The following is a 57,671-nucleotide window of genomic DNA, read 5'->3' as shown; positions in this document are numbered from 1 at the left end:
AATAGGAAAAGTCATAAAGCTTTAGAATTTATATTTAATCATTATTGAAGAATCTATTAAGGAAATTTAGTTTATTTTCCATTATAGAACTAAAATTATATTAATATAATTTTAGCTATAGGCTCTATGGTGCTGTAACAACACTTGCACTGTGGAGTCTATTATTTTTACAAATTTATATATTAATTTCCAGAATAATAATTTCTAACTGTTGACAAAATATAAAATGTGTACTATCATATATTTAAACAGACAATAATAATTATTATTTAGTATAAATTATTAGTAAAGTGGTGTTGAGAATGAATAAAGAAGAAAAAAATATTGATTTGGTTATAATAGGTTCAGGTCCTGCAGGACTCACTGCAGCAATATATGCAGCTAGGATGAAGCTTGACTTTATAGTATTAGAGGATGAACTTATAGGAGGACAGATAAGAAGTACTTATTCTGTAGAGAATTATCCTGGCTTTAAGACTATAGGAGGTCAAGAACTTGCAGATAGGTTTTACGATCAGGCAGTTAATGCAGGAGCTAATATAGACGAATTTGATAATATATTAAAGGTTAGTCTTAAGGATGATGAAAAGATTATAGAAACGGATAATTTCATCTACAAACCCAAAACAGTAATAATAGCAACAGGATCCAAGTACAGACCGTTACCTATACCTGAAGAAGAAAAATATCATGGAAATGGAATTCATCACTGCGAATTGTGTGATGGTGAATTGTATGAAAACAAAGATATCATAGTTGTAGGAGGAGGAAACTCAGCTATTGAAGGAGCTATATTCTTGTCTAGATATGCTAAGAGTATCACCATAGTTCATCAATTTGATCATCTTCAAGCAGAGAAAAGCTTACAACAGGATGCTTTGAATAATCCTAAGATAAACATATTATGGGATACAGAAATAAGGCATGCTTATGGAGAAAATGAGTTAGAAGAAGTTTCAGTAGAAAACCTTAAGACTAAACAAATTGACAATATTAAAGTTGATGGCATATTTGTCTACATTGGAATGGTGCCGAAAACAGACTTATTCAAAGATTATATTGATATTAATCCTTTTGGATATATAAAAGCAGGTGAAAGCACAGAAACTAATGTAGAGGGTGTCTTTGTTGCAGGTGACGTAAGAGAAAAAGTCTTTAGACAGCTTACTACTGCTACAGCAGATGGAACTGTAGCTGCACTTATGGCTGAAAAATATATAGTAGAGAAAAGGAGAAGAAACAATGGTTAAGATTTACACAACCCCTAATTGCCCTTATTGCAAAAAGGCAAGGGCTTATTTTGACACGAAGAATATTGAATATAAAGATATTAATGTATTAGAAGATAAAGAAAGTAGAAAAGTAATGATAGAAACATCAGGTCAGCAATCTGTACCCGTAATTGACATTGATGGAGAGATAATACTAGGATTCAATAAATATGCTGTAGATGCTGCATTAAATAAGGAATCAAATCAGTAATTATAGTAACGTAAATAAAAAATTAACATATATTAAAGGAGGATTTTATAATGGAAAGATTAGTAGGAAAAGAAGCACCTTGCTTCAAGATGAATGGTGCAAAAGGTGATGGAAGTGACTTTGTAGAAATTAAATTAGAGGATTACAAAGGAAAATGGTTAGTGATGTTCTTCTACCCACTAGATTTTACTTTTGTATGCCCAACAGAAATCACAGCTTTTAGTGATAGATATGAAGATTTCAAGAAACTTGGAGCAGATGTATTAGCAGTAAGTTGTGATAGTGAGTTCTCTCACCAAGCTTGGATAAAACAAGATAAAAATGCTGGTGGACTTGGACAAATCAACTTCCCAATAGCGGCAGATAAGAAATATGAAGTAGCTAAATCCTTTGGAGTATTTATGGAAGATGAAGCTATATCCCTAAGAGGACTGTTCATAATAGATCCAGAAGGACAAGTGAAATATCAAGTTGTTCATGATCTAAATGTAGGTAGAAATGTAGATGAAACACTTAGAGTTTTAAAAGCACTTCAAACAGGTGGAATGTGCCCAGCAAACTGGGAAGAGGGAGAAGACCTACTATAAAAAGATCAATAAGCTTATAGTATATACTAGGAGTATTATAATTAAAACATATAGAGTAAACTAGATTTTGTACAAAATCTATACTTTAAATACTATAAATTATACTAAAGTTAAGGGGATATAAAAACTGACAGCATAGTCATTTTTGTATCCCCTTTTTTATATATAGCCCTTATGATATAATATTGTAAAGGTTTAGGTATAGTAAGATAGGAGGGTAAGGTATGAAGAACTTAATGAGTTTAGATGATTTTTTAAAGATAAAAGATAATGATGACTTTATTCTTTTAGATTGTAGATTTGATTTAAGTGATAAAGATTATGGTAAGAATGCCTTTAAGGAAGGACATATAAGGGGAGCTATTTATGTAGATTTAGAAACTGAACTTACAGGTCAGGTTAAGGAGCATGGAGGAAGGCATCCTCTTCCAGATTTAAATGAATTTACAGTGAATATGAACAAAAAGTCTGTGGATGATAATATTCATGTTATAATATATGATGATGGTGACTTAGCTGCAGCTTCTAGATTGTGGTGGCTTTTTAGGTATATAGGAAAAAGTAATGTATACATATTAGAAGAGGGCATAAAGGCATGGAAAGATAGAAATCTACCATTAGAGCAAGGTGGGGATGTTATAATAAAAGAATCAAAGGGTACCTTGTCATTAAATATAAGAGATGATATATATTGCGATGTTCAGTATGTAAAAGATAATTTAGATAAAGCTTTTATAATTGATGCTAGAGAAAAGGATAGGTATTTAGGAAAAATTGAACCAGTAGATAAAAAGGCTGGACATATTCCAGGTGCTAAAAATTACTTTTGGAAAGACAATTTTAATGAGTTTAAAGTTAAACCTAAAGAAGAATTAAAAGAGATATTTAAAGGCTTAGAAGAGAAAGAAGATATTATAGTTCACTGTGGTTCTGGCATTACAGGAGCAGCTAATGTGATGATTTTAGATGAGATTGGTATTAAAGCTAAGCTCTATGGTGGAAGCTGGAGTGATTGGATAAGTTATGATGAAAATCCTATTGTAGTAGGAGAAGAAAGGTAATATAACAAAATTATTTATTAATACATAGGAGGGTTTTATTATGGATATTAAAGATCAAGTTTTAGAGGTATTAAAAAATTCTGGGGAGCCTTTAAAGGCTGGAGAAATAGCAGAAAAATCTGGATTAGATAAAAAGGATGTAGACAAAGCAATAAAAGATCTTAAGAAGGAAGAGAAGATAAATTCACCTAAAAGATGCTTTTATGCTGTGGCAGAGTAATTTCATTTAATATTGATACGGCGGTGGTAATCTATGAAAATAGGCATGAGAACCATAAAGACTGCTTTGGCAGTTTCAATATGCATTCTTCTTTCTAGAATATTCACAATAAACAATGCACTTTATGCTTGTATTGCTGCTATTATAACCATGGGTAACACCGTGACTAATTCATATAAATCAGGAATAAATAGAATAAAAGGAACTTTGGTTGGAGCTATTGTAGGACTTATAATGTCCCTTGTAGCTCCTGAAAATATTATTCTTGTTGGCATAGGCATAGTTATAATAATATCTATATGTAATTATTTCAGGTTGGATAAGTCCGTTGCTATATCTTGTACGGTATTTTGTGTTATTACCATAAGCTTAAATGGAAGAAGTCCCCTACAGTATAGTATATATAGAACGTTAGATACTATTTTAGGTATAGTGGTATCTCTTATTATAAACTACACTATTGCTCCGCCAAAGATACATGAAAATGTAGTGAAGGCTTATAAAGATCTTAAAAATGATTTATTTGATTTATGCAAAAAAGGAATATTAAACCCTAAGGATTTTAAATTAGATGAATTTAAGCATTACATTGATAATCTAGAGAGTTGTATTAAGTTGCATGATGAAGAGTTTTTAACAGTAAAAGATAGTTTAGAATTAATTGATGATTATAAAGAGTTTATGAAAGACGCAAAAAAGTTATATATTTATTTTGAGATGATGAACACAATGCAAGAGGAACTATTGATATTAAATGATGAAAATAGAGGATTTTATGAAGAGATATTTGAATCTATTTATGAAATAGAAGTAAAGGATATAAAATTTCCACAAACATCCTATGTAATAGAGGATGAAAATATTGTATATAACTATAATGTTAGTAAGATATGCGGTATATTAAAAAATATAAAGAATAATCCTATAATGGTATAATTAAAAATAAATTAAGCTAGTCTTATTTTTTTCTTAATTTACAGTAAACATACTACAAATATTAGTTAAATATGCTAAAATGATGATGGAAGTTAAAAATAATAGAGGGGTAGAGGGACAGCATGAGTAAAAGAGATAAAATTAGGCTAGTGCTTGGGTTATTCATAATAGTTTTTTTAGTTTTACTTTTCATAAATAGACACAAATTAAAGGAATTTACATCTTTAGATAGTTTTATTAATTTTGTTAAGGGTTATGGAAATTATGCATTATTATGTTTTATATTAATATTTTCTTTAAAGCCACTAATGGTAGTGGTACCTTCAGCTATGCTTTCTATAGCATCTGGAGTAGTCTTTGGACCTATAAAAGGATTTGTTATAAATATGGTAGGATTTTTCTTATCTGGAACCTTGGCTTTTATTATTTCACGTTTTTTAGGAAGGGATTTTGTAGATAAGATTTTAAAAGGGAAAACTTTAAAACTTAACAATAATATGGAGAAAAACGGTTTTAAAATTTTATTTCTTTTAAGACTTCCTCCGGTTTTACCTTATGATCCATTAAGTTATACTTGTGGCCTTACTAAAATACAATACAAGCCATTTATAATGGCCTCATTGTTAGGTGTAATACCAGAGACTCTATGCTATTCTTATATGGGAGAAAATATTTTTAATCCATTATCAGCTAAATTTATAATACCCCTTACCATAGTTATAATAGCTACGATTTTATCAACTGTGGCATTTAATAAGAGTAAAAAAATTAGTGCAGAAAAATAAATATAAAAAGACGAGAGGTTTTCTCTCGTCTTTTAATCTATATCTAGTTGGCTTCTATCATTGAAGAAAGATTTATAAGAAAGAAAACAGGCAATAAAAGCAGAAATAGATGTAGTAGATAAAAGCATAAAAGTTACCATTATCTGAAACTTTATAGCTTCAAGAGGAGAAGTTCCAGCTAATATAAGACCTGTCATCATTCCTGGCAAGGATACAATGCCTAAGGCTTTAGCAGAGTCTATAGTAGGTATCATACCTGTTTTTATAGCATCCCGTATTATATCCCTAGAAGAAGGAAGTATTTCAGCACCTAGGGACAACTTGGTTTCAATTTCATCTCTTCGATTTTTAAAGTTAAGATTTAACTGTTTATAACAAAGTCCTATGGCTACCATAGAGTTGCTTATAATCATACCTGATACAGGAATAACGGAATAAGGTTCATATTTTATTGATTTAGATATCAATAAAATTGTTATAGTTATAGCTGTACCTGAGGCTATGGCTATAAAAGAAATAACTAAAGAGTTTTTTATGTTTTTTCCTCTTTTTTTAGCATTAGTAGAGGCATTAAATATCATAAATATTAGAAGTAAAGTCGTAAAGGCGTAATTTTTAAGTCCAAATATATAATTTAATACATACCCCACTAGTGTTAATTGAACTACCGCTCTTATCATTCCTACTATTATTTCTTTTTCCAATTTAAGTTTTTGCCAATAAGAAATGAATAGAGATATTAATACCAAAGAAGAAGCTATTAAAAGGGAAGATATACTTAGAGTGTTTTGTGTATTCATTTTATCACCTCTAGGTCTTTCAAAGTTCCTTTTTCTACAGTAAGGAGTTTATTTGCATATTTTCTGCTTTGCTCTAAGTTATGAGTTACCCAAAGGATTGTCATACCTTCTAAATTTAATTTTTGAATTACAGACTCAACTATTTTAGTATTTTCTGCATCTAAAGCAGAAGTAACTTCATCTAGGAGAAGTACTTCTGGTTCAAAAATTATGCTCCTTATAAGAGCAATTCTTTGCTTTTCACCACCGGAAAGTTTATGTATAGACTTATGCAGCATTGATTCAGAAAAGCCAAATAAATTAAGAAGGTAGTTTATTCTATAAGTATCCATATCTTTTTTTCGAACATCGTAAGGAAATTTAAAATTATCTATGACAGTATTTCCAAAGAGTACTGGGGTTTGAAAGCAGTAAGTTATATTTTTTCTTAGATCATAAGGAGAAGAATTAATATAATCTTCTCCCTTAAAATAGATATCCCCTTTGCTGGGGGATATTAAGCTTGCAAATAGCTTTAAGATTGTACTCTTACCACTTCCAGAGGGGCCTACTATGGAAATATAATCTTCCTTTTCAACTTCAAGATTAAAGTTATTAATTATAGTATTGCCTTTGTCTTCATAAGTAACACCATTCATGGCTAATAAACTCATAAAAACTCCTCCTTTTAAATTTATTTATTTAAGAAGTTAAATAGAGTTCTAAAAGGTATACAACTTGCTCCTTTGTCATAAGCGCCTTTTGGTACAGCATTTAATATAAATCCAGCTATGTCTAGATGGGCAAAAGCTGTGTCCTCAGCAAAGGTTTCTAGGAATTTACTTGCTACAATAGCTCCGCAGCTTGAACCAGAGTTTTTAAGGTCTGCATTTGGTGTTTTTAATTGCTCTAAATACTCATCGTTGTTTGGAAATCTCCATAGATATTCCCCAACTTCTCTTCCAGATTTAGTTAGCATAAAGGCAAGTTCGTTGGAGTTAGTAAAAAGACCAACATTTATATCACCTAAAAAGTTTGCAGAAGAGCCTGTAAGTGTTGCAACGTCAATTATATAATTAGCACCTAATTCTCTTGCATAACTTATAGCATCAGAGAGTATAACTCTACCCTCTGCATCTGTAGATATTATTTCTACAGTTTTTCCACTGTAAGTGGTTATAACATCTCCAGGTTTATAGGATTTGCCAGATGGCATATTTTCAACTAAAGGAATTAAAATCATAATGTTCTTTTTAGGTTTAATTTTTCCTATGGCATCCATTAACCCAAGAACTATAGCAGCACCAGTCATATCTCCAGTCATTTTTTCCATTCCTTTACCTGGCTTTAGGGTAATTCCTCCAGAATCAAAGGTTACACCTTTACCAATTACTGCAAATATGTCCTTACTATCAGCATCACCTAAATATTGCATTATAATAAGATTAGGATCCTCAATACTCCCTTTAGCAACGGAGAGGATTCCACCCATTCCCATACCTTCTAATTTAAATTTATCTAGTATCTCTATATCTAAGTCTCTATTTTTTGCTATATCTTCAGCTTTATTCACAAAATATTTAGGGGTAACAACATTTGATGGCATGTTAACTAGTTCTCTTGAAAGATTAATAGAGCAACCTGTTTCGTATCCTTTGTTTATAGACTGATTAAAACTTGAAATGAAATTAATTTTAGAAAGTTTAACATCTTCTGTTTTCTGCTTTATACCTTTATATCGATATAAAGATAAAGCAACAGTTTCACCTAAGGTATATCCAACATCTTCATTAAAATTATCTAGAATATCTAACTCTTCAATTTTATCCTTTTCCTTTAATATAAAATCACCTAAGGAATTAAATAGTTTTGAATCATTATATTCCTCGGTGGAGCCTAGGCCTAGGATATAAATATATTCATAGGTACATTGACCTAAAGTGTTAATACATTCCATATCATTATAAGCGCCACTGTTTCTAGAAAATTTCAATACATCCTTTATATTTGTAGGATAATCTAATTCATAGTTTTCAAACTTAAATAATAATAGATTTGAGTATTTTTTACCTTTACTAATTTCAATCATAATCTCACACTCCCTAAATAGACTTTAATTATTATAATAACATATTTTAACATACAAATAAAATTTTTTATTTTAATTTATATCATAGCATTTTTAGATACATGAGATCAATAATAATTAAGTTGTAAAAAAAACTTATATAAATTTTAGATTTTAAAAATATACTAACTTTTTATTAAAAAACTTCTAATATATGCAAAGGAAATTTTGGATTTCTGTGGAATTATATACTATAAGAAGTGGAGGGAATTTAATGTTTAATTTAGAAATTTTTCTAGAGGATATTGTTGTAACAGATGTTAATAAGGAAGATTTAATCTATATACAAAAGTGGATAAACTCCCAAAAAGACATAGATGAGAGTTTTAACAGTAAACCCTTACAATTTAAAGAAATATTAGAGAGATTTCTAGAATACTATATAAGTGAAAATGAAATATTTTTAAAGATTACAAAAGATAATGAAATAATAGGTATATTTAAAGGAAGAGTTGAATTTAAAAAGACAAATGAACTTATAATCTGGTATTTTCTTATAGATAAAAAACATAGGGATAAGGGGTTAGGCTTCAAGATAATATCTAAATTAATGGAGTATGTCCAGAAGAATATGAATATAACGGAGTTTTCCTCTGTAGCTGCAGAAGGTAATTATCAGGGCATACGGTTTTGGAGAAAACTAGGCTTTGAACCAGTAAGAGTAGCTAAAAACTTTTTTAAGATTGAGGAAAAACAAAAGGATATGATAGTATTAAAACGGATTTAAATATAAATATTAAAACTTCGGCATTCTATGTCGGGTTTTTTTTATTCTAAAAAACCTTCTTAATAAATATGATTTAATATAGTATGTTTTATAAAGGAGGATAACATGAATTACACAAGATACAATTACAAAAAGAAAAAAGAAGGTAATCATATAATAGTAATTTTTTTGTTTGGAGTATGCATTATGTCTGTAATATTAGGTAGTGGTCTTTCTAAAATTCTTATTAAGAATAAGGATGATTCTAGTGAAAGTCCGCCGGATAAAAAAATAGTACTTAAAGAACAAGATAAAGCTAATTTAGAAGATGAGAAAATCAACTTTTATATGGTTCAAGGTGGAGTATTTAGTAAAATAGAAAATGCCGAAGAAAATAAAAAGAAGTTAAATGAATTAGGATATGATGCCTTTATTATAAAAGATGAAGAAAAACATAGGGTGATATTAGGAATATTTGATGAAGAACAATCCAATACCTTATTAAAAGAAATAAAAGAAAAAGGAACTGAGATAACTAGACTAGGATTTGAAATTAATAAAAGCAACTTAGAAGATTATGAAATAGGTGAGATAATAAGTGCAAACATTAAGGTTCTTTCAAAGCTAAGAGAAAAAGATGTGAAATCTATTCAAACAGAAGAAATAAAAAAATGGGTGTCCTCATTAAAACCAATAGAGAAAAAAGGCAAAAATAATGAACTATTAGAAGAGGTTAAAAACTTTACATTATCTCTTCCAGAGGAAATAAAAAAAGAAGAATTAAATAGTTATTATGAAAATAACTATAAATTTTTAAAATCTATGAGTAAAACAAAGTAACTATAGAATTTTTAAAATAATAGCTTGGTTTCTAAGCTATTATTTTCATGTGAAAGAAATTTTAGCTATTACATACAAAAGATTTCCAATTATATTGCGAAATCTTAAAATTTTTTTAAATAATGTAAACCTACTTGTTTAAGAATTTTATAAATGCTAAACTATATAGTATGTATAAGTGGGTGGTGAATACTATTGAAAAATATGGGGAAAAATAGGGGATTATTTATACTGGTAATATTTATTGGCGCAATTTTAGGAAACTTCATTGGGGATTTTATTGGAAATAAATTTCAGTCACTTGAAGTCTTAAAAAACGTATATAATATTGGACTAACTACGCCACTACATTTGAATTTGAAGGTTTTGGAAATTACTTTTGGTGTGAATTTTAATTTCAATATTATGTCTATATTTGGTGTAATATTGGCTATAATACTATATAGAAAGTACTAAAAACTGTTAGGAAGTGATGGACTTGAATATAATTTTAGCCTCAGCCTCAGAAAGAAGGCATGAACTTTTAAAGAGAATTACAGAGGATTTCAAAATTATAATAAGTGATTTTGATGAAGATAGCATAGCCTTTAGAGGCAACTTTGAAGAATATGTTAAGTCCTTATCGGAAGGTAAAGCAAGAGAAGTTTCTAATCTTTGTGATGAGGAATGTATAATAATTGGTTGCGATACCATTGTAGCTTTTAATGGTGAGGTTTTAGGAAAGCCAAAAGATAGACAAGAAGCTTTTGATATGCTAAAAAGTTTAAGTGGAAATATTCATGAGGTATATTCTGGTATAACCATTATAAGAAATAAGGATAAACATGTTTTATCTCAAAGTGTATGTACTAAAGTTAAATTCTCATACCTTACAGAGGAAGAAATAATAACATACATAGATACAGGTGAACCTTTCGATAAAGCAGGTGCTTATGGAATTCAAGGGTATGGAGGAGTGTTTGTAGAGAGTATAGAGGGCTGCTACTATAATGTGGTGGGACTTCCAATGAATAAACTGAAATCTCTACTTAAAGAAATTATTTAAATTTATATTTAAAACAATTCTTTAAACATATGAATTTTATCTATAGGGGATGGGTAAATCTATGCAAGGAGAGTATTAATGGAAGATAATTTAAAGATTATGGATTTACCTAAAAATGAAAGACCCCAGGAAAGACTTTTAAGATATGGGGCAGAGAGTCTTTCAAACTCAGAGCTTTTAGCTGTAGTTTTAAGAACTGGTACCTCAAAAGAAAACATACTACAATTATGCAATAGAATAATTAAGGAGTGTGGAGGATTAAGAGGTATTTTAAATAGTTCTGCTGAGGATTTGATGAATCTAAATGGAATAAAAGAGGCTAAGGCATCTCAAATTCTAGCTTTAGTTGAGTTATCCAAAAGATTTTACAGCTATGGTTCAGGAGAAGAATATAAAATAAGGACACCTAAAGATGCAGCAGATTTAGTTATAAGCCATATGAAAGATTTGAATCAAGAGATTTTAAAGGTTATATATCTAAATACAAAGAACATAGTTATAGGAGTAAATACGGTATCCATGGGGAGCTTGAACTCTTCTATAGTTCATCCAAGGGAAGTGTTTTCTCATGCAATAAAGAAGGGGAGCGCATCTATAATTGTATGTCATAATCATCCTTCAGGGGATGTTACTCCTAGTATAGAAGATATTAATATCACCAAAAGATTAAAAGAATGTGGAAAGATTCTCGGTATTGATTTGTTGGACCATATAATTGTTGGTAAAGGGAGTTATGTGAGTTTAAAAGAAAAAGGAATAGTATAGATTTGAAAGGAGAATAATCAATGGGATTATTTGGAATGACTAAGGACATGGGTATAGATTTAGGAACAGCTAATACGCTAGTATATGTAAAAGGAAAAGGTATAGTACTTAGAGAGCCTTCTGTAGTTGCTATAAATAATGTAACTAAAAGGCCTTTAGCTGTAGGAGCAGAAGCAAAGCAAATGATAGGTAGAACACCTGGAAATATAGTAGCTATAAGACCTATGAAAGATGGGGTTATAGCAGATTTTGATATAACTCAGACTATGCTAAAAAAGTTTATAGATAAAATAACAGCAAAATCAGCTTTTACAAGTCCAAGAATAATAGTTTGTTTTCCTTCAGGAGTTACAGAAGTTGAAAGAAGAGCTATTGAAGAGGCTACAAAACAAGCAGGAGCAAGGGATGTTGTACTTATGGAAGAGCCAATGGCAGCTGCTATTGGAGCAGGACTACCTGTAGATGAACCAACAGGTAGCATGATAGTAGATATTGGAGGAGGAACTACAGAAGTAGCTATTATATCTCTAGGTGGTATAGTAACAAGTAAATCTTTAAGAGTAGCTGGAGATGAATTAGATCATGCAATCATAAGCTACATAAAGAAGGAATATAACCTTATGATAGGGGAAAGAACCTCAGAGAATATTAAGATGGAATTAGGATCAGCATTTAAAATTGAAGAAGAAGAAAAAACTATGGAGATAAAAGGAAGAGACCTTATAACAGGACTTCCAAAGACTATAGAAGTATCAGAAGATCAAATAAGAGCAGCATTAAGTGAACCAATAGCTTTAATAATTGAATCTATAAAAACTACACTAGAAAAAACACCACCAGAACTTGCAGCAGATATAATGGATAAAGGTATAATGCTTACCGGTGGAGGGGCTTTATTAAAAGGATTGGATGCCTTAATAAATCATGAAACTCATATGCCAGTGCATATAGCAGAATCCCCACTTGACTGTGTAGCTTTAGGAGCAGGAAAAGCTCTAGATAATTTTGATAAGATAAGTAAACAAAGGTAATAATCCATGAGATTTTTCAAAAACAAACTGGCAGTAACTATAGTAGTACTGTCAGTTACATTTTTAGTATTGATAGGGTACAGTTTCAAGAGGGAAAGTAAAGGGGCTATTGAGAATGGTGTTGCTGTTGCATTGAATCCTGTTCAGAAGGTGTTTTATGGCATGAACGATAATGTTAAAGGGTTTTTAAACTTTGTTTTTAGTTTTTCAGATGTAAAAAAAGAGAATGAAGATTTAAAAAAGAAAAATAGTGAACTGGAATCTAAATCTATTGAATATGACTCTTTAAAAAATGAAAATGAAAGATTAAGAGCCATGCTGGACTTTAAAAGTCAAAGGGCGGATTATAATTATATTGGAGCTCACATAATAAACAAAACTGGTGGAAGCATATTAGAGAGTTTCACCATAGATAGAGGAGAAAAAGATGGTCTGCAAGTAGGTATGGTAGCTATTAGTCCTATAGGGCTAGTAGGACAAGTAACCTATGTAGCTAATAGTTGGGCATCGGTTCAACCTATTATAAATGAAAATATTGCGGTAGGCGCTTTGGTAGAAAGTACTAGGGAGACCACAGGTATTGTTAAAGGCTATAGAGATAGTAATAATAAGTTTTCAGCTAAGGTTTATTATATTGATATGAATTCTGATATTAAAGAAGGAGATATAATACTTACTGCAGGCCTAGGAGATTTTTATCCTAAGGAGATAAAAATAGGAGAGGTTATTTCTGTAGAAGAAGATAAGGGTAAGGTTTCAAAAACTGCAACCATTAGACCTTATGTAGACTTTAATAAACTTGAAGAATTATACTTGGTAGTACCAACAGATAAAAAGAATATAAAGTATTAAGTGGTGATTATATGAAAAGAGTAGTACTGATAATTATAAGTTTAGTTCTTCTTATTTTAGATAATACCCTAATGCCTTTTTTAGCCATTAGGGGCGTATATCCTAGCCTTCTTACTATATTTGCTTTAAGTTATTCCATTATAAATGGTTATTTGGAAGGTATCTTTATTGGAGTATTAAGCGGAATGCTCCAAGATATATACTTTTTTAATGGTTTTGGCTTAAATTCACTTTGTAACATGATAATCTGTTTAATAGGAGCAAAAATTGGAGAAAATATATTTAAAGAGAAGGCTTTAATTCCTTTTATATCAACTTTTGCCTTGTCTATTTTAAAGGATGTTATGATATTTGCAATTCTTTTTATTATGAAAAAGAAAATTAACTATTTTAACATACCTTTTGTTGCTATATATAATATGGTAATTAGTATTTTTATTTATAAAAGAGTATATAAGCTTAGTCAGAAATCTTATATGAAAAGTGATTGGAATTTTTAAAAATTAGGTGATTATATGAAAGATAGAAAGCAAACAAATAGATATACGGCTCTGGTTCTTGTAATGATGATTATATTTACAGCTATTTTATCAAGGCTAGCTTATTTGCAGATTATAAAATACGATGATAACAAGGAGCAAGCTAATAATAAATCAGTAAGGTACCTATCAGAGTCAGCTCCTAGAGGAAATATACTAGCTAAAGACGGAAGCTTATTAGCAACTAGTGTTCAAAGTTATGTTTTAACTTTTATGGAAACAGAAGAAAGCAAAAAGTACTTTTTTAAGACTATGGATATGGTTTTTAAAATGTTAGATGAACAGGATGAAGTGCTTCAAGATACCTTTCCTCTAAAAGTAGATCCTTTTAGATTTGAGTTTAATACTAGTGATGCAGATACATTAAGAGCATTGGAACTTAGATTTAAAAAGGATAGAGGTTTTGATTTTAAAGTGCAGCAAAAGTTGTACCCAAAGCAAAAGTCAGACCTTACTACTGAACAAAAAAGAGCTATAGATGAAGAACTTTTAAAGATTACTCCAGAGGAAACTTTTTATGGTTTAGTAAAAGACAAGACAGATTATCAAATATATAAACTTTTAGGTTATAGTAAAGAGGATGAGAAAACCTTATTAGAAGAAAAATCAGGAAAAGAAATAACTGAAATGCTTAAGGGGATATATTCCCTTGAAACTTTAAGAAAATATATTTTGGTAAAAGATGCTATTAATATGCAAAAGTTTTCAGGGTTCAAACCTATAACCCTATCCTCAAATATAAAAAGAGATTCTTCCTTTGTATTTTTACAAAAGTTAAATGATCTTCCTGGAGTAGATGTGGTTGTTCAGCCAATAAGGGAGTATCCTTATAAGAGTTTAGCCTCAGCTGTAATAGGCTATATTGGAACTATAGATGGAGGACAAAAGGATAAGTATGAAGAGAGAGGGTATGATGTATCCACGGATCTTATTGGTAAGTCAGGGATAGAATCTGCCTTTGAAGATAGACTTAAAGGATCTAAAGGTGGAAATACGGTTAAGGTAAATAAGTACGGTAGAAAAACAGAAGAATTATTTAGGTTAGATCCTTATCCAGGACAAAACATTCAATTGAGCATAGATAAAAAACTTCAATATGTTGCTGAAAGAGCTCTAGAGGATAAAATGAAATACTTGCAGTCTAATGGGCATAGAGAGAGCATAGATACACGTAATGCCAATAGAGGAGCGGTAATAGTGCAAGATGTGAATACTGGTAAAATCCTATCTATGGTAAGTGCACCAAGTTTCGATCCCAATTTAATGGCAGTACCAGGAAGGATGTCTAATGACTTAGTAAAGCAGTATTTTGCTCCTGACTTAAAAGAGTTTGGGGAAAACTATATTAAAAGCAGGGGATTAAAGGTATCAGTGGATGATATATTTCCTTTAGTGGATAAAAATAATCCTAAAAATACAGCTAGAGATGATAGATTTGATATATATCCTAAAGCTACTTATAACTATGCTACCATGGGGGCTGTGCCTCCGGGGTCAACCTACAAACCTATTACTGCAGCAGCAGGATTAGAGGCGGGAGTTATTGATCCTAGCACTAGGATATTAGATCAAGGTGTATTCAATAAACATGAAGAATTTAAAAATTATACTGGAGCCTGTGAAATATGGACTAAATCAGGAGGTTCTCACGGAAATATAGATGTTAAACAAGCGCTAGAGGTATCTTGTAACTATTATTTCTATGAAGTAGGCTATAGATTATATAAAGAATTTGGGCTAGATGGATTAGCACAGTACTCATGGAAATTTGGTCTTGGAAAAGATCCAAAGAGTAAAACAAAGTCTACTACAGGTATAGAGATTGCAGAAGACACTAGGGGGCAGGTTTATAATTATGAGTCCTTTAAAAATTTAGTGGCCTCCATGTCAGCCCATCCTTTGGTGGATATACTAGAGAGTGGACGTTCATCAAGAGGGCATGTGTTTAAACCTCTGCCTATAACTAAAAATGAAGAAGATACAAAGGATTTAGCAGAAGCTAAGGAAGTTGTAAAGGAGCTAGTTAAAGAAGAGATTCTTAAAGATTATACTAGTGCAGAAGTTTCTGGGCTTATAACTAATTTTAAGCCCAAAATTAAAGATGCTATAAAGAATTTCATAAGCAAACTTCCAGAAGATAAAAGAGATCAATATAAAGAATCAGACATAGATTCTATGATTGCAGCTATTACTGCATTTATCTACTATGATAAAAGAGGAGAAGTTACTACAGGAGCTGAAGTTTTTAATGCTTCTATAGGTCAAGGTATGAATTCTTTTACTCCACTTCAACTTAATAATGCTATTGCTACCTTAGTAAATGGTGGAACTAGATATAGAACTACTTTAATAGATAGGATAACAGATAGTAATGGAGAAGTGGTAGAAGAAACTAAACCAGAGGTTCTTGAAAATTTAAATTTAAAACAAACTACTGTAGATACTATAAAAGAAGGGATGAGAAAGGTTGATGAAACCGGTACTGCTAACTCAGTATTTCAAAACTTTCCTATATCTACAGGCGGTAAAACAGGAACAGCCACCTATAAAGAAAATGGAGAACAAGAAAAAGTAGGTCGTGCGGCTTACGGAGTTTATGTAGGTTTTGCACCTTTTGATAAACCTGAAATAGCAGTAACTATAATAATTTATGATGGTGGTCATGGATTCTTTGGAGCAGATGTAGTTAAGGCTGTATATGAAGAGTACTTTAGAGATGAAATATTAGAGAAGAATCCTAACTATAAATTTACTTACAATTATACACTAGAAGAACCAACATCTACACCAAAAGAAACTCCAGCAGAGTAAAAAAAGAACCAATAGAGAAGAACCACTAAAATTTATATATTAGATTTGGAGGTTCTTCTTTTTATATGATTTAATTTGATTTATAATATAAATATATGACTACATAAAAAGACTTTCTTTTTATGTAAATTAGGAGGATTTTAATAAGCCACTGTTGAAATAATATAAAGTACTTCACTAAACCTATTGGAGGGTTAATATGAATGCGGACAATATAGTAATAAAAGGAAATAAGGAAGGGCTAAATGCCATCATCAATATGGATAATTTCAAAGATTTTGATGATATGCTAGATTCTCTAATAGAGAAGTTATCGAAAGGAAAAAAGTTTTACAAGGGATGTACTCTTAAGATAACTACAGATATAAGATTTATAAATGAAAAGCAGGTAAAAAGGCTAAAAGATGTGCTTTTTGAAGAGGTTCTTATAAAAGATTGTATCTTAGAGGATAAAGAAGAAAAAGTAAATAAGACTTTTTCAGGTGTTTATGAAGGAAGAACAAAATTTATTAGGAAAACTATAAGAGGTGGACAAACTATTAAGTATCAAGGAAACATAGTTATAATAGGAGATGTTAACCATGGTGCTGAGGTTCATGCAGGAGGAAACGTAGTTGTTCTTGGGAGCTTAAAAGGACAAGTGAAGGCAGGAGTTTCTGGTAATGAAAGAGCTATAATAGCAGCTTTTAATCTTCAGCCAGAAATACTTCAAATAGCAAGTATACTAACAAGGGCGCCAGAAGACTCAGTTAAACCAGAGTATCCAGAGGTAGCAAGAATAAAAGACGGTTCAATAATAGTAGAGCCTTATTTGCCCAATAAATACATATAATCCTTAGACTATTAAAAAAGAAAATGATTTGTTAAAGGATTTATACATAATTTTAGAAGATATACATATAGAGTTGGAGGTTTTTGAATATGGGAGAAGCTGTCGTAATAACTTCAGGAAAAGGTGGAGTAGGTAAGACAACCACCACAGCAAATATAGGTACTGCATTAGCATCCATGGGTAAAAAAGTTGTAGTAGTTGATGGAGACACTGGACTTAGAAACTTAGATGTTTTAATGGGATTAGAAAATAGAATTGTTTTTACTATTCTAGATGTTTTAGAAGAGAGATGTAGGTTAAAACAGGCTCTTATAAAAGATAAGAGATTCCCTAATTTATGTTTGCTACCAACAGCTCAAACTAGAGATAAGGGAGATATTAGACCAGATCAAATGCTAAGAGTTGTTAATGATTTGAAGGAAGAATTTGATTACGTAATAATAGATAGCCCAGCAGGAATAGAGCAAGGGTTTGAGAATGCGGTAGTAGGAGCAGATAGAGCAATAGTAGTTGTAAATCCTGAAATAACCTCTGTAAGAGATGCAGATAGGGTTATTGGAAAGCTAGATGCTAAAGGACTTGAAAGACATGAAGTAATAGTAAATAGGTTAAATTATGAGATGACTAAAAATGGTGATATGCTTGATATAGATGATATAATAGAAACGCTATCTGTAAAGCTCATAGGAGTAGTTCCAGATGATAGAACCATAACCATTTCAACTAATAAAGGTGAACCTATAGTGCTTGATGAAAATGCAATGGCAGGTAAGGCTTTTAGAAATATAGCAAAAAGGATAACAGGAGAAGAAGTTCCACTATTGAATTTAGACGCTGAAGAGACAGGATTTTTTAACGCTTTAAAGAAGCTTTTTAAAAAGAAATAGGGGGAAAGGATTATGGAGTTTTTTTCAAAGTTATTTTCAAGCAAAACATCTTCAAAAGAAGTAGCAAAGGATAGGTTAAAACTTATATTGATCCATGATAGAGGAGACCTGTCACCACAATTATTAGAAATGATTAAAAGTGAAATATTAGAAGTTATAACAAGATACGTAGAAATAGATAGCTCTGATGTAGAAATAGCAATTACAAGAACAGAAGAAAATCAAGGAAATGCTCCAGCATTAGTGGCAAATATTCCAATAAAAAAGTTAAAAGAGAGATAAGACTTTAGGTACTTGCCCTCCGTATACATTTAGGTAAATATGCTGTGAATTTTTTAAAAGACCCTGCAATTATTTAAAGGGTTGTGTTATACTAAAACATGATTTTATCATTATGGAGGGGATTCCATGTTAAAAAAACTTAAATTAGATTCAAGGTATATAAAAGAAATAGACTTTGGAATCTTAATATGTTCAATATTGGTTTTATTATATGGTGCTTTAAATATATATACTGTTACAAGAAGTAAGGTAGGTATTTATTATGTAAAACTTCAACTCATTTGGTTAGTTTTAGGTCTTGTAACTACATATATAATATTATTAGTTGACTATACTTTAATACAGAATTTTACTTCATTGTTATATTGGGGCTCTGTTTTAATGCTACTTGCAACTAGAATAATAGGAAGTACTGTAAATGGTGCTCAAGGGTGGATTGCTTTGGGTAATAGGGCTATTCAACCTGCAGAATTTGCAAAGCTAGGTATGATAATGATGTTAGCTAAAAAACTAGATGAAATGGAAGGGGATATAAATAATCCCAAAAACTTTTTCACCTTATGCTTTTATGCGTTAATACCTATGTTATTAATAGTTGTACAACCGGATATGGGAATGACCATGGTATGCTTTTTTATAGTGCTTGGGATATTTTTCACTATGGGTCTAAATATTAAGGTTATATTAGGGGGGATTATGGGTCTTGCTACATCTATAGCATTACTTTGGAATTCTTCACTTATAAAGCCTTATTGGAAGAGAAGACTTACTTCCTTTTTAAACCCTGAAGCGGAGAGTTTAGGAATTGGACTTCAGGCAACCCAATCTAAAATAGGTATAGGTTCTGGAGGAATATTCGGAACAGGTGCAGGACTTGGAAGTTCTTCAACTAGCTATGTTTCTCAATTTGTTCCCGAATCTCATACAGATTTTATATTTGCTGCTTTAGGAGAACAATGGGGGTTTGTAGGAGCTATATTTTTACTGATTTTGTACGGAATAATTATATATAGGTCTATTAACATAGCGAGAACATCAAAGGATATATTTGGGTCTGTTATATGTATAGGTCTTGTATCAGTGTTTTTATTTTCAATACTTCAAAATATAGGAATGACTGTTGGGATAATGCCTATTACAGGGATTACACTTCCTCTTATGAGTTATGGTGGAAGTTCAGTTTTAACCAATTACATTGCTATAGCTTTAGTTCTAAACATTGGTATGAGAAGAAAGAGGATAAATTTTTAAATTTAAATATGAATAATAGTATAACATTCATAGGAGGCGGAAACTGTGAGGATAGCACTTATTGCTCATGACAAAATGAAAGATGACATTATAGACTTTGTAAGAAGGTACAAGGATGTGTTCAAAGAACAGGAACTTTATGCTACAGGAACCACAGGAAGACTCATAAATGAAATTGTAGACTTAAAAGTACATCGTTTCTTATCGGGGCCCTTAGGTGGAGATCAACAAATAGGGGCAAAAATCGCTGAAGGAAATATGGATTTGATAATTTTTCTTAGAGATCCATTAACAGCTCAACCCCACGAACCAGATGTAACTGCGCTTTTAAGACTATGTGATGTTCATTGTATACCTGTAGCTACAAACTTAGGCTCTGCAGAAGTGATGATAAAGGCGCTGAAATGTAGATCAAAGTAATATTAATAAAAAATGCTAATAAAAGAAAATCTTTTATTAGCATTTTTTATTTATTCTCTTTTAATTACTATCATTAAATTGCTCTTAGCTAAATATAATTATATAGGTGAAAAAAATCTTAGGAGGGTGTAGTGATGGGAAATTATAACTCTCAATATGAAAGTTATTATGAAAAGATACTAAGAAGGCAAAGAGAAGCTCCAAGTTATGGTGGCTATAGTAGTTATGGAGAAAGTAACGGTGGCTATTTTAAACAAAGCAATAAAGGAACTGATTTATTTAGTGCGGAATATTTTATAAAAAGAATAATAAGAGATCTTGTGGGTGTAGCATTATTATTTATATTTGTTTTTCTATGTAAGATTATAAATACACCAAATACTATGGCTGTATACGCTTATTCTAAAAACATTGTTTCAACAGATTTTGATTATAAGGCTACTTATGAGTCCATAAAAAGAATAAACATAACAGATATAAAAGAAAAAATAGAAGATAAAACTGAAAATATAATTTCAAAAATTTTCAATAGGGATAAGATACAGGATAAGACTAAACAAGAATTTACAATACCATTAAAAGGTGAAATCACATCTAATTTTGAGGAAAGAAAAGATCCTTTTACCGGTAATATAGCAAAGCATACAGGTATAGATATAGATGCTAAAGAGGGTACTGATGTTATGACTGTTTATAATGGAAAAGTGAAAGAAGTAGGTGAGGATACTATCTATGGAAAATATATAGTTATAGATCATGGAGAAGGAATTGAAAGTAAGTATGCTCACCTAGAGGATATTTCTGTAGAAAAGAATCAACTAGTAGATAAGGGTGGAGTTATAGGTAAAAGTGGAAATACCGGAAAGTCTACAGCACCTCATCTTCACTTTGAATTTTGGTATATGGGACAAAACAAAGATCCATTAAAATATCTGGATCAAGAGTTATTTAAAAATTGATGCAAGAGGTTTTTCATGATAAGAATCAGCAAGTATTTTATACCATACATATTGATTTTATTTATAGCAGGGCTTCATAGAGGATTTTTTATTTCCTTATTTTGGGTTTTTATACATGAGTTAAGTCATGCAATTACAGCGAAAATAATGGGGGTTAAGAAAGTTGAAATCAGAATTACCCCCTTAGGATTTTCTATGCATGGGGAGGAATTTGAAGAAATAGGATATATTAAAGAGATAGTTATAATATTAGTAGGACCTATTATGAACATTATTATTGCTTTAATATTTTATTTTCTTTATAAAAATCATTCTTTAGATATCTTTAAGATATCTATGAAAATTAATCTAGTTTTGGGGATATTTAATCTATTGCCAGCTATACCTTTAGATGGTTCCAGGATATTGCATATATATCTTCAAAATAAGTATATATGTAAAAAATCCCATAGAATAAAGGTAATTGTTAGTATGATCACAGGTTTTTTTGTTTTTGCATGCTTTATTTTTTTGCTTATTTATGGTCAGATAAATATAAGCTTAGGGCTATTATCTTTATTTATAATTTATATTTCCTATAAAGAAAAAAGGAGAATTGTTTATATTATAATTGGTGATATAATGAAGAAAAAAGTAAGATTTTTAAAAAATGGTTATATTGAAAATAAGTCATTATCTATAAGTAGTAAGTTAGACCTTTTAGAAACACTTAGCATAATTGATAAAAATAAGTACCATATATTCACAGTTTTAGATGAAGATATGAAGGTTATAGATACAATTTATGAACAGGAAATAATAGAGGCCTTAAAAAATTATGGGAATATAACATTGAAGCAGTATATAAGTGAAAGAGAAGGGAAGGAAATATAGTTTTTTTAAAGATGGACTGGAATGCATCTAGTACTGAAAACACTTGTATATTAAAGCTTTCATATGATAAAATAGTAAAATGCAATAAAAAGCTTTTAAAATATGTTAATAGATTATTATGTAATTTACAACAAGAGAAGAAGGAGTAGTAATTAAATGAATAGAATCACAGATGATATTTTATATAAAGTAGAAAAACCTGCTAGATATATCGGTGGAGAACTTAATTCGGTATATAAAGATAAAGAAAAGGTGGATATAAGATTTGCATTTTGTTTTCCTGATGTATATGAGGTAGGTATGTCTCATCTTGGAAGTAGAATACTCTATCATGTATTAAACTCAAGAGAGGATACCTATTGTGAAAGAGCTTATGCTCCATGGCCTGATATGGAAAATTTAATGAGAGAAAATGATATTTCTTTATATGCATTAGAAACAAAGGATTCTTTAAAGGAATTTGATATATTAGGATTTACCCTTCAATATGAAATGAGCTATACTAATATTTTAAATATGTTAGATATGGCGGGAATAACTGTAAGAGCCTCTGAAAGAGGAGAGGATGAGCCTATAGTTATGGCTGGGGGACCCTGTGCCTACAATCCAGAACCTCTTTATGATATAGTAGACTTCTTCGAAATTGGAGAAGGGGAAGAGATAATGAACGATGTTTTGGATGTTTATAAAAAGTATAAAGGTAAAGGGCAGAAAAAGGAGTTCTTAAGAGAAATATCAAAGATAAGAGGAGTATATGTGCCTTCATTATATGAAGTTACATACAATGAAGATAATACTATAAAAGAATTTAAACCTAAGTATGATGATGTTCCTTCTGTGGTAAAGAAGAGGTTTATAACAGATTACGATAAGGTTAGTTATCCAGAAAACCTTATAGTTCCTTACACAGAAATAGTTCATGATAGGGTTATACTTGAAACCTTTAGAGGTTGCACAAATGGTTGTAGGTTCTGTCAAGCTGGTATGATTTATAGACCAGTAAGAGAAAAATCCACAGAAACACTTATAGAACAGGCGGATAAGATATTAAAAGCTACAGGATATAATGAAATTTCCTTAAGCTCTTTAAGTATATGTGATTATTCAGATATAAAAAATCTTGTGTTTTCCCTTATTGAAAAATACAAAGAAGACAATGTTTCTGTATCACTACCATCTATAAGAATAGATGCTTTTTCTGTAGATCTAATTAAAGAAATACAAAAGGTAAGAAAAACTGGTCTTACTTTTGCGCCAGAAGCTGGTTCGCAAAGAATGAGAGACATAATAAACAAAGGGGTTACTGAGGAGAGAGTATTAGAAGCAGCAAAAAGTGCCTTTGAATCAGGCTGGTCTACTATTAAATTGTATTTTATGATTGGACTTCCTTATGAAACTTTAGAAGATGTAGAGGGTATTGCAAAGCTTTCTGATAAGGTTGTAGAGCAATATTTTACAGTACCTAAAAATGTGAGAAATAGAGGTCTTAGAGTTACAGCAAGTACATCAATATTCGTTCCAAAACCTTTTACACCATTCCAATGGGCGCCTCAAAGCAGAATGGAAGAGGTAGGAGAAAAGATTAAAGCAGTAAAATATGCTATAAAAAGTAAAGCTGTGGTTTATAACTATCATGAATCATTAGTATCTTACATGGAAGCAATATTTGCAAGAGGTGATAGAAGGATTTGTGATGTTTTAATTAAAGCTTTTGAAAAGGGAGCTAAATTTGATGGTTGGTCCGAATACTTCAGTTTTGAAAGATGGCAAGAGGCCATGAAGGAATGTGGAGTAGATGGTGAATTTTATGCTTATAGGGATAGAGATTATAAGGAAGTTCTTCCTTGGGACTTTATTGATATAGGAGTTAACAAAGCATATTTAATAAAAGAAAATGAAAAAGCTAAAAATGAAGAGCTTACTCAAAACTGTAGATTAGGATGTACTGGTTGTGGAGTAAATGTAAATTTCAAAGAAGGGAAGTGCTTTGAAGGTGCGTTATCTAATTAAGTTTACCAAGGAATCGGATATAAAATTTATCTCTCACCTAGATTTAATGAGAACAATTCAAAAGGTTATAAGAAGATCAAATCTTCCAATAGAATATTCTAAGGGATTTAATCCACATCAAGAGTTATCTATAGCTCAACCTTTATCAGTAGGAATTTATTCTTCTGGAGAGTATATGGATATAGTTCTTAGGGAAGAATTAAATGAGGAAGAAATAAAACATAGACTTAATGCTAATTGTCCAAGAGGTATAAGTATATTAGAAGTGGTTAAAGTACCTGAACCTAAAACTGAAAATACTAAAAAAATACCTCAAGGTATGGCTTTAATAGATTTAGCAGATTATACCATAAAAATAAAATTTAAAGAAATAAACAAAGTTGAAGAGCAGCTGCAATCCCTTTTATCATTGCCGGAATGGAATACCATGAAAAAAAGCAAAAGAGGAGAAAGGGAAGTAGATATAAAATCTATGATAAAAGAATTTAAGTTTTGGACTTTAGATAAGCAGCTTATAATTAAAACTAGAATAAGCTCTGGAAGTCGTGAACATTTATCTCCTGAACTTTTAGCAAATTATATAAAAGAAAACATAGCTAACGCTGATTTAGAAAGCTTTGTAGACATAAAGAGAGAAGAGATGTTAGCCTATAAAGGAAATAAAGTAACTCCTTTATACAAATATATGGACTAATAAAATTAGAGTGTAACTTTAAAGTTAAGAATGGTTCACGGATCATTTAAAAAGAAGGGGATAGTATGAGAGAAATATTCATTGAAAGAAGAGATAGGTTACTTAGAATAGCTATAAAAGAAAATAAAGTCCTTACGGAATGCTTTATTGAAGAGGAAAGTTTTGAACCTTTACCAGGGGAGATTTATAAAGGGGTTATAAAAAATATTGTACCTGCAATTAAGTGTGCCTTTATAGACATAGGACATGATAAAAATGCTTATATGTACATAAATCCTAAGGATAAAAGTAAAAGTTTAAAAAAAGGTCAGGATATATTAATAGAAGTGACCAAAGAAGAATTAGGAGATAAAGGTGCAAAGGTAAATGGATTTATATCCATACCAGGAAGATACACTGTTATAAATAATTTAAATACTGGCGTAAGCTTTTCTCAAAAGATTAAAGATGAAAATTTTAAGTCTTATATAAAGGATAATATAGTTTTCCCAAAGGATATAGCTGTAGTAATAAGGACTAATGCTCAGTTTGTGGATGTGGATATTATAAATGAAGAAATTAAAAAGCTTTATGCTACTTATGAGGATATATACACAAAATTTAATTATACTTTAAAGCCTAAAAAGTTATATGGTGAAGGCGGTATAATATATAAAATATTAAGAGATAGTATAAATGGGGACACTGCTTCTATAGTGGTAGATAATCCTTCTGATTATAATATAATAAAAGAATATATAGAAGGTAAACCAGATATAAATATAGACATTAATCACTATGAAGGACATAGGAATCTCTTTGATTATTATGAAATTGAAAAAGAAATATTGGCACTTAGAAATCATAGGGTGCCTTTAGGGTGCGGAGGACACATTGTTATAGATAAAACTGAAGCTATGTATGTGGTAGATGTAAACTCAGGAAAAAATGTAAGTCACAAAACTATGGATAAAACTGCATATATAACAAACCTTCAAGCAGCTAAGGAGATTGCAAGACAAATAAGGCTTAGAAATTTAAGTGGAATAATAGTAATTGACTTTATCGACATGAAGTATCCAAATCATAGAGCAAAGGTTATTGAAGCTCTTAATGAAGGCTTTTATGGAGATAAAAATAAAACTGTAATTTATCCATTTACAGATCTTAACTTAATTCAGATTGCAAGAATGAGAAGAGGAAAAAATATATATGATTACATAGAGGAGAACTGTACAGAGTGTAGCGGAAGAGGAACCTTGCTTAAGCTTTCCTACATAAGCCTTTTAATAAGAAATGAAATATTAAAGGTTGATGCAGAAAATAGAATAAATAACATATATATTGAAATAAATAATCGCTATGAAGAGGCCATAAAGGGAAATATCATAGGATTTATTACTGAAATTGAAGGATTAGATAAAAATATATATCTTAATTTTGTTGAGGGTACAGAATATTTCAAGGTAGAACCACTTATATTTATAAATCAAATTGAAAATGTAAAAAGGTATAAGGTAGAAATATAGGGAATTAAATAAAAAAATATTTACAAACAAATCTATATGTGTTAAAATAGCTTGGTAGACCGCTCACATAAGGTTTTTATGTAAACAAGGAAGTATCCTTGTACCTGAGATGGCGAGACTGGATAGAGGAGGTGTATTTAATGTACGCAGTTTTAAAGACAGGTGGAAAGCAATATAGAGTTCAAGAAGGAGATGTAATCTTCGTTGAAAAACTAAATGCTGAAGTAGATTCCACTATCGAATTAACAGAAGTTCTTGCAGTTTCAAAAGCTGATGGACAATTAGTTATTGGTAGTCCTGTAGTTGAAGGCGCTAAGGTTGTAGCTAAGGTTGCAAACCAAGGAAAAGCTAAAAAAGTTATAGTTTTCAAGTACAAACCAAAGAAAGACTACAGAAAGAAACAAGGACACAGACAACCATATACTAAATTAGTTATAGAAAAGATCGAAGCATAATATGACAAGTGTACTGTTTAAAAAAAAGGATGATAAAATTATCGCCTTTGATATTAACGGTCATGCCGGTTATGCCAGTGAAGGTGAAGATATAGTCTGTGCTGCCATTTCAGCGCTATCACAATCAGTGATAATAGGGCTAGAAGAGGTTTTATACATAAAGCCAGATTATAATATAAAAGATGGATTTTTGTGTATGTCTATAAGAGATAACTCTATAGAAGATATAGAAAAAAGTCAGGTTCTTTTAAAAACCTTTTTGAAGAGTTTGCAAAGTATAAGTGTAAGTTACGTAGGATATATAACCATACAAATAGAGGAGGTGTAATGTTATGCTAATTATGAACCTTCAATTGTTCGCTCACAAAAAAGGGGTTGGAAGCTCAAAGAACGGTAGAGATTCTGAATCCAAAAGACTTGGAGTAAAATGTTCTGATGGAGAATTTGTTCTTGCTGGAAATATATTAGTTAGACAAAGGGGAACTAAAATTCACCCAGGTGCTAATGTAGGACTAGGTAAGGATGATACTTTATTCGCTAAAGTAGATGGTGTTGTAAGATACGAAAGAATGGGAAGAGACAAGAAAAAAGCTAGTGTCTACCCAATGGACGTTCAAAACGCAATAGCTGAATAATCTTTAATGTTTATAAGCACCCTTAAGGGGTGCTTTTTTAAAATTCATTATTTTGTAACCTATTGGAGATAATATTTAGTAAAATAAAAGGAAGGTGATGAGAATTGTTTATTGATAGAGCGAAGATATTTATTAAGTCTGGAGACGGTGGTCATGGATGTGTATCTTTTAGAAGAGAAAAATATGTACCTCTTGGAGGACCAGATGGAGGAGACGGAGGAAGAGGCGGAGATGTCATACTTGTAGCTGATACAAATATGACTACGTTACTTGACTTTACCTATCAAAGAAAATATTCAGCAGAAAGAGGGCAAGATGGATCTGGGTCTAAGTGTTATGGTAAAGATGGAGATGATCTTTATATAAAAGTTCCTATGGGAACCATAATAAAAGATGTAGAAACTGATAAGATAATGGCAGATTTATCAAAACCCGGTGAAGAATATGTGGTAGCTAAAGGTGGTAAAGGTGGTAAAGGAAATGCAAAGTTTGCAACTCCTACAAGACAGACTCCTGGCTTTGCAGAGCCTGGTATGCCAGGTGAAGAAAGATTTATAGTGCTTGAGTTAAAACTTTTAGCAGATGTAGGTCTTATAGGATTCCCTAATGTAGGTAAATCTACTTTGTTATCCATGGTATCAAAAGCAAAACCAAAAATTGCAAACTATCATTTTACTACACTAAAGCCAAACCTTGGAGTTGTAAGCGTTAAAGGAATAGAGCCTTTTGTTATAGCTGATATACCTGGAATAATTGAAGGTGCTGCAGAGGGTGTTGGACTTGGATTAGATTTCTTAAGACATATTGAAAGAACAAGAATACTTATCCATGTAGTAGATATATCAGGGGTAGAAGGAAGAGACCCTATAGAGGATTTCTTGAAAATAAATGAGGAATTAAAAAAATATAGTGTAAAACTTTGGGATAGACCGCAGATTATAGCTGCAAACAAAAGTGATATGCTCTATGATGATGAGGTTTATGAAAACTTTGCATCTAAGCTAAAAGAAATGGGTTATGATAAAATATTTAAGATATCTGCTGCCACAAATGAGGGTGTAGAAGTAGTTATAAAGGAAGCTGCAAGAATGTTAACTACTATACCGGTTGTAGAACTTGAAATTTCAGAAGAAGATAAATTCATACCAGAAGATAAGAAGTTTTCTTATACTATACATGAAGAAGATGGTGTATTTGTTGTAGAAGGAAGTTTCGTAGATAGATTACTTTTAGCAGTAAACGTTAATGAACCTGACTCCCTAAGATATTTCCATAAAGTTTTGAAAAATAAAGGAATTTTAGAGGAACTTAGAGAAATGGGTATACAAGATGGAGATATGGTAAGACTTAATGACTTTGAATTTGAATACTTATTCTAATTAGGGAGTGATACATTTGATTAGCAGTAAACAAAGAGCTTATTTAAGATCTTTAGCAAATAACTTAGAGTCTATATTTCAATTAGGAAAGAATGGTATTGAAGATACTTTTTTAAAACAAGTTGATGATGCTTTAGAGGCTAGAGAGTTAATAAAGATTACGGTTTTAAATAATAGCGGATTTGAAAGCAGAGAGGCTTCAGATGCAATATGTGAAGAGTTAGGCTGCGAGGGAGTTCAGGCTATAGGAAATAAACTAGTGCTATATAGAAAATCCAGTAAAAAACCAAGGATAGAATTACCTTAAACTTTACTTTAACATCTAGAAAAGAGGTGTTACCATGAAGAAAAAGGGTATTTTTGGAGGGACTTTTGATCCAATACATATAGCACACATTTATATAGCTCAAGAAGCTGTTAAACAATTTTCTTTAGAGGAGTTAGTATTTGTACCTACTGGAAATCCTCCTCATAAAAATGGAAAGGTAATAACAGACGCTATACTAAGATATGAAATGGCCAAAATGTCCATAAGAAATTATAAAGAGTTTTCTATAAGTGACTATGAGATTTTAAAAAAAGGATATAGCTACACTTATGAAACTCTTCAATATTTTAATTCCATTGAGTCTTCTAAACTTTACTTTATTACAGGAGCAGATTGCTTAATGGATATATACCATTGGAAAAATATAAAAGAGATATTCAAAAATTGCACATTAGTAGTATTTAATAGACCTGGATATAATATTGAAGATATTCTAGTACAAAAAAGTAAAGTGGAAAAAGAATTCCAAACAGAGATACTGTGGCTTGACTTATTGAACTTAGACATATCTTCAACTTATATAAGGGAAAAAATTAAAGAAGGAATCAATATGGATTATTTTTTGCCTTCTGGAGTTTACAATACCATAAATACTTTAGGACTTTATCGTTAAGGGGATGAATTTATGTGGACAGAAGATCAGATAAGTGAGTATCTTAAAGATAATTTAAAAGAATCTAGATATAATCATGTTTTAAGAGTGGTAGATACGGCAGAAAAACTAGCAAGGATTTATGGAGAAGATATTAAAAAAGCTAGGTTAGCAGCATTAATTCACGATGCAGCTAAGAATAAAACAGTGGAAGAGATATTAGATATAATAGCATCAGAAGGTATAACTTTAGATGAAGAAATATCTAAAGTTCCACAGCTTACCCATGGTCTTGCTGGTGCTATAATAGGAAAAAACCTTATGGGAATAGAAGATGAGGACGTTTTAAATGCAGCTATTTACCATACCACAGGAAAAGAAAATATGACGAAGCTAGAAAAAATAATATATGTAGCAGACTATATAGAGCCAGGAAGAGAATTTAAAGGAGTAGAAGTTCTTAGAGAAGAAGCTTTTAAGGATTTAGATCAGGCACTTCTTAGAGCCTTTGATAATACTATAAAGTATATAGTTGAAAGTGGAAACATACTTTTAACTGGTACTATAAAGGCAAGAAATTACCTTATATTAAATAAAAGTAATAGGTGATGAATATGAGGGTTAATGGAGAAGAGAAGAAAGTAAAAAATAATAAATTTAGTAAGTTTAAAATTTTATATACTACTTTATTTATTTTATTATGCTTTATTTTTATGAGTGGGTTATATGTTTATAATGCTACAAACAAACTAAATGAAAGTATCAAGAAGCAGGCTAAAGATATAAAGCCTGTGGAAGCTTCAGGAGGAGATCCAATAAACATACTACTTTTAGGAGTGGATATTGGGGATCCAAATATGAAAGACAATGATACTATTAAAAGAACTGATACTATTATGCTACTTCATTATAATCCTAAGGGTAAGGATGTAAAATTAGTTTCCATTCCAAGAGATACGCTTATACAGATAAATGGCAAGGACTTAAAGATAAATTCAGCCTATGCTTTTGGTGGAGCTAAGAAAACTATTGCGGTAGTAGAAAAAATGCTAAATACAAATATAAACTACTATGCAAAAGTAGATTATAATGCATTTAGAAGCTTTATAGATGCCATAGGTGGCGTAGATATGGTCATAGAAAGAGATATGAAATACGATGATGAAGGTCAAGATCTTCATATTGATTTTAAAAAAGGTGAAACAGTACATTTGGATGGTAAGAAAGCTGAAGAATTCTTTAGATGGAGAAAAAACAATGATGGAACTGGCTTAGCAGAAGGAGATTTAGGAAGAATAAAAAATCAGCATATATTTATGGAAAAGGTACTAGAAAAGGTTAAAAGCCCAATGATAGTAACTAAGATAGGTAAGATATTATCTGCTATGGCAGAAAATGTTGAAACAAATATGCCTGTAGGATCTATGGTTAAGTATGGCTACAAAGCCATAGGATTATCTTCAGAAAATGTTAAGTTTTCTACATTAGAAGGAGATCCAGCCTATATAAAGGGTATTTCATATTTTGTATATAAAGAAAAAAGAAATGAGGATCTATTAACTTCTTTAAAAGGCGTAGCCAAAAGTTCATCAAATAATAAAGGGCCAAATAAAAGTGAATTAAAGGTAAAAATATTAAATGGAACTAATGTAAGTGGATTAGCGAAAAACTATTCTGATACTTTGAAAAATCTAGGATATGATAATGTAATAATTGGAAATGGCGAAAAAACTTCAGAGAGTAAAGTTTATATAAACAAAGATAAACCATCTTTGAAGTCTATAGTTAAAGAGGATTTTAATATTAAGAATATTGAATTTGTTTCGGAAAAACAAGGAGATTTTGATATTATAATACTTCTTGGAGAAGACAAAAAAACTCTTAAAGTTAATTGAGGTATTTTTATATGAAGGACTTAGAATTTACAGTAGAGACGGAAATGTCAGGACTTAAGATAAGAGATTATCTTAAACACCACAAAGGGCTATCCACAAGACTATTAAGGGGAGCAGCTCTAGATGGAAGAATTAAGGTAAACGGTACAAAAGTTAAGCTTAATCATGTTATAAAACAAGGGGAAATAATAAAAGTAGATGTTTTTAAAGAGGAAAGTCAAAATATTGAGGCGCAGGACATTCCACTTAGTATAGTTTATGAAGATGATGATATATTAGTAGTAAATAAACCACCATTTATGGTAGTTCACCCTACTAAAAGTCACAGAGAAAATACTCTATCTAATGGAATACTCTATCATTTTAAGGAAAATCAATCTGCTTCTGTGGTAAGACTTGTAAGTAGGTTAGATATGAATACCTCAGGTCTTATTATAGTAGCCAAAAATCAATATGCTCATTCTAAATTATCTCAAGATATGCAAAAACCTGAATTTAAAAAGTATTATAGGGCTTTGGTTCATGGTACTGTTAAAGAAGATAAGTGTACTATAGATCTTCCTATATATAGACAAGGGGAAGATACTATAAAAAGAATTATAGATGAAAGAGGTCAAAGAAGTATAACTCATTATAAAGTTATAGAAAGATATAATGAGGCTACTCTTTTAGAGCTACTACTTGAAACAGGCAGAACACACCAAATAAGAGTGCATTTAGAGTATATAGGTCATCCTATATATGGAGATGAACTTTATAGTAAACATGATGATAGCCATATTATAAAAAGACAGGCTCTTCATGCCTATGGGTTGGAGTTTCCACATCCTAGAACAGGAGACATAATAAAATTAACATCAGAGATGCCAAAAGATATGATAAACTTAATAGATAACATAAGGTAAATTTAGATTAAATACAGTTTTAATTTAATAAATAAAAAATAGACATTCTATTATTTTCTTTAATATAGAATGTCTATTTTTTATAACAAAATTAAATCTAATGTTAATTTTAAAGACCTAGTTCTTTAAGCTTATTACGTCGTTTTATCTTTTTCATTTTCCTTTTAATAAAGGTTGTACCAAATATAACCAAAGTAGTTCCACCTATAACGTAAGAAGTTTTTATCTTATCTATAGCTATATCTACAGAGTTTTTTGCAAATTTTAATGCAGATACTTCTCTTGTAATTCCACTAGTTAAAGCAAGACTTCCAAGGTTTTTACCAGTAAGTTTTATAGAAGAATTTAAAATTATATCTCCTTTTTTAAAGCTTACATTAGATAAATCCTTATCCTCTAAGAAAACACTTGTATTAGAATCTTCTAGAGATTTTTCATCTAAACCATTTAAATCTTTAACGTAATAAAAGTCTTCTGATGCTAAAAGTGGTACAGATTCATCCTTTGAAATAGAATATGTACTAACCTCATCACCCTTTGAAAATAATTTTACGGTTTTATATCTTGAAAAACCATAGTCAAAAAGTTCTTTTGAATCAATGAAATATGTATTTTTGTCAGGAGCATCTAAAAAGGCTACAATTAACTTTTCGCCTTCTCTTTCTGCTAGGGCAGTATATGTATGCCTTGAAAGTGTGGTATAACCAGTCTTTCCAGCAACACAATCCTTATAAAAAAGCTTACTACCTTTTAAAACTAAATTATTTTTATTATTTACCCACCTTATCTCTGAAGTAAGATTTGTTGGAGGTATCTTATAAAAAGGTTCCTGGCATATCTTAACAAAGGTAGGGTTTTTTGATACTTCTCTCAGCATAAGAGACAGATCATAAGCTGTTGTAACATGACCTTCTTCATAAAGACCACTAGGATTTTTGAAATTTGTATTTTCACAACCAAGTTTTTTGGATCTATCATTCATCATTGTAGCAAAATTTTCTTTACTTTTACCTATATGTTCCCCTAAGGCTTCCGCAGCATCATTTGCAGATTCTAAAAGTAAAGCATATAAAAGATCCTCTACGGTTAATTCTTCCCCTTCTTTAATTCCTATTGCTGTTCCTTCTGCATTAGGAGGATTTTTGCCTATAATAACTTTATCTTTTAAATTAGCTTTTTCAAGAACTAAAAGAGCAGTCATTACCTTTGTAGTAGAGGCTGGTGCCATAGGTGTCTTTGCATTTTTGTCATAAAGAATTTTTCCTGTATTGGCTTCCATAAGTACGGCGCCTTCAGAATGTATCTCCGGAGGGGAGAAATCCTTAGCTTTTACTATATATAAGTTACTACATACTAGAATACAGACTAGTAATAGAAATAAACATCTTTTCATCACTTCATCCATCCTTTAAAAACTCTATGTTTATTAGTATAACAAAAAAAAATCAATATTGCGATATATTTTCTGAATTTTTGTCAATAATGGTTTATAAGGGTAAGAAGGAGATGATGAGTGTGAAGATGAAAAATAAAGAAAAATGGATTGGTTCATTAATATTAGGATTAATATTTATTATATTCTTTGTAGTTAATCATTTTTTTATACAAAAACCTAAAAGTAATAATGAGGATATATTTGTACCTACCAAAGAGTCTATCCCTGATGCTACAGAGGTATTTAATGATAAAAAAGTTAAAGGAAAAAGATTAACTGTAGAGATAAAAGGAGAAGTGAAAAAACCAGAGGTATATATAATGGAAGAGGATAGCATAATTAAAGACATAATCATAGAAGCAGGTGGCATAACAGAAAAAGGAGATTTAAGTAGCATAAATCAAGCAAAAAAATTAAAAGATGGAGATTGTGTTGTAATACCTTCTATTGAAGATAGTAATGGAAGGATGATGACAAATGCTGGAGGAGATATAAAATCTCAAGGTAGGGATGAAATTATAAACATAAATACAGCTTCAAAGGAAGAGCTTATGAAACTACCAGGAGTAGGAGAGGTCACAGCAGGTAAGATAATAGATTATAGAGAGAGTAATGGAGGTTTTTCCTCTGTAGAGGACATAAAAAATATAAGTGGAATAGGAGATAAAACCCTAGCTAAATTTAAAGAAAAAATAGATGTGAGATGACTATGTCATAATCGCCTTTTAACTTTGTAGGAAATAATATATAATGAGTAAGAAGAAATAATTATTTAAGAGGTGATATTATGGACGTTAAACTTACACAGTATGCAAAAACCTCAGGATGAGCAGCTAAAATAGGGCCGGAGACCCTTTCGAAAATATTAGATAAATTACCTAAAATGCAGGATGATAATTTAATTGTAGGAATAGAGACTAGCGATGATGCAGCGGTATATAAATTAAGTGATGATATTGCTACTATACAGACTTTAGACTTTTTCACACCAGTAGTAGATGATCCTTATACTTTTGGACAAATTGCAGCAGCTAACTCCCTAAGTGATGTTTATGCTATGGGAGGAAAGCCTGTAGTTGCGTTAAATATAGTTTGTTTTCCTAACTGTCTTTCCATTGATATACTAGGAGAGATTTTAAGAGGTGGTGCAGATAAGGTATTAGAATCTGGAGCAGTGGTAGTAGGTGGACATTCTGTTCAAGATGATGAGCCTAAGTTTGGACTATCTGTTACAGGAGTAGTACATCCTGATAAGGTATTAAAAAATTATGGCTGCAAAGAGGGAGAGGTTTTAATCTTAACTAAACCACTAGGACTAGGTATAGTAAATACAGCTATAAAAGGTGAGATTGCTACAAAGAAAGTCTATGATATGGCTGTTAAGGTTATGGCAACTCTTAACAAATATGCCGCAGAGGCTATTATGGATAAGGATATAAGTGCTTGCACAGACATAACAGGTTTTGGACTTATGGGACATGGATATGAAATGGCTTCAGGATCTAATGTAACATTAAAAATATACCAAAATAGAGTTCCTTACATAAAAGAAGCAAAAGAATATGCTAACATGGGACTTGTTCCAGAGGGTAGCTATAAAAATAGAGAGTACTTAAAAGGTAAATATATATTAAAAAATATAGAACCTTGGATGGAAGACATATTATTTGATCCACAAACCTCAGGGGGACTCTTAATAACTTGCAAAGAGGAAGATTCTATAGAAATTATGAAAAGTCTAAACAAGTTAGATATAAAATCTAGCATAATAGGAGAGGTTTTACCTAAAGGAGAAGCAGATATAATAGTAGTTTAATTAAATAAAGTTGACGGTGGACAATTAAAAGGGGGATATGTATGAACAAGGAATTATTAAGAAAATTACCTAAGGTTGATGAGTTGTTGCAAGATAAGGTAGTTATAAGTTCTTTGGATAATAATATGAGAGTTGTTGTCATTGAATCTTTAAGAGAGACTATAGACTTTTATAGAAAAGCAATTCTTGAAGGTAAGATCGAGGACTTTTCTAGAGAAGATATATTATATTCCTTTAATAAAATATTAGAAAAGAAGAATAGACCTAACTTAAATAAGGTTGTAAATGCAGCTGGTATTGTAATTCATACTAATTTAGGTAGATCTGTATTATGTGATGAAGCATTAGAAAATGTTATTAAGGTTGCTAAGAACTATAACAATCTTGAATACGATTTAAGTAAAGGAAAAAGAGGATCAAGATATAGTCATATTGAGGATATTATAAAGAAAATAACTGGTGCAGAGGCAGCAGTAGTGGTTAATAATAATGCTGCAGCTGTTATGTTAGTTCTAAATACCCTCTGTGAAGATAAGGAAGCTATTGTATCAAGAGGACAGCTAGTGGAAATAGGAGGATCTTTTAGGGTTCCAGAAGTAATGAGGTTTAGTAGAGCAAAGCTTGTAGAAGTTGGTACTACTAATAGAACCCATTTATATGATTATGAGGATAATATAAATGAAGATACAGGGGTATTATTAAAAGTACATACATCAAACTTTAAGATAATGGGATTTACCGAAGAGGTATCCCTGGAAGAATTAGTAGAGCTTGGTGAAAAGTATGATAAGCCTGTGGTAGAGGACATAGGAAGTGGAGTTCTTGTGGACTTATCAAAATATGGTTTTATATATGAGCCTACAGTCCAAGAAAGTATTAAAAAAGGCATAGATGTGGTAACTTTTAGTGGAGATAAAATGCTGGGAGGACCACAGGCTGGGATAATTGTAGGTAAGAAAAAATACATCGATAGAATAAAGAAAAATCAACTTACTAGAGCATTAAGAATAGATAAAATGACTTTAGCAGCTCTTGAAGGTACTTTAAGATGTTATTTAGATGAAAAGGAAGCTTTAAAGAGAATACCTACATTAAATATGATGCTATTAAGTGAAGAGGAATTAAAAAAGAAGGCTCAAAGGCTTAAGAGAAAGCTTAAAGATGCTCCTAAACATTTTAATTTTAAAGTAGATAAGGATTTTTCTATGGTAGGTGGAGGATCCATGCCTACAGAGAGAATGGACAGCTATGTACTTAAGGTAAAAAGTGATAAATTACATGCTGCAACTATAGAAGAAAGATTAAGAAACAACTCAATGCCTATAGTAGCCAGGGTATACAATGGAGAGATTATAATAGATGTAAGAGCACTTTTAGAGGAAGATTTTGATATAATAGCAGAAGCATTTAAGAATATGGGAGAGGTTTAATTATGAAGCATATTATAATTGGAACTGCTGGTCATATAGATCATGGTAAAACTACTCTTATAAAAGCGTTAACTGGTAGGGAAACAGATACTACAAGGGAAGAAAAAGAAAGAGGCATATCCATAAATCTTGGATTTACCTTTTTTGATCTTCCCTCTGGAAAGAGAGCAGGTATAATTGATGTACCTGGTCACGAAAAATTCATAAAAAATATGCTAGCAGGGGTAAGTGGAGTAGATGTAGTTGTTTTGGTTATAGCAGCAGATGAAGGTATTATGCCGCAAACAGAGGAGCACTTTGAAATACTACAGCTGCTTAATGTGAAAAAAGGGATAATTGCCTTAACTAAATCAGATCTAGTAGATGAAGAATGGCTAGAAATGGTTGAAAGTGAAGTGGAAGAACACTTCAAAGGCACATTTTTAGAAGGAGCACCTATAATTCCTGTTTCATCTAAAACAGGAATGGGAATAAAAGATCTTATAGGCGAGATTGACAAAGCCACAGAAGAGGTTGATCCTAAAGATACAGAAGGACACTTTAGACTTCCTGTAGACAGAGTTTTTTCTATAAGTGGATTTGGAACGGTGGTTACAGGAACCATCATAGGTGGAAAGGTAAAAGAGGGAGATACAGTTAAGGTTTATCCCTCAATGAATAGCGGTAAGATAAGAAGCATACAAGTTCATGAAGAAAATGTTCCTGTAGGAGAAGCTGGACAAAGATGTGCATTAAATATTACAAATGTAAAGGTTGAGGATATTCATAGAGGTGATGTGGTATCTATTGCTGATATAATGGAACCCTCTATGATAATAGATTGTAAATTATATCATCTTAAAAATGCAGAAAAACCTATTGAAAATAGGCAAAGACTAAGACTATATCATGGCACCAATGAAATACTATGTAGGGTAATAATTTTAGATAGAGAAGAAATAAAGCAAGGCGAAGAAGCTTATGTTCAGCTAAGATTAGAAAGTCCTATTACAGCACAAAGAAATGATAGATATGTACTTAGAACCTATTCACCAATGGTAACCATAGCAGGAGGATCTATTATAGAACCAGTAGCACCTAAAGCTAAAAGGTTTAACGAAAACTATTTAAAAGAGCTTAAGATAAAGGAAAGCGGAGATCCCAAGGATATAGTTGAAAGCACCCTTTTAGGAATAAGCTCAAAATATCCAACAGAGTTTGATATTTTAAAAGCCCTAGGTAAAAATCACGAAGATATTGAAGATATACTAAAAGAACTTATTGATAGTAATAAGATCATAAAACTTACTTCCAGCGATAAAAATGTATATATTCACAAAAAATATTATGAAAATAAGCTTAAAGAGCTAATAGATTTATTAGAGAAATATCATAAAGAAAACCCACTTAAGTTTGGTATGTCAAAGGAAGAAATAAAAAGCAGGGTTTTTGGTAAGGAAATAAAACAGAAAAACTATGATGAAATCCTAGAGATTATGCAAAGAGAGGCTTTAATAAAGCTTAATGATAGCTTTGTAGCTTTAGGAGATTTTGATGTTAAATATACAAAGGATCAAAAAGATATTAAAGATAGAATAATAGCTATCTTTAAATCTTCAGGTTACAATTCTCCTAAGTATTCAGATATGGAAGGGAATGAAAGGGATAAAAAGACCTTTAAAATGGTTTATGAATCCTTGGTTGATACAGGATTATTAATAAAGGTAGCAGAAGATGTAGTATATCTAAAGGAAGACTACTTAAGAGCAAAAGAAAGTATTAAAACTTACATAGAAGAGAATGAAAGTATAGGAGCTGCAGAGGCAAGAAATATTCTAGACACCAGCAGAAAATACGCAGTAGCCCTTTTAGAACATTTTGATTCTATAAAGTTTACAAAAAGAATAGAAGACAAGAGGATTTTATATTAATAGCCTTAAGGGATATTAGTATAAAAGAAATGAAAACTTATTAGCCTCTCATCAATGTTTGATGAGAGGCTAATTTTAGTTAAAAGACTTTAAAACAGTGGAAAGAATCTAAAGATAAGTTGCTTTAAGTTACAATGAAGTACTATAAGTTATGATAAGCTTATAAAGTACTATTATGGTATGGGATACTGTTATTATGGATACTATAAGGTGCATTATAAATAATTCAACAAGATACTTTAAGGGGTTAGTGAGATTATTTGATGAAATATTAGCTTAATAACAAATATTTCTAAAATTATAAAAATTTAAAGGAATTAGTAAAGGTACATAGAATATATATTATATGGAAACTTTAACCTAGAGATTTTATACAAAAATCATTGAGGAATAAATAAAAATTAGAAGATCTTTAGAATAAGGTTTATAAAAGCTTAATATTACAGGGGGTATAATCATGAAAAAACTTTTTTATTGTTTAGATTGCAAGCGAATATTTGATAAAGAAGGACAGTGTGAATATTGCCAAAGTAATAACTTAAAAGAACTAACTAAAAATTCTCCAGTTAATATATTGGGTAGTAAGTTAAAAGGAAGAGTTTTAAAGATAGAAGATGACGAGGTAAGAGTGATATTTAGAAATGAAAGCAATGAGAAAGTTATAAAGGAATATAAACCAGAACAATTAAAAAAAGTATTATAGATAAAAGAAGATATTATTAAGATAGATTTTCAGAGAAGAATTAGTTAATAAATTTTCTAAATTTAAGTTAATATGTTTTTTAACATATATATTTTTAAGAGAGTTTCCCAAAACTAAGGGTAAAAGCTGACTTTAAAAAACTAAAGTTAGCTTTTATCTTTTTTATCCATAAAGATTTTAATCCCATGATAGCCTACTATAATAATCCTATCTTCATTATAGTAAGTAATTTTCTATTAGTATTTTTAAGGCTACTCCAAGGGACATTACAACAAATATGGGCTTAATGAGCTTGCTGCCCTTAGTAAGAGCTGCTTTTGTACCAAGAGTTGCCCCTATTATCATAAAAATAGCTATAGGAATACCGTAAAGATAATTTATCTTTCCCTCTAAGGCAAAAACAAGGAGAGAGGTTATGTTACTTACAAAGTTTAGAAACTTAGCATTTCCACTGGCATGTGTAAAATCAAATTTAAAGATACTTATTAAACCAAATATAAGAAAAGAACCAGTGCCTGGACCAAAAAATCCATCATAAAATCCTATTACAAATCCTAGTAGTATTCCAAGAAATAGATTTAATTTGGTGATACCAGTGAATTTATTTTCTAAACCTATAGTTTTTGAAAAGAGGCTATAAATACCTACAAATAATATAAGAGCCATAACTAAAGGGTAAAGAAAATCTTGGCTTATAAGAAGTACTGTTTTAACTCCTAAAACAGCGCCTATAAAGGTAAAGGGAATTATGTATTTTATAAGTTTAAAATTAACCTTACCAGATAGGGCAAACTTTAAAGAACTTGTAAAAGAGCCTGTGGTAGCAGCAAATTTATTTGTACCTAAGGCATAGTGAACAGGAAATCCGGCAATAAAAAATGCAGGTACACTTATTAATCCTCCACCACCTGCTATAGAGTCAACAAAAGATGCTAAAAATCCAGCAAAACATAAGAAAACTAAATTCCACACAATAACACCATCCTAATTTAATAATAAGTGCTACAATATTCAACTAATTGTGGTATTATAAATACCTAGAATATTATAGCATAAAGCTTTTAATATTAATATGAAGTTTATAATGGATCTGTTATATATGGTATACAATTTGTACCTATAGGAATTACATTTTATCATATATTAAGTTGAAATTTATCTGTTAAGTTGTTAATATTTATTTAGATTATAATTATATTTTATCCCATGATTACCATCCTGAAGCGAAGAACTCTGTTTAAAAGAGAAGAAATAAATATGATTCTAAGTTTTAAGTTTAATTTTAAATTTATAATTACTTATTCAGGGCAGAACGAGGGAAAGGTCTCACTTTAAAGAAAGGCAAATATCCCAAATCTGTGTTCTGGAGATAATCCCTTTTACAGCCTATGGGGAGCATTAATGATAGGATGTATTGGATAAAAGTTAATTAGTATTAAATTTTAAGAGAAGGAGATAAGAGGTATGCTAGAGAATGAAAGTAAAAAAAATAACATAAAAAAAGAAGATAATAATATATCCGCTATAGAGGAAGATAAGGTGATCTCTAAAGAGGAATCATCAGAAAAAGTTTCAGAAGGTAAAGAGAGGGCTTTAGAAAAAGAAGGATCTTTAAATAATGAAGATAAGAATATTAAGCATGAAGAAAAAGAAATAGTTAAGGGCAAAGAAGAAAAGGTAACATTTTTTGAAAGTATCCAAGCAACAATTATAGATCAAATAGTAATAGGAGGAGCTTCATTTATACTAATTATTATATTTGATTTTGTGATAAAGTTTATAGGATTACGTGTAACAGATAAAATGGGTATATATTTCATTATGTATATCATACTAAATATAGTTTACTCACCAATAATGGAAAAAACAAAGATGAAAAATACCTTAGGTAGAAAGATAAGCAAAATAAAATTAGTAAATAATTAAGATAACAAGGAGTAATTGCATGAAAAAAGGAGACATACTAGAACTTAATATAGAAGACGTAAGGTTTGGTGGAGAGGGAATTGCTACTTTAGAAGGACTGAAGATATATGTAAAAGGAGCGTTCCCAGGAGAAAAGGTATCTGCAAGACTAACAAAAAAGAGAAAAAATCATGGCGAGGCAAGACTTATAGACATAATTGAAAAAGCAGAATATGAAATAGATGACCCATGCCCTCATTTTAGAGTCTGTGGAGGCTGCCAAAGTCAGCATGTACCTTATGATAAACAGCTAGAGTTTAAAACAGAGGCAGTAAAAAAACTATTTGAAAAAGACGAGATACCTATGGGAGAATTTTTAGGTATAGTAGGCAGTGATGAGCAATATGAATACAGAAATAAAATGGAGTTTTCCTTTGGAGACTTTGAAAAAGGAGGAGAACTTTGTCTTGGGATGCACGTAAAGGGCAGCTCTTTCAAAATATTAACCACAGATAGTTGCATACTGGTAGATTCAGATTATAGAGACATTATGACATTTACCCTTGAATACTTTAGAGAAAAGGCTTTCCCACATTATAGAGTAATGGCTAGAGAAGGATATCTTAGAAACCTAATTATAAGAAAAGCCTATAATACTAAAGAGATAATGATAAACTTAGTTACCACCTCTCAAATTGATTTTAATCTAGAAGAATTTAAATCAAAGCTTTTAGAATTAAATCTAAAGGGAAATATAGCATCTATACTACATACAGTAAATGATTCATTATCCGATGCAGTAATAGCAGATAAGATAAATATTTTATATGGAAAAGATTATATAACAGAAGAAATACTAGGGCTAAAGTTTAAGATATCACCACTATCCTTCTTCCAAACAAACTCTAAAGGAGCTGAAAAGCTATATGGCTTAGTAAGAGAGTTTTTAGGAAATGCAGAAGATAAAACTATATTTGACCTTTACTGTGGTACAGGAACCATAGGACAAATAACCGCAGCCAATGCAAAAAAGGTTATAGGAGTAGAAATCATAGAAGAAGCAGCCAATGCAGCAAATGAAAATGCCAAACTAAATGGCTTAAATAACTGCAACTTCATAGCAGGAGATGTAACAAAAGTAATCCAAGACCTAAAAGAAACACCAGACATAATAATTCTAGATCCACCAAGAACAGGAGTGCATCCAAAGGCACTACAATATGTGGTAGACTTTAACGCCAAGGAAATAATATATGTTTCCTGCAACCCAAAAACTCTAGTTCAAGACTTGAAGTTTTTACAAGAACAAGGATATGATATAGAAAAAAGTATATTGGTAGATATGTTCCCAAATACGCCACACGTGGAGACGGTAGTATTGATGTCAAGGATTCAGTAATAAATAATTAAATTGATAGTTTGGGAAATGCGACAGTTTATTTCTCGATTTCAAATAGCTACTCACTTTTTGATACACATTGAAGATAGCGTTACAAAGATGAGCATATTGACATATAAATCGGTATATTTGAGGAGTGATAACAAATGAGTGAATATTGGAATGTAATGGTTCCAGAGCTAATTGTGTTAAATTTCAATGAATCATTGGAATTTTATACAAATGTGTTGGGTTTTCATGTAAAATTTCAGCGGACAAATCCTGACTTTGCATACCTTGTATATGAAGATCAAGTACAGATTATGATTGAAGCATACCATGAAACGGGTTGGAATACCGGTGAACTATTGTATCCTTTGGGAAGAGGAATCAATCTACAAATAGAAGTGAAAAATGTGGATGTGCTAATTGGCAACTTGAAAATAAGGAATTATCCCTTTTTTAGAGAGCTAATCTGTTCAGAATATATTGAGGATGATGTAATCCATAGACAAAAGGAGTTTCTTGTCCAAGACCCGAATGGTTACTTGTTGAGATTTTGTGAAGTTCAAGAGTAGGACAACATAAGCAATGAAATTTATGAGTGTTCAGATGACATAAATTTCATTGCTTGTGATTTTGGAAAAATATTTAAAACCAACCTTCCACCAAGGAACCAGTAGGTATTCATGACATCATTTTTGACTATTCAAGGCATGTTGAGGTGGTTGTTAAACTTACAAAGAAGGAAGTGATGAAGTAAGTTTTTTACAAACACCCATGCAAAGGCTCCTAAAGAATCCCAGTGAAGCAACGGATGATTGGTAGGAGCCTACTGCTGAGACGGTAGTAAAGCAGCAAAGGACACAGTTAGAACCTTGAGAAATCAGGGTTCTTTTTTAATGCAAAAATTTATATGTTCCCTAAGACAGAATTAGGAAATGGTTATAGTATAGTTATAAGTCTTGATAATGAAAATAGGGCTTTTTTATTTGTATTGAGAAGATAAGATTATAACCGAAAAACAATATATTAATTCACAAGTATATTATTTAGATGTCTAAAAATAATTATTGAATGTCAATAAAGAACAGTTCCTATTAATTCATCTTAAAACATGAAAGTGTATGTTATAATATATATGTTTCAATTAACAATCGATATTAGACAATTGACAATGAAGGTAAAAATCATATAGATAAAAATTCAATTATCGGATATGAAATCTTCAGTAAGCAGTGACCTGATATACTTAAGTTGTAACACCTCAGTCTAATAAATGATATAATCAAATTAGAGAAATGAGGTATACTATGAAAAAGTATGAAGATGAATTTAAAGACAAAATTATACGTCTACACCTTAATGAGGGAAGAACGCTATTAAGTCTTTCTAAAGAATACGGAGTTAATAAAGCTACAATATGCAATTGGGTAAAATCATACCGTGAAGAATGCCAAACTAATCCTATAAAGAATGGGGAAAAAGATTATTTTAAAGAGAATCTACAACTTAGAAAGCAGCTCGAAGAGCTTGAAAAAGAAAACAGATTCTTAAAAAAGGCAGCGGCATTCTTCGCGAAGGAAATAGATTAGAAAAATATCATTTTATCCAAAAGTATCATTCTGAATTTGGCATAAGATGGCTGTTAAGAAAGTTTGACATGTCGCCTAATGCCTACTATAACTTTCTAAAGGATAGGAAGTCTAATTATAATGCACAAAAACAAGCTACGTTTGTATGTATTAAAGAGATATATCATGAACAAAACGGAGGTATTGGTTATAGGAACATGTGCATTTTCCTTAAGCGCAAAGGGTTTAGCTACAGCAAGTTAACAATCCATAAGTACATGAACAATGAATTAAAATTACTTTCAATAGTTAGGAGAAAAAAGCCTGGATATGTTAAGGGCGATGTCCACAAAGTGTTTCCTAACCTCTTAAAACAACAATTTTCAGCGAAAGCACCAAATACCGTATGGTGTACAGATTTTACATATATGTATCTTCAAAATGGTAATACTCGCTATAATAGATCTATCTTAGATATCTACGATAGATCTATAGTTGCCACTCTTAACGGTAAAGAAATCACTTCTCAGCTAGCTATCGATACCTTAAAATTGGCTCTAACTAAAGTGGGTAAAATAACAAATAAGATAATTATCCACAGTGATCAAGGACGTCAATATACATCTAAGGATTTTACAGAGTTTTGTGACAATAACAATCTAAAGCAGAGTATGAGTAAGGTTGGGTGTCCTTATGATAATGCTCCTATAGAAAGATACTTTAACACCTTTAAGAATGAATTTTTGAATCTTTTCACCTTTAAAACAGATGAAATTTTAAACCGTGCTGTGTATGATTTTACATATACTTGGTATAACCATGTGAGACCACACTCTTTCAATGGAGGATTAACTCCATTTGAAGCAAGGCATTCAATAAAAACCTTTTAGACAAAAGTGTTACAATTTTACTTGACCATTACAAACATTCATTGCTTATCTATTTTGTTTACTTTACGAGGAAACCTCATATTTTTATGTACGAGTTGGATTGCGCAGACACTTTTGGAAATTTTCATGATTAATACCTCAAATTTTATTTAACTGTAATCAAAATCATACGGGCATAGGCCTGCATGATTTTAGAACATTGCTTAGTAATTCCTCAATAAAAAAATAGCATCCTTGTTTGCATACGCAAGGATACTATTTATTATGAAATATTATGAGCGAAAGTAGCTTTTTATGAATAATAAAGTTTTACTTAATTGGGCAATTTATCAGTAGATCCATTAATTCACCATATTTCTGTTCATCCAAACTTGAGTCGTCAGTGTTTATAAAAGTTATTATACCTATATTGTTTGAATTTACATACATAGATGTATCTACTCCAGGATCACTGCCAGTATGTCCCCAGATCTTTTCATCATTATAACTCCAGAATAATCCTATATTCTCATTAGTTTCTTTGCATTCTGGAGGAATATTAGTGTTATTAAATTGTTTTTGTAGCATTAAATCGATGCTTTTTGTGGTAATAAATGTATCTTGTCTTTTCATTACAGCTTGCAGGTATTTCGACAGATCATTTACCGTTGTCATAACTCCGCCGTCGGGATATGTAATTAATTCATAAGCAGGCATTGGCTCAAGGGTGTCACACATGGATTCCGTATGGTTGGCAAAATCAACCCTCAGTTTAGAATAATCTATAGCTATGTTTGCTGGATTGAATTCGCTCCTGTCCCATCCGCTGCTGCTCATAAACAGCTTTTCGAATATATTTTTCCTCACATAATTAGCGTACGTCATCTTGCACCTTGCTTCAATGCAGTATCCCGCAAGTGCGGACCCGATATTGCTGTAAGAAAAGCTTGCACCTGGTTTATTGTTTGAGAAATTATCCTTTGAATACCATTTGCCCTCAGGATTCAGATAGTTATATAAGAAATCTTTCAAGGTCATATTCTTGGCGCCGTAAGCACTGTATGAATAGGTATATTTAGTGTCGTCGTCATTTATTCCGGATGTATGTGAAGCAAGATTTTTTAAAGTAATTTTCTCATTTGGAAAATATGGATTTACGACTTTGAAAGGAAGTATGTCATTGATATCTTCATCAAGGCTAAGCAAGCCATCTTCCTGAGCTTTTGCCAATGATCCACCAATAAAGGTTTTGCTTATGGAAGCAATATTGGTGACTGTATCCAACGTGTAGGGAATTTTCTTTTCAATATTGGCATATCCGATTTCTTTCTTGTATAATACTTTATCCTTGGTAAATACAAGCACAGCTATGCCTGGAACTTTAAGCGAATCAAAAAGTGATGTCAGTTTCTTGTCAAATTGTTGCACTTCTTTAGATGTAGTAGCATCAATAGTTTCTTTTTTTTCATTTTCAGTTGAATTCATAGTGTATCCAGATCCAATGCTAGACAGTAGAAACATACGAATCAGTATGCTGATTTTCTTAGATATTCTCATAAAAAACCTCCAATTATTATTGTTATTTTAAAGATACTTCGACGAATCTATACCAATCCAATACCTCCTTTTCTAAATACTATAGATCAATTTTGATAAAAAGGAATATTACACCAAACTAACAGTACTGTCGTTGTTTGTCAAGATAATTGTTACATTTTCTTTAAAAATTCATTAAGTGGAATCCTTACGTGTTTATTTCACAGTTCGCTTAAGAATAAGCCTTTTACAGCATGTATTCCGACATCATCAGCATCTTCCATTCTGAACAGGTAGAATGATAATGCCTGGTATAGCAGACTAACATGTTGTATACTCATTACTCGAGCGCAAAAACTTGTCATTTTAGACAGTTTCGGAACTATCTATTTTAAAATGTTATTCTCTGCTATTTCGGGAACTTGGAGAAAAATAAATTTCCACAAAGTATTCATGCTCTAAATTTTTGTGTAGCAATGCAAACTTATAATTGGACAATAATGTAGAGCCTTGTAAATGAAAATGCTTGTAAAGGTTAGTTAGATATTTGAATAATGCTGCATGATTACCCCAAAAACTTACTTTACCATAACATCCTGAAACCCTATGTTGTGTTGCAACGCGTTTTTTTACTGCAAGCTTAAACTGTTTTTCAAGAGTAGTTGGTTCTATCAAAGCCGAAGAAAAGGAAAAACCAGCTTCTTGTTCATTTTCTATAACTGTGCCGTCTGCATTTTCCCGATAAAATGCCCATTGTTCAATTTCGTCTACTTCTTCAACTGATTGGGGAGCACTTTTATCTTTTAGCATTTCAGACAATTCCATCCGATAAATAGTTTTATTTATTTCTTCAAATACTACATTATCAAAAGTATAGTCATTCTCAAATTCTGAAATAGCGGAAAGTAACTTTATCATGTTATCAGAACATTCTTCAAGTTCATCTAATAATTGCTTTTTCTCAAGGATACGTTTTTTTGTTCCTGAACCATTGAAAGATAATCACCAATGCTCTCTGAATTCAATCTTTTCTGCATTTGTTCTAAAGGGATTTCCATATATTTGCCAATCAGTATCATTTCTAAAATGTCAAGATGGTTAAGTGAATAATAGCGATAACCATTATTTTTATCTACAATCGGCTTTAGTAATCTTTTATGGTCATAGTGGCGTAACGTATCCAAAGATATTCCATATAATTTACTTACCTGACCTATACGTAATAAATGCTGCATTTATTTGCTATCATCCATTATATAAAAAATTTAAATAAGCTATTGACTGTTGAGTTACTCAAGGGTTTATTATTAGCATTGTATATGGAATTTATATGTTTGTAAAGGTGGTGAGATGAATGGACAATAGTTTATTGAGTTGTGCTGTCATAGCGTGGCTGACAGCTCAAATTATAAAAGTAATCATGGATGCTGTACTCAGTAAGCGATTGAAAATAGAGCGTATAGTTGGTTCTGGCGGTATGCCCAGTTCTCACTCTGCATTAGTGGCTGCACTGGCAACAGCATCAGCTTTACAATATGGGATTAATTCTTTTCAGTTTTCACTTACAGATGTCTTGGCGGCGATTGTAATGTATGATGCCAGCGGAGTGAGAAGAGCAACTGGAGAAAAGGCAAAGATATTGAACCAAATGATTGAGAATTTTGAAAAGACCAGCTGCAGTCCATTTTCTGAGAAAAGGTTGAAGGAATTAGTTGTTCACACACCCTTACATGTGGAGACTTGTGTGTTGCTACAACGAAAAATTGTAATTACCAACTAAACCATACCGATTCCAGCTAAACCGTGACGAAATCCCCGTAGGGGGCGAAATTAGGAGTCAACTAAAAATCAAACAAAAAAACCAGAGCTGAGAGCAAAACCTCAGTTCTTTTTTCATACCCAGGATTAGGTTCAAGGAAAGAAGAGGTTTAGAATATCTCTGCTCCAAAAGCTAATCGGCTACGCACTCGCTTAGCTTTTTCCGCTTTTGTCTACCAAGTACCCGATAAAAAGTCAGAACAAATGCCTGGCTAAGACATACGAAAGGATTATAGATAGATTTAAAATATGCGTTAAAGCAAGATAAATCAATGGGTTAAGGTAGGATTAAGGGGCAAGTTATAAAGGACGGTAAAGCAATAGGCGGAGCAGGTTTATAGGTAGATTTATGTGAGGATTTAGCATGGTTAGATTCGAGGGGAGAAGATTTAATAGGGTTAAGGATAGATGTAGCAAGGGTTTAGGGGGAGATTAGGCTACGCCTTAATAGGAATTAAGGATGATAGGATTAAGGAAGAAGATAGAAAAGAGCAAAAAATGATAGTGGAAGGGTTGCAAACAAAAGGTTTGAGGAGTGAGAAGAGAGTGATTGTAAGAGATAAGGGGGATTAAAGGCAAGGAAAAAAGAGAGAGAAAGAAAAAAGATGAGGGAAAGGTTTGGAAATAGATGGATTGAAGCAAGATGGCATGAATGGGAAAAGGATTGGATTTTAAGCCGACAGGCTTCGCCTACGCCTTTGGCGAGTGAGTTAAGCTTGAAATGGGAGAGATTTTGTGAGAGAACTAAGGGGATTTTAAATTGATTTTCGTCAAACTTTCGTGGGTTTCCCATTAAAGGTTGATGAAAAAAGAGGTATTTAATACCATGATTTTTAGTGAGAAGTTTTCGCCAAGGTTTATTAGAATGGACTGAGAAATGCGGGTTTGAGAGGTGGATTTTAGTCAGGGTTTAATGGGTGAGTACATTGTGGTTCGGAGGGCAGAAAGTAGACTTTGACCACAATATGTTGTGGTTTTAGAGCGATTTTGAGGCTTAAAAATGGGCAAAAAAGTGCCGTTGTTGAGCCTCAAAAAACAGCAAACATATAGATGACATCGATAAATTTGAGTAATGATAGATAATATTTTTTGGAGAGGTGTCCTACAACTTGAATATTAGAAAATACCAGTCGAAAGATTGTAATGAAATAACACAGCTATTTTATAATACCGTCCATAGTATAAATACAAAAGACTATACACAAGCACAACTTAATGTTTGGGCAACTGGAGTAGTTGATAAGGATGCTTGGGATAAATCGTTAACCCAGCATTACACAGTTGTGTGTGAACAAGATGGGATAATTGTTGGCTTTGGTGACATTGACAATACTGGATACCTTGATAGACTTTTTGTGCACAGAGATTATCAAGGCATTGGTATTGCTACTACAATTGTTAATAATATTAAAGATCATGCAATTAAACATGGAATAGCACTAATAACAACACATGCATCAATAACTGCAAAACCATTTTTTAAAAACAAGGATATAAGGTTATTAAAGAACAGCAAGTTGAGCGAGACAAGCAGATACTGACTAATTTTGTTATGGAAAAGTATTTTGACATATGAATAGATATAACAAAAGAAAATTTAGAGGCATTAAGATAGAAAAATCTTGATGCCTTTGTTTTCATATAAACTTCCAAAAATAATTTAATAAATCTGTCGTTAGGTTATGTTCTTCGTTGTTGAAAACATAGCCTATTTTTTATTTCGAGTAACAAAAAGAAAGGAAAGATGAGAATGTCAAAATTATTTTGTACGGCACATGGTTACAGGAGTTTGAGTAGATGATGGTGCTAGTGCCAAACTTTACTAAGATAGTAAAGTAGTAGCGGCAGGACACGATTTTTGATATAAGTGTTTAGAAACAGCTTGAAAGAGCTTGGCTCTGTCAGTTATAATAATAACAGAGTAAGGCTCTGTTAGGGAGGAGTATTTATGGCACGAATAGTAAAAAAACCAGAGGTAAGAAAAGGTGAATTATTGGATGCTGCTGAGAGGCTATTCATTGAAAAGGGCTATGAAAACACATCGGTTAAAGATATTTACACCGAGGTAAACGGCTCTTTTGGTATGTTTTATCATCACTTTAAATCAAAAGAAGAAGTTTTAGAAGAAGTAAATAAAAAGATGATGGTGCGGAGATTTGAACCTATAAAGTCACTCATAATTGATAGCGATTTGTCTGGAATAGAAAAACTACGCAAAGTGTTATCGCTTGCTATTGTATCCGCTAAGCAAGAAATTACCAATCACTCAAGTAATTCATATCAAAAGAACCCGCAACTATTGGTAATGCATATGCATGATACCCTTGGTATTGCATCTGACTTACTTTACGTTGTTATAGAGGATGGCATAAAAGACGGTACAATCCAAACTGAACAACCTCACGAGCTATCGCAAATGATTTTGTTATTCATAAATGTATGGATAAATCCATGGATGTATCAGTGGTCTCCTGAAAAAATGCGAAATATCTTCGCTTTTATGAAAGATATTTTTGACAAAATAGGTGTACCTGCTTTATCAGAGGATATGTTCAAAGGCTTAAACGAACTATCATTGCTTGTACAAGAGGACAAATAGTTACTTAGTATATTATGTGAGAAAAAGTACAACAAGAAACTACGCAGCAAAATAAGTAATTAATAGTTTAAGGGAGAAGTACGATGAAGATATTAATATTAGGTATGAGTGGAGTTGTTGGTGGAGATATTTACCAATGTTTTTATAAAAATTATAATGTAAAAGGGACTTACTGCAATAATATTCCCAAAACCATATGTAAAGATGATTTGTTTTTTTTTGATACAAAGGACTTTTCGCATATCAGTTCTATATTGAAGGAGTTTTCACCAGATATTATTATTTCCTGTTTGCGTGGTGAGTTTGAAGACCAACTAAAAACACATGAACTTGTTGCGAAATATTTAAAACAGACAGAGGGACGATGTTTCTTTCTTTCTACTGCAAACGTATTTGATGGAGATCCATCTAAAAGAGCAACAGAAGCTGATAACCCCAACCCTATTAGCGACTATGGAATATTTAAGTTTCAATGTGAACATTTATTAAAAAATGCTCTTGGAGAAAATCTAGTTATTATTCGTTTGCCTCACACATACACAAGGCGTAGCTTATTAAAAATGGTTGAGAGGGTAACAAATAGACAAGAAACAATTTTTGAGAATCTGTATATTAGTTTAAACACGGGTGAGAATGTCGCACTGGCAATAGAGTTCTTAATAAAAGAAAATAAAAAAGGTATCTATCATTTAGCTAGTAGTGATATTGCAGGACAAAAAGAATTTATTGATTTTGTATTACATGAGCTGGACAGAAAAGATGTGGATTATCTGGTCAAACATTTAACTCAAAGTACATACTTGCAAGCCTTGGGAAAAGATAAGAATAGCAGTGTAGAGAGTTTACCAGAAGATAATTTTATTGTATCAGTAGCCACAGAAAAAGAAGATCTATTAGAAAGGTTTAACCATTCATGGCGAACAATAGCATTTAATTTACTAAAATGATAACAAGGAAATTTTAATAACTGAGCTATGATTTAATTTATGTATAATGACATGGAAAGGATGAAATATGAAATGATTAATATAGAAACTTTAGGAAATATCAATAAAGAAGATATGGATAATATTTTAGACGTATGGGAATCGTCAGTAAGAGCAACCCATCACTTTTTAAATGAAGAGGATATAATATAACTCAAACCACAAGTAAAGGAAGGGGCATATTTTGTTGAAAAACTTGTATGTGTACGAAATGAAAAAGGTACGATACAAGCATTTATGGGAGTACATGATAGCAAAATTGAAATGTTATTTGTAGGTGATAATTACAGGGGTAAGGGTATAGGTAAAAGGTTTATAAAATATGCAATAGATGTTCTTAATATCAAATTTATAAATGTCAATGAACAGAATATACAAGGAGTAGGCTTTTATAAACATATGGGATTTGATACTTTTAAGAGATCAGACCTTGATGAACAAGGAAATCCATTTCCAATACTTCATATGAAATTGGTTTAATAGTTAAATATCAAAAACTTTTATGCCAGCTTTGGTTTCGTTGAAATATGCATGGATGCAGATGGTGAAGATATGCGAGCAATTATTAAGATTTAGCTAAAAAGTCATTGCTCTTTTGTAGGATTGTTTCAGAAGAGATTATTAATGCCTATTTATGTGGGATAGGCGTTGATCCTCATTTTAGGAATCGGGGAATCGGAGCAGAAATAAGTAGAAGATTTGTGATGCATTGTTTAGAAAATAATCTGCATACACAACTTTTATGTGAAGAATATTTAATCCCATATTACATAAAAGCGGGGTTTGAAAAATTTGCAACCGGAATGCGGTTAAAAGAAAAAAATGACATGTAGAATGATAAATCCAGTATTGAAGCAAAGGCCCTGACATAGAAAAAGGAATTTGAGGAGGAACTTATATGAGCCAGAATATATACGACAATGAAATATTTTTTACAGAGTATATGAAACTGAGGAACGAAAAAAGCTATAATGACTTATTAGAGCAACCGGCAATAAGCAAATTATTACCCAATGTAAAGGGCAAAACGATTTTAGATATAGGGTGTGGATACGGACACAATAGTCTTTTATTTGCACAGAACGGGGCTAAAAAAGTAATCGGCATTGATCTATCACAAAAGATGCTTGAAGTAGCAAAAAAGGAATCTTGTCATCCTTGCATTGAGTATCGCCAGATGGATATGTCAGAAATATTAGCTTTGACACAAAAATTTGACATGGTATACAGTTCACTTGCATTTCATTATGCTGAGAATTTTCAAAAGCTTATCAAAGATGTTTATGATCTCTTAAACAAGGGAGGGCATTTAATTTATTCGCAGGAACATCCCATTGTAACTGCTACTATGAATTGTAAGGGACACTATAATCTGGATGAGAATGGAAACTTAGTGTCCTACACTTTTTCTGACTATGCAAAGAGCGGGCAACGTGTAGGTCCATGGTTTGTTGATGGTGTGATTAATTACCATCGTTCTATGGGAGAAATCGTATCAACATTAGCACATACAGGTTTTATGATTACAGATATGATAGAACCTACGCCAGAATCATGGGCATTGGAAGAAAAGCCCGATTTGATGAAAGAATTTATTAAGCCTACATTTTTAATCATAAAAGCGAAAAAGCCAGAATTCGGTTGTGATTGTTAAGCCATTAGGCTTAGGAGAAGATAAACGTTAGAATATAGAACATTAAATAAAACAAGTATAGAAACACTTCATAAAGCATTTCTGGATGCATTTTCTGATTATCAGATTGAAATGGATTTGTCCATTGAAAGACTTAAACAAACGCTTCAAAGAAGAGGAGATATTGCTAGGTGCGTTTAAAACAATCTATTGGTTGGTTTTATTCTAAATGGACTTGAAGTTGGAATGGAAAAACAACTATGTATGACATTGAGATAGGCGTTATCATTGATTACAGAAGACAAGGCATCAACAGTAGCATGTTTTTGAAAGTCAAAGAAATACTTAAACAAAAACAAGTGGAGCAGTATTTGATTGAGGTTATTCAATCTAATGCATCTGCATTTCAATTTTACAAGAAAGAAGGATTCGAGGTTAAAAGGAATTTTCCATGTTTTGAATTAGATAAAGAGAGTTATGTTCCTTTCAAAACCTATGAAGTCGAGTACACTAATACAATGTCATGGGAACAATTAGCAGGGTTTTGGGATTTTGAACCCTCATGGCAAAATTCAATCGATTCAATTAATGCAGTATCTGAGGAAGTTCTATATTCTATTGTACGCTTTGATAATACAATTGTTGGATATGGCATTATTAATAAAAAAACTGGAGATATCCCTCAATTTGCAGTCGATAAACATTATAGAGGTAAAGGAGTTGCAAGAAGCATCTTTACTGATTTAATTGAAAATACGCAATCACATATAATCAGTGTTATTAACGTAGATGATGAATCTAAATGTACTAAAGACTTCCTGATAAAACCTTCATAAAATCAAGTGAGCTATGTGATTTTTTAAAAGCTAACAAGCCAAAGGAAGAATTAACCTTTTCACATGGCGATTTAGGAAATACTAACATTTTAGTCAGAGATAATAGAATAAGTGGATTTATTGATTTAGGAAGAAGTGGTAAAGCAGACAAGTGGTATGATATCGCCTTCTGTGTAAGGTCTATTAGAGATGATATGGGAGAAGAAAAATATGTTAAGTTGTTCTTTGATTTGTTAGGTATAGAACCTAATTGGGAAAAAATAAAGTACTATATTTTACTAGACGAATTGTTTTAGATTAAGACGATTCTTATAAATATAAATTGATTGAGTTGTTTATATTGACAGAGAGGAAAGGATAATTTATTTGAAAATAACCAGATGACGTTTCCTGTTTTAACCCATGCTTAATTATGATAAAAGCAATCATGTACTAAAAGGAGGTATTAATTTTATGGGTCCGAATCCTAACAAAATGTATCCTATAGAAGGAAACAAATCAGTACAGTTTATCAAACCTATTTTAGAAAAATTAGAAAACATTGAGGTTGGAGAATACTCATATTATGATTCTAAGAATGGAGAAACTTTTGATAAGCAAATTTTATATCATTATCCAATCTTAAATGATAAGTTAAAAATAGGTAAATTTTGCTCAATAGGACCGGGTGTAACTATTATTATGAATGGAGCAAATCATAGAATGGATGGCTCAACATATCCATTTAATTTATTTGGTAATGGTTGGGAGAAACATATGCCAAGATTAGATCAACTACCTATTAAGGGTGATACAATAATAGGTAATGATGTATGGATAGGAAAAGATGTTGTAATTATGCCAGGAGTAAAAATCGGGGATGGTGCAATAGTAGCTGCTAATTCTGTTGTTGTAAAAGATATAGCGCCATACATGTTAGCTGGAGGAAATCCTGCTAACGAAATAAAACAAAGATTTGATCAAGATACAATAAATCAGCTGCTTGATATAAAATGGTGGAATTGGTCAATAGACATTATTAATGAGAATATAGATAAAATTCTTGATAATAGCATCATTAGAGAAGTCATATAGAAAAAATAATAAATATACTAAAAACAGAATACGGAATAAATTGTCTGTCCGTTATCCCTCAAAAGGGTGGAAATTATAGATGTTAAGACAGCAACGCAAATTATATGGTAAAAGGTTCTCATGTTGCCGGAATAGCAGCGTTAATTTCCAGAAAAATCAAAGTTAAAGATTAGAAAGTCGGAATAGTAGTAACCAGAAGTAATTTTGGCACAAAATGTGTCAAAACCATTGTTTCAAAGTATATAAAGGAGGATTCAATATGAAGAATGATACAATGTGGATAGACCTTAGAAGTGATACTGTAACTCAACCCACCGATGAGATGCGTCAAGCTATGGCCAGTGCCGAAGTGGGTGATGATGTCTATGGCGATGACCCTACCGTAAACCGCCTCGAAGAAATAGCTGCTGATTTATTGGGAAAAGAATCTGCACTTTTTGTTCCGTCAGGTACCTTTGGCAACCAGCTTGCGATTATGACTCATACACACAGTGGAGATGAAATTTTGGTTGGTGAGGATTCTCATATTCTTATGCACGAGGTGGGAGCAGCAGCAAAACTTTCTGGTGTTCAAACACGTTCTTTTCCTATGGATATAGCTACCGATAAACTAAAGAAAATGATTCGGGATGATGATATTCACGTACCTCGCACCGGACTAATTTGTGTGGAAAATGCACTTTCCGATGGGAGAGTCATCCCTTTGTCAACCATGAAAACTGTATACGCTCTGGCAAAAAAACAAAGTATTCCGATCCATCTAGACGGCGCTCGCATATTCAATGCGGCTGTTTCGCTGGATATCATGGCCAGTGAAATAGCATCCTGCGCTGATTCTGTAAATGTCTGTCTTTCAAAAGGGTTATGCGCACCGATAGGATCCGTCTTAGTAGGCACTTGTGATTTTATTGCCAAAGCTCGCAAAAACAGAAAGTTAATGGGCGGAGGACTTCGTCAAGCTGGAATTTTGGCGGCAGCTGGAATCATTGCTCTAAACGAAATGGTTACCCGGCTGACAGATGACCACAAAAATGCCAGGTACTTGGCAGACCGACTTGAAGAAATTGAATCTTGCCGAGTATATCGTGACCGCTTAGACATAAACATGGTGTTTTTTACTTTGTCAGAGTCTGTCATCAGCGATTCTGCCCTCATTTCCGGACTGCACGAGGCCGGAATCAAAATTAGCGGCAAAGAAGATGGCGAATACCGGTTCGTAACCCATTGCGGAGTTTCTGCTGAAAATATCGACACAGTAATACAAGCGATGAAGAATATCATTGCTAATCATTCCTGAACATTTTGAGTGAAATAACGTTGTTCATATACTTGTTTTTTAAGGTTTAATGCCAAAATGTGAATTGAGGAAAAGGCTATGGAAAGTAAGAGACTGGGTTGCTATTGAATTTAATGAGAGAAAAATAGAATAAAGCAACTTTTTTGCAGATGTAGTTGTCAATAATGTTCATCATATAGCCATGCCAATGTCTTATTACTTAAATATTTTCTCATTTCATCTTCTGCTTCTAATAATACAACTTTTCTTAAACAAGGACATTTGGTATATGTATCTGGTAAATTATCTTTATCTAATAATATATATCTATATCTTAAAAGAAAGAAGTAAATATAAAATGTTTACAGAAAAATTTTTTGAGGTACTAAATCATGAGGGAGTAGTTTCTATTGTAACTTGT

59 protein-coding genes and 5 pseudogenes are annotated in these 57,671 nt (G+C 31.5%); 55 read left to right on the top strand and 9 right to left on the bottom strand.

Annotation, left to right across the window (positions count from 1 at the left end; all coding sequences use genetic code 11):
• The first annotated feature begins 302 nt into the window (after positions 1 to 302).
• From trxB to KQI89_RS13405, 7 genes are all read left to right on the top strand, one after another.
• Positions 303 to 1,250, top strand: a complete 948-nt coding sequence (gene trxB, locus KQI89_RS13435; protein ID WP_216457492.1) for a thioredoxin-disulfide reductase — start codon at positions 303 to 305, stop codon at positions 1,248 to 1,250.
• Entirely contained in the window at positions 1,243 to 1,482 is a 240-nt protein-coding gene (locus KQI89_RS13430; protein WP_032120885.1) for a glutaredoxin family protein, read from the top strand. Before trxB ends, KQI89_RS13430 begins: the two co-directional genes overlap by 8 nt.
• A gap of 50 nt (positions 1,483 to 1,532) precedes the next feature.
• Positions 1,533 to 2,069 carry a peroxiredoxin gene (locus KQI89_RS13425; protein WP_246583123.1) on the top strand — a complete coding sequence of 179 codons (537 nt, stop codon included), beginning with the start codon at positions 1,533 to 1,535 and terminating at the stop codon, positions 2,067 to 2,069.
• Positions 2,070 to 2,293: 224 nt separating this feature from the next.
• Positions 2,294 to 3,130, top strand: coding sequence for a sulfurtransferase (locus KQI89_RS13420; protein ID WP_216457491.1), 837 nt, complete (start codon positions 2,294 to 2,296; stop codon positions 3,128 to 3,130).
• A 40-nt stretch (positions 3,131 to 3,170) separates the two neighbouring features.
• A complete protein-coding gene (locus tag KQI89_RS13415) occupies positions 3,171 to 3,350 on the top strand; it encodes an HTH domain-containing protein (RefSeq protein ID WP_032120888.1) in 180 nt (59 codons plus the stop codon).
• A 33-nt stretch (positions 3,351 to 3,383) separates the two neighbouring features.
• Positions 3,384 to 4,286 (top strand): FUSC family protein, encoded by a 903-nt coding sequence (locus KQI89_RS13410; protein WP_216457490.1) that lies wholly within the window; start codon positions 3,384 to 3,386, stop codon positions 4,284 to 4,286.
• 122 nt (positions 4,287 to 4,408) lie between these two features.
• Positions 4,409 to 5,071: a TVP38/TMEM64 family protein gene (locus KQI89_RS13405; RefSeq protein WP_216457489.1), complete on the top strand. Its 663-nt coding sequence runs from the start codon at positions 4,409 to 4,411 to the stop codon at positions 5,069 to 5,071.
• A gap of 32 nt (positions 5,072 to 5,103) precedes the next feature.
• On the opposite strand, the gene KQI89_RS13400 is transcribed toward KQI89_RS13405, so the two are convergent.
• Genes KQI89_RS13400 through KQI89_RS13390 form a run of 3 tightly spaced genes read right to left on the bottom strand, consistent with a single transcriptional unit; the run spans position 5,104 to position 7,939 of the window.
• On the bottom strand, positions 5,104 to 5,871 hold the full coding sequence (locus KQI89_RS13400; RefSeq protein WP_216457488.1) for an ABC transporter permease: 768 nt from the start codon (positions 5,869 to 5,871) through the stop codon (positions 5,104 to 5,106).
• Positions 5,868 to 6,524, bottom strand: a complete 657-nt coding sequence (locus KQI89_RS13395) for an ABC transporter ATP-binding protein (RefSeq protein WP_216457487.1) — start codon at positions 6,522 to 6,524, stop codon at positions 5,868 to 5,870. The genes KQI89_RS13400 and KQI89_RS13395 overlap by 4 nt, the downstream gene beginning before the upstream one ends.
• A 20-nt stretch (positions 6,525 to 6,544) precedes the next feature.
• Complete coding sequence (locus KQI89_RS13390; RefSeq protein WP_216457486.1) at positions 6,545 to 7,939, bottom strand: leucyl aminopeptidase family protein; 1,395 nt, start codon at positions 7,937 to 7,939, stop codon at positions 6,545 to 6,547.
• A gap of 253 nt (positions 7,940 to 8,192) precedes the next feature.
• Between KQI89_RS13390 and KQI89_RS13385 the strand changes: the two genes are divergently transcribed.
• The 28 genes from KQI89_RS13385 to KQI89_RS13250 all read left to right on the top strand — a co-directional run bounded on the left by KQI89_RS13385 (position 8,193) and on the right by KQI89_RS13250 (position 32,472).
• Positions 8,193 to 8,705 carry a GNAT family N-acetyltransferase gene (locus KQI89_RS13385; protein WP_216457485.1) on the top strand — a complete coding sequence of 171 codons (513 nt, stop codon included), beginning with the start codon at positions 8,193 to 8,195 and terminating at the stop codon, positions 8,703 to 8,705.
• A gap of 105 nt (positions 8,706 to 8,810) precedes the next feature.
• Positions 8,811 to 9,524, top strand: a complete 714-nt coding sequence (locus KQI89_RS13380; RefSeq protein ID WP_216457484.1) for an SPOR domain-containing protein — start codon at positions 8,811 to 8,813, stop codon at positions 9,522 to 9,524.
• A gap of 204 nt (positions 9,525 to 9,728) precedes the next feature.
• On the top strand, positions 9,729 to 9,980 hold the full coding sequence (locus tag KQI89_RS13375; protein ID WP_216457640.1) for a DUF4321 domain-containing protein: 252 nt from the start codon (positions 9,729 to 9,731) through the stop codon (positions 9,978 to 9,980).
• A 16-nt stretch (positions 9,981 to 9,996) separates the two neighbouring features.
• A complete protein-coding gene (locus tag KQI89_RS13370) occupies positions 9,997 to 10,569 on the top strand; it encodes a Maf-like protein (RefSeq protein ID WP_216457483.1) in 573 nt (190 codons plus the stop codon).
• Positions 10,570 to 10,647: 78 nt separating this feature from the next.
• On the top strand, positions 10,648 to 11,334 hold the full coding sequence (gene radC, locus KQI89_RS13365; protein ID WP_032120896.1) for a RadC family protein: 687 nt from the start codon (positions 10,648 to 10,650) through the stop codon (positions 11,332 to 11,334).
• Between the two features lie 20 nt (positions 11,335 to 11,354).
• Positions 11,355 to 12,365 carry a rod shape-determining protein gene (locus tag KQI89_RS13360; protein ID WP_032120897.1) on the top strand — a complete coding sequence of 337 codons (1,011 nt, stop codon included), beginning with the start codon at positions 11,355 to 11,357 and terminating at the stop codon, positions 12,363 to 12,365.
• 6 nt (positions 12,366 to 12,371) lie between these two features.
• On the top strand, positions 12,372 to 13,217 hold the full coding sequence (gene mreC, locus KQI89_RS13355) for a rod shape-determining protein MreC (protein ID WP_216457482.1): 846 nt from the start codon (positions 12,372 to 12,374) through the stop codon (positions 13,215 to 13,217).
• Positions 13,218 to 13,228: 11 nt separating this feature from the next.
• Complete coding sequence (gene mreD / locus KQI89_RS13350) at positions 13,229 to 13,717, top strand: rod shape-determining protein MreD (protein WP_032120899.1); 489 nt, start codon at positions 13,229 to 13,231, stop codon at positions 13,715 to 13,717.
• A gap of 15 nt (positions 13,718 to 13,732) precedes the next feature.
• Positions 13,733 to 16,567, top strand: coding sequence for a penicillin-binding transpeptidase domain-containing protein (locus KQI89_RS13345; protein ID WP_216457481.1), 2,835 nt, complete (start codon positions 13,733 to 13,735; stop codon positions 16,565 to 16,567).
• A gap of 199 nt (positions 16,568 to 16,766) precedes the next feature.
• Entirely contained in the window at positions 16,767 to 17,399 is a 633-nt protein-coding gene (minC, locus tag KQI89_RS13340; protein WP_032120900.1) for a septum site-determining protein MinC, read from the top strand.
• A gap of 89 nt (positions 17,400 to 17,488) precedes the next feature.
• Complete coding sequence (minD, locus tag KQI89_RS13335; RefSeq protein WP_032120901.1) at positions 17,489 to 18,286, top strand: septum site-determining protein MinD; 798 nt, start codon at positions 17,489 to 17,491, stop codon at positions 18,284 to 18,286.
• A gap of 12 nt (positions 18,287 to 18,298) precedes the next feature.
• Positions 18,299 to 18,568 (top strand): cell division topological specificity factor MinE, encoded by a 270-nt coding sequence (minE, locus tag KQI89_RS13330; protein ID WP_032120902.1) that lies wholly within the window; start codon positions 18,299 to 18,301, stop codon positions 18,566 to 18,568.
• Between the two features lie 126 nt (positions 18,569 to 18,694).
• Positions 18,695 to 19,819, top strand: a complete 1,125-nt coding sequence (rodA, locus tag KQI89_RS13325; protein WP_032120903.1) for a rod shape-determining protein RodA — start codon at positions 18,695 to 18,697, stop codon at positions 19,817 to 19,819.
• Between the two features lie 45 nt (positions 19,820 to 19,864).
• Positions 19,865 to 20,239: a methylglyoxal synthase gene (gene mgsA / locus KQI89_RS13320; protein ID WP_032120904.1), complete on the top strand. Its 375-nt coding sequence runs from the start codon at positions 19,865 to 19,867 to the stop codon at positions 20,237 to 20,239.
• A gap of 134 nt (positions 20,240 to 20,373) precedes the next feature.
• Positions 20,374 to 21,198 (top strand): M23 family metallopeptidase, encoded by an 825-nt coding sequence (locus KQI89_RS13315; RefSeq protein ID WP_216457480.1) that lies wholly within the window; start codon positions 20,374 to 20,376, stop codon positions 21,196 to 21,198.
• Between the two features lie 15 nt (positions 21,199 to 21,213).
• The gene (locus tag KQI89_RS13310; RefSeq protein WP_216457479.1) at positions 21,214 to 22,071 is read left to right on the top strand and encodes a M50 family metallopeptidase; all 858 of its coding nucleotides are present in this window, start codon (positions 21,214 to 21,216) and stop codon (positions 22,069 to 22,071) included.
• A 156-nt stretch (positions 22,072 to 22,227) separates the two neighbouring features.
• Positions 22,228 to 24,081: a TIGR03960 family B12-binding radical SAM protein gene (locus KQI89_RS13305; protein ID WP_216457478.1), complete on the top strand. Its 1,854-nt coding sequence runs from the start codon at positions 22,228 to 22,230 to the stop codon at positions 24,079 to 24,081.
• The gene (locus tag KQI89_RS13300) at positions 24,065 to 24,775 is read left to right on the top strand and encodes a TIGR03936 family radical SAM-associated protein (protein WP_216457639.1); all 711 of its coding nucleotides are present in this window, start codon (positions 24,065 to 24,067) and stop codon (positions 24,773 to 24,775) included. Before KQI89_RS13305 ends, KQI89_RS13300 begins: the two co-directional genes overlap by 17 nt.
• Positions 24,776 to 24,840: 65 nt before the next feature.
• Entirely contained in the window at positions 24,841 to 26,283 is a 1,443-nt protein-coding gene (locus KQI89_RS13295) for an Rne/Rng family ribonuclease (protein WP_216457477.1), read from the top strand.
• 140 nt (positions 26,284 to 26,423) lie between these two features.
• The gene (rplU, locus tag KQI89_RS13290) at positions 26,424 to 26,738 is read left to right on the top strand and encodes a 50S ribosomal protein L21 (protein WP_032120909.1); all 315 of its coding nucleotides are present in this window, start codon (positions 26,424 to 26,426) and stop codon (positions 26,736 to 26,738) included.
• 1 nt (position 26,739) lies between these two features.
• Entirely contained in the window at positions 26,740 to 27,066 is a 327-nt protein-coding gene (locus tag KQI89_RS13285) for a ribosomal-processing cysteine protease Prp (RefSeq protein WP_032120910.1), read from the top strand.
• A 4-nt stretch (positions 27,067 to 27,070) separates the two neighbouring features.
• Entirely contained in the window at positions 27,071 to 27,373 is a 303-nt protein-coding gene (rpmA, locus tag KQI89_RS13280) for a 50S ribosomal protein L27 (RefSeq protein ID WP_032120911.1), read from the top strand.
• A 104-nt stretch (positions 27,374 to 27,477) separates the two neighbouring features.
• Positions 27,478 to 28,752: a GTPase ObgE gene (gene obgE / locus KQI89_RS13275; protein WP_216457476.1), complete on the top strand. Its 1,275-nt coding sequence runs from the start codon at positions 27,478 to 27,480 to the stop codon at positions 28,750 to 28,752.
• A gap of 16 nt (positions 28,753 to 28,768) precedes the next feature.
• A complete protein-coding gene (gene yhbY, locus KQI89_RS13270) occupies positions 28,769 to 29,059 on the top strand; it encodes a ribosome assembly RNA-binding protein YhbY (RefSeq protein WP_032120913.1) in 291 nt (96 codons plus the stop codon).
• 34 nt (positions 29,060 to 29,093) lie between these two features.
• A complete protein-coding gene (gene nadD, locus KQI89_RS13265; protein ID WP_216457475.1) occupies positions 29,094 to 29,693 on the top strand; it encodes a nicotinate-nucleotide adenylyltransferase in 600 nt (199 codons plus the stop codon).
• A gap of 12 nt (positions 29,694 to 29,705) precedes the next feature.
• Positions 29,706 to 30,281 (top strand): bis(5'-nucleosyl)-tetraphosphatase (symmetrical) YqeK, encoded by a 576-nt coding sequence (gene yqeK, locus KQI89_RS13260; protein WP_216457474.1) that lies wholly within the window; start codon positions 29,706 to 29,708, stop codon positions 30,279 to 30,281.
• A gap of 5 nt (positions 30,282 to 30,286) precedes the next feature.
• Positions 30,287 to 31,567 carry an LCP family protein gene (locus KQI89_RS13255; RefSeq protein WP_246583121.1) on the top strand — a complete coding sequence of 427 codons (1,281 nt, stop codon included), beginning with the start codon at positions 30,287 to 30,289 and terminating at the stop codon, positions 31,565 to 31,567.
• Between the two features lie 11 nt (positions 31,568 to 31,578).
• A complete protein-coding gene (locus tag KQI89_RS13250) occupies positions 31,579 to 32,472 on the top strand; it encodes an RluA family pseudouridine synthase (protein WP_216457473.1) in 894 nt (297 codons plus the stop codon).
• A 109-nt stretch (positions 32,473 to 32,581) separates the two neighbouring features.
• Here the strand turns inward: KQI89_RS13250 and KQI89_RS13245 are convergent, their stop codons facing one another.
• Entirely contained in the window at positions 32,582 to 33,865 is a 1,284-nt protein-coding gene (locus KQI89_RS13245; protein WP_216457472.1) for a serine hydrolase, read from the bottom strand.
• A 128-nt stretch (positions 33,866 to 33,993) separates the two neighbouring features.
• Here KQI89_RS13245 and KQI89_RS13240 point away from each other — a divergent pair, with 128 nt between their 5' ends.
• From KQI89_RS13240 to KQI89_RS13220, 5 genes are all read left to right on the top strand, one after another.
• A complete protein-coding gene (locus KQI89_RS13240) occupies positions 33,994 to 34,614 on the top strand; it encodes a ComEA family DNA-binding protein (protein WP_216457637.1) in 621 nt (206 codons plus the stop codon).
• Between the two features lie 80 nt (positions 34,615 to 34,694).
• Positions 34,695 to 35,723, top strand: coding sequence for a selenide, water dikinase SelD (selD, locus tag KQI89_RS13235; RefSeq protein WP_246583120.1), 1,029 nt, complete (start codon positions 34,695 to 34,697; stop codon positions 35,721 to 35,723).
• A gap of 41 nt (positions 35,724 to 35,764) precedes the next feature.
• On the top strand, positions 35,765 to 37,153 hold the full coding sequence (gene selA / locus KQI89_RS13230) for an L-seryl-tRNA(Sec) selenium transferase (protein WP_216457471.1): 1,389 nt from the start codon (positions 35,765 to 35,767) through the stop codon (positions 37,151 to 37,153).
• Positions 37,154 to 37,155: 2 nt separating this feature from the next.
• On the top strand, positions 37,156 to 39,063 hold the full coding sequence (selB, locus tag KQI89_RS13225) for a selenocysteine-specific translation elongation factor (RefSeq protein ID WP_216457470.1): 1,908 nt from the start codon (positions 37,156 to 37,158) through the stop codon (positions 39,061 to 39,063).
• A gap of 457 nt (positions 39,064 to 39,520) precedes the next feature.
• A complete protein-coding gene (locus KQI89_RS13220) occupies positions 39,521 to 39,766 on the top strand; it encodes a hypothetical protein (protein ID WP_032120922.1) in 246 nt (81 codons plus the stop codon).
• A 216-nt stretch (positions 39,767 to 39,982) separates the two neighbouring features.
• Here KQI89_RS13220 and KQI89_RS13215 read toward each other — a convergent pair whose 3' ends face one another.
• Positions 39,983 to 40,738 (bottom strand): TSUP family transporter, encoded by a 756-nt coding sequence (locus tag KQI89_RS13215; protein ID WP_216457469.1) that lies wholly within the window; start codon positions 40,736 to 40,738, stop codon positions 39,983 to 39,985.
• 492 nt (positions 40,739 to 41,230) lie between these two features.
• On the opposite strand from KQI89_RS13215, the gene KQI89_RS13210 reads away from it, so the two are divergent.
• The 4 genes from KQI89_RS13210 to KQI89_RS13195 all read left to right on the top strand — a co-directional run bounded on the left by KQI89_RS13210 (position 41,231) and on the right by KQI89_RS13195 (position 45,513).
• The gene (locus KQI89_RS13210) at positions 41,231 to 41,692 is read left to right on the top strand and encodes an RDD family protein (RefSeq protein WP_216457468.1); all 462 of its coding nucleotides are present in this window, start codon (positions 41,231 to 41,233) and stop codon (positions 41,690 to 41,692) included.
• 19 nt (positions 41,693 to 41,711) lie between these two features.
• Positions 41,712 to 43,070, top strand: coding sequence for a 23S rRNA (uracil(1939)-C(5))-methyltransferase RlmD (gene rlmD / locus KQI89_RS13205; RefSeq protein ID WP_216457467.1), 1,359 nt, complete (start codon positions 41,712 to 41,714; stop codon positions 43,068 to 43,070).
• 146 nt (positions 43,071 to 43,216) lie between these two features.
• Positions 43,217 to 43,627 (top strand): bleomycin resistance protein, encoded by a 411-nt coding sequence (locus KQI89_RS13200; protein ID WP_216457466.1) that lies wholly within the window; start codon positions 43,217 to 43,219, stop codon positions 43,625 to 43,627.
• Positions 43,628 to 44,350: 723 nt separating this feature from the next.
• A protein-coding gene (locus KQI89_RS13195; protein WP_216457465.1) for an IS3 family transposase occupies positions 44,351 to 45,513 on the top strand; the annotation gives its coding sequence in 2 pieces (ribosomal slippage) (positions 44,351 to 44,612 and positions 44,612 to 45,513; 1,164 coding nt in all).
• A 309-nt stretch (positions 45,514 to 45,822) separates the two neighbouring features.
• On the opposite strand, the gene KQI89_RS13190 is transcribed toward KQI89_RS13195, so the two are convergent.
• The 3 genes from KQI89_RS13190 to KQI89_RS17750 all read right to left on the bottom strand — a co-directional run bounded on the left by KQI89_RS13190 (position 45,823) and on the right by KQI89_RS17750 (position 48,263).
• Positions 45,823 to 47,049, bottom strand: coding sequence for a serine hydrolase domain-containing protein (locus KQI89_RS13190; protein WP_246583119.1), 1,227 nt, complete (start codon positions 47,047 to 47,049; stop codon positions 45,823 to 45,825).
• A gap of 378 nt (positions 47,050 to 47,427) precedes the next feature.
• Positions 47,428 to 47,946, bottom strand: a complete 519-nt coding sequence (locus KQI89_RS17755; RefSeq protein ID WP_246583118.1) for a hypothetical protein — start codon at positions 47,944 to 47,946, stop codon at positions 47,428 to 47,430.
• Between the two features lie 26 nt (positions 47,947 to 47,972).
• Positions 47,973 to 48,263: a MerR family DNA-binding transcriptional regulator gene (locus tag KQI89_RS17750; RefSeq protein WP_246583117.1), complete on the bottom strand. Its 291-nt coding sequence runs from the start codon at positions 48,261 to 48,263 to the stop codon at positions 47,973 to 47,975.
• A gap of 119 nt (positions 48,264 to 48,382) precedes the next feature.
• On the opposite strand from KQI89_RS17750, the gene KQI89_RS13180 reads away from it, so the two are divergent.
• From KQI89_RS13180 to ltaE, 11 genes and pseudogenes are all read left to right on the top strand, one after another.
• Entirely contained in the window at positions 48,383 to 48,808 is a 426-nt protein-coding gene (locus KQI89_RS13180; RefSeq protein WP_216457464.1) for a divergent PAP2 family protein, read from the top strand.
• A 1,147-nt stretch (positions 48,809 to 49,955) separates the two neighbouring features.
• Positions 49,956 to 50,422: pseudogene (locus KQI89_RS13175) on the top strand (GNAT family N-acetyltransferase).
• 372 nt (positions 50,423 to 50,794) lie between these two features.
• Entirely contained in the window at positions 50,795 to 51,445 is a 651-nt protein-coding gene (locus KQI89_RS13170) for a TetR/AcrR family transcriptional regulator (protein WP_216457463.1), read from the top strand.
• Positions 51,446 to 51,528: 83 nt separating this feature from the next.
• Positions 51,529 to 52,392, top strand: coding sequence for a sugar nucleotide-binding protein (locus tag KQI89_RS13165; protein ID WP_216457462.1), 864 nt, complete (start codon positions 51,529 to 51,531; stop codon positions 52,390 to 52,392).
• 72 nt (positions 52,393 to 52,464) lie between these two features.
• Positions 52,465 to 52,911 (top strand): annotated as a pseudogene (locus KQI89_RS13160) (GNAT family N-acetyltransferase).
• A 107-nt stretch (positions 52,912 to 53,018) separates the two neighbouring features.
• The gene (locus KQI89_RS18175; protein WP_216457461.1) at positions 53,019 to 53,264 is read left to right on the top strand and encodes a GNAT family N-acetyltransferase; all 246 of its coding nucleotides are present in this window, start codon (positions 53,019 to 53,021) and stop codon (positions 53,262 to 53,264) included.
• 65 nt (positions 53,265 to 53,329) lie between these two features.
• A complete protein-coding gene (locus tag KQI89_RS13150; RefSeq protein ID WP_216457460.1) occupies positions 53,330 to 54,085 on the top strand; it encodes a class I SAM-dependent methyltransferase in 756 nt (251 codons plus the stop codon).
• Positions 54,086 to 54,142: 57 nt separating this feature from the next.
• Positions 54,143 to 54,900, top strand: a pseudogene (locus KQI89_RS13145) (GNAT family N-acetyltransferase).
• A pseudogene (locus KQI89_RS13140) lies at positions 54,885 to 55,196 on the top strand (phosphotransferase); the annotation flags it as partial. The pseudogenes KQI89_RS13145 and KQI89_RS13140, both read left to right, overlap by 16 nt.
• Positions 55,197 to 55,353: 157 nt before the next feature.
• Positions 55,354 to 55,974 carry a streptogramin A O-acetyltransferase Vat(D) gene (vat(D), locus tag KQI89_RS13135; RefSeq protein ID WP_216457459.1) on the top strand — a complete coding sequence of 207 codons (621 nt, stop codon included), beginning with the start codon at positions 55,354 to 55,356 and terminating at the stop codon, positions 55,972 to 55,974.
• Positions 55,975 to 56,248: 274 nt separating this feature from the next.
• Positions 56,249 to 57,271, top strand: coding sequence for a low-specificity L-threonine aldolase (gene ltaE, locus KQI89_RS13130; protein ID WP_216457634.1), 1,023 nt, complete (start codon positions 56,249 to 56,251; stop codon positions 57,269 to 57,271).
• A 161-nt stretch (positions 57,272 to 57,432) separates the two neighbouring features.
• Here the strand turns inward: ltaE and KQI89_RS17745 are convergent.
• A pseudogene (locus tag KQI89_RS17745) lies at positions 57,433 to 57,588 on the bottom strand (Rrf2 family transcriptional regulator); the annotation flags it as partial.
• Positions 57,589 to 57,671 lie beyond the last annotated feature (83 nt).

The organism is Clostridium simiarum (genome assembly GCF_018919175.1).
GTDB lineage: Bacteria > Bacillota > Clostridia > Clostridiales > Clostridiaceae > Clostridium_L > Clostridium_L simiarum.
The sequence above is the reverse complement of the archived record's forward strand: the minus strand, read 5'-3'. Positions and strand labels throughout refer to the sequence as shown.

Coding starts and splice junctions, on each gene's coding strand:
- trxB (WP_216457492.1), top strand. CDS start 303: ATGAATAAAGAAGAAAAAAATATTGATTTGGTTATAATAGGTTCAGGT.
- KQI89_RS13430 (WP_032120885.1), top strand. CDS start 1,243: ATGGTTAAGATTTACACAACCCCTAATTGCCCTTATTGCAAAAAGGCA.
- KQI89_RS13425 (WP_246583123.1), top strand. CDS start 1,533: ATGGAAAGATTAGTAGGAAAAGAAGCACCTTGCTTCAAGATGAATGGT.
- KQI89_RS13420 (WP_216457491.1), top strand. CDS start 2,294: ATGAAGAACTTAATGAGTTTAGATGATTTTTTAAAGATAAAAGATAAT.
- KQI89_RS13415 (WP_032120888.1), top strand. CDS start 3,171: ATGGATATTAAAGATCAAGTTTTAGAGGTATTAAAAAATTCTGGGGAG.
- KQI89_RS13410 (WP_216457490.1), top strand. CDS start 3,384: ATGAAAATAGGCATGAGAACCATAAAGACTGCTTTGGCAGTTTCAATA.
- KQI89_RS13405 (WP_216457489.1), top strand. CDS start 4,409: ATGAGTAAAAGAGATAAAATTAGGCTAGTGCTTGGGTTATTCATAATA.
- KQI89_RS13400 (WP_216457488.1), bottom strand. CDS start 5,871: ATGAATACACAAAACACTCTAAGTATATCTTCCCTTTTAATAGCTTCT.
- KQI89_RS13395 (WP_216457487.1), bottom strand. CDS start 6,524: ATGAGTTTATTAGCCATGAATGGTGTTACTTATGAAGACAAAGGCAAT.
- KQI89_RS13390 (WP_216457486.1), bottom strand. CDS start 7,939: ATGATTGAAATTAGTAAAGGTAAAAAATACTCAAATCTATTATTATTT.
- KQI89_RS13385 (WP_216457485.1), top strand. CDS start 8,193: ATGTTTAATTTAGAAATTTTTCTAGAGGATATTGTTGTAACAGATGTT.
- KQI89_RS13380 (WP_216457484.1), top strand. CDS start 8,811: ATGAATTACACAAGATACAATTACAAAAAGAAAAAAGAAGGTAATCAT.
- KQI89_RS13375 (WP_216457640.1), top strand. CDS start 9,729: ATGGGGAAAAATAGGGGATTATTTATACTGGTAATATTTATTGGCGCA.
- KQI89_RS13370 (WP_216457483.1), top strand. CDS start 9,997: ATGGACTTGAATATAATTTTAGCCTCAGCCTCAGAAAGAAGGCATGAA.
- radC (WP_032120896.1), top strand. CDS start 10,648: ATGGAAGATAATTTAAAGATTATGGATTTACCTAAAAATGAAAGACCC.
- KQI89_RS13360 (WP_032120897.1), top strand. CDS start 11,355: ATGGGATTATTTGGAATGACTAAGGACATGGGTATAGATTTAGGAACA.
- mreC (WP_216457482.1), top strand. CDS start 12,372: ATGAGATTTTTCAAAAACAAACTGGCAGTAACTATAGTAGTACTGTCA.
- mreD (WP_032120899.1), top strand. CDS start 13,229: ATGAAAAGAGTAGTACTGATAATTATAAGTTTAGTTCTTCTTATTTTA.
- KQI89_RS13345 (WP_216457481.1), top strand. CDS start 13,733: ATGAAAGATAGAAAGCAAACAAATAGATATACGGCTCTGGTTCTTGTA.
- minC (WP_032120900.1), top strand. CDS start 16,767: ATGAATGCGGACAATATAGTAATAAAAGGAAATAAGGAAGGGCTAAAT.
- minD (WP_032120901.1), top strand. CDS start 17,489: ATGGGAGAAGCTGTCGTAATAACTTCAGGAAAAGGTGGAGTAGGTAAG.
- minE (WP_032120902.1), top strand. CDS start 18,299: ATGGAGTTTTTTTCAAAGTTATTTTCAAGCAAAACATCTTCAAAAGAA.
- rodA (WP_032120903.1), top strand. CDS start 18,695: ATGTTAAAAAAACTTAAATTAGATTCAAGGTATATAAAAGAAATAGAC.
- KQI89_RS13315 (WP_216457480.1), top strand. CDS start 20,374: ATGGGAAATTATAACTCTCAATATGAAAGTTATTATGAAAAGATACTA.
- KQI89_RS13310 (WP_216457479.1), top strand. CDS start 21,214: ATGATAAGAATCAGCAAGTATTTTATACCATACATATTGATTTTATTT.
- KQI89_RS13305 (WP_216457478.1), top strand. CDS start 22,228: ATGAATAGAATCACAGATGATATTTTATATAAAGTAGAAAAACCTGCT.
- KQI89_RS13295 (WP_216457477.1), top strand. CDS start 24,841: ATGAGAGAAATATTCATTGAAAGAAGAGATAGGTTACTTAGAATAGCT.
- rplU (WP_032120909.1), top strand. CDS start 26,424: ATGTACGCAGTTTTAAAGACAGGTGGAAAGCAATATAGAGTTCAAGAA.
- KQI89_RS13285 (WP_032120910.1), top strand. CDS start 26,740: ATGACAAGTGTACTGTTTAAAAAAAAGGATGATAAAATTATCGCCTTT.
- rpmA (WP_032120911.1), top strand. CDS start 27,071: ATGCTAATTATGAACCTTCAATTGTTCGCTCACAAAAAAGGGGTTGGA.
- nadD (WP_216457475.1), top strand. CDS start 29,094: ATGAAGAAAAAGGGTATTTTTGGAGGGACTTTTGATCCAATACATATA.
- yqeK (WP_216457474.1), top strand. CDS start 29,706: ATGTGGACAGAAGATCAGATAAGTGAGTATCTTAAAGATAATTTAAAA.
- KQI89_RS13255 (WP_246583121.1), top strand. CDS start 30,287: ATGAGGGTTAATGGAGAAGAGAAGAAAGTAAAAAATAATAAATTTAGT.
- KQI89_RS13250 (WP_216457473.1), top strand. CDS start 31,579: ATGAAGGACTTAGAATTTACAGTAGAGACGGAAATGTCAGGACTTAAG.
- KQI89_RS13245 (WP_216457472.1), bottom strand. CDS start 33,865: ATGAAAAGATGTTTATTTCTATTACTAGTCTGTATTCTAGTATGTAGT.
- KQI89_RS13240 (WP_216457637.1), top strand. CDS start 33,994: ATGAAAAATAAAGAAAAATGGATTGGTTCATTAATATTAGGATTAATA.
- selA (WP_216457471.1), top strand. CDS start 35,765: ATGAACAAGGAATTATTAAGAAAATTACCTAAGGTTGATGAGTTGTTG.
- selB (WP_216457470.1), top strand. CDS start 37,156: ATGAAGCATATTATAATTGGAACTGCTGGTCATATAGATCATGGTAAA.
- KQI89_RS13220 (WP_032120922.1), top strand. CDS start 39,521: ATGAAAAAACTTTTTTATTGTTTAGATTGCAAGCGAATATTTGATAAA.
- KQI89_RS13210 (WP_216457468.1), top strand. CDS start 41,231: ATGCTAGAGAATGAAAGTAAAAAAAATAACATAAAAAAAGAAGATAAT.
- rlmD (WP_216457467.1), top strand. CDS start 41,712: ATGAAAAAAGGAGACATACTAGAACTTAATATAGAAGACGTAAGGTTT.
- KQI89_RS13200 (WP_216457466.1), top strand. CDS start 43,217: ATGAGTGAATATTGGAATGTAATGGTTCCAGAGCTAATTGTGTTAAAT.
- KQI89_RS13190 (WP_246583119.1), bottom strand. CDS start 47,049: ATGAGAATATCTAAGAAAATCAGCATACTGATTCGTATGTTTCTACTG.
- KQI89_RS17755 (WP_246583118.1), bottom strand. CDS start 47,946: ATGATAAAGTTACTTTCCGCTATTTCAGAATTTGAGAATGACTATACT.
- KQI89_RS17750 (WP_246583117.1), bottom strand. CDS start 48,263: ATGCAGCATTTATTACGTATAGGTCAGGTAAGTAAATTATATGGAATA.
- KQI89_RS13180 (WP_216457464.1), top strand. CDS start 48,383: ATGGACAATAGTTTATTGAGTTGTGCTGTCATAGCGTGGCTGACAGCT.
- KQI89_RS13170 (WP_216457463.1), top strand. CDS start 50,795: ATGGCACGAATAGTAAAAAAACCAGAGGTAAGAAAAGGTGAATTATTG.
- KQI89_RS13165 (WP_216457462.1), top strand. CDS start 51,529: ATGAAGATATTAATATTAGGTATGAGTGGAGTTGTTGGTGGAGATATT.
- KQI89_RS13150 (WP_216457460.1), top strand. CDS start 53,330: ATGAGCCAGAATATATACGACAATGAAATATTTTTTACAGAGTATATG.
- ltaE (WP_216457634.1), top strand. CDS start 56,249: ATGTGGATAGACCTTAGAAGTGATACTGTAACTCAACCCACCGATGAG.